Here is a 57,671-nt window from a genome sequence, read left to right as displayed (position 1 = left end):
GATCAGCTAAGTCGTTTATGAAGAAGAATAGCCTGCATAAAACGTATGTTTTTACTTCAATCTATCTAAATGATACGGTTTCTGCTAAACTAGGATTTAACGTTTTGCGGGGGTGAAGAAATTTTGGATAAAGTTAGCTTGCAAGATGCGTTACAACGAAGAATACTCCTTCTTGATGGGGCTATGGGTACTATGATTCAGCAGGAAGACCTTTCTCCCGCTGATTTTGGTGGAGAAGAGTTGGAAGGCTGCAACGAGATGTTGGTCTTAACGAGACCGGATGTCATTCAAGGGATTCATGAAGCATACTTGGAGGCCGGGGCAGACCTGATTGAAACGAATACATTTGGAGCAACATCCGTCGTTTTGGCGGATTACGATATACCAGAACGTGCCCGTGAAATTAATCTGGTGGCAGCCAAACTGGCGCGTAACGCGGTGGATAAATACAGCACTGCGGACAAGCCTCGTTTTGTTGTAGGAGCTATGGGTCCAACCACGAAAACCTTGTCTGTCACGGGCGGCGTTACATTTGTAGAGCTGATTGAAAGCTATCAGGAGCAGGCTTTGGCGCTTATTGAAGGCGGGGTGGATGTTCTTCTGTTGGAGACCTCACAGGATACGCTTAACGTTAAGGCAGGTAGCATTGGAATTCGTCAGGCTTTTGAGCAGACAGGGATTGAGCTTCCGTTAATGATTTCTGGCACGATTGAGCCGATGGGAACAACGCTGGCCGGACAAAATATCGAATCCTTCTGCATATCACTCGAACATTTAAATCCAATCTCGATTGGACTGAATTGTGCTACAGGTCCAGAGTTTATGCGTGATCATATTCGTTCTTTGTCTGAAATGTCCTCTGCAGCTATTAGCTGTTATCCAAATGCGGGCTTGCCCGATGAAAATGGTCAATACCATGAATCGCCGGATTCATTAGCTCGTAAAATGGCTGCTTTCGCTGAAAAAGGCTGGTTGAATATTGCAGGAGGCTGTTGCGGTACTACACCAGAGCATATAAGAGTAATGAGTGAGAGTATGGCGCAGTTTGAGCCTCGCCAGCTCGTAGGTCATCATCCTCCTGCCGTATCAGGCATTGAACCAGTGTATATTGAACAGGATAATCGTCCGTATATGGTTGGTGAGCGAACAAATGTTCTGGGTTCCCGGAAATTCAAGCGTTTGATCGTGGAAGGCAAATATGAAGAGGCGTCTGAAATTGCCCGCGCTCAGGTAAAAAGCGGAGCACATGTCATTGATATTTGTGTGCAAGATCCGGACCGTGATGAAATGATTGATATGGAAGCGTTCTTGAAACTGGTTGTAAACAAGGTGAAAGTACCATTGGTGATTGATACCACGGATATTAAAGTTATCGATAAAGCACTTCAATATTCGCAAGGTAAGGCAATTATTAACTCCATTAATTTGGAGGATGGTGAAGAGAAATTTGAGAAAATGGCTCCTATTATTCATAAATACGGCGCTGCTGTTGTTGTCGGAACGATTGATGAACGTGGACAGGCAATTGCGCGTGAGGATAAGCTTGAGGTAGCTAAACGTTCTTATGATCTGTTGGTGAACCGTTACGGTCTGGCAGCGGAGGATATCATTTTTGATACGCTCGTATTCCCAGTAGGAACAGGGGATGAACAATATATCGGTTCGGCTAAGGAAACGATTGAGGGCATACGTATCATTAAAGAAGCCCTTCCTGGGGTTCATACCATATTGGGCATCAGTAACGTATCCTTTGGTTTACCGGAAGCGGGTCGTGAAGTGCTCAATTCTGTCTATTTGTATGAATGCACCAAAGCGGGACTGGATTATGCGATTGTAAATACAGAGAAGCTTGAACGCTATGCATCTATCCCCGAGCATGAACGGAAATTGGCGGAAGATCTGATCTATAATACAAATGACGATACTTTATCTGCATTTGTAGCAGCTTTTCGTAACAAGAAAGTGGAGAAAAAAGAGAAGATATCAAACCTTTCGCTCGAAGAACGGCTGGCTTCCTATGTAGTGGAGGGAAGTAAGGAGGGACTGATCCCGGATCTGGAGCAAGCTCTCGCCAAATATTCTTCTCTGGAGATTATTAACGGACCGCTAATGAAAGGGATGGAAGAAGTAGGACGTCTGTTTAACAACAACGAGCTGATTGTTGCGGAGGTTCTGCAAAGCGCTGAAGTAATGAAAGCATCCGTGGCTTATTTAGAGCCGTTCATGGAGAAGAATGAATCCTCGGTAAAAGGTAAGATTTTGTTGGCTACGGTCAAAGGTGATGTGCATGATATAGGTAAAAATCTGGTGGAGATTATTCTATCCAACAATGGTTACCATATTGTAAATCTGGGTATAAAAGTACCACCAGAACGCATTATTGAGGTTTATCGTGAAGAAAAGGCTGACATGATCGGCCTGTCCGGTCTGCTTGTTAAATCGGCACAACAAATGGTGCTAACCGCGCAGGATTTGAAGAATGCAAACATTGATATTCCAATAATGGTTGGTGGAGCTGCCTTAACGCGTAAGTTTACTAAAAATCGTATTCGTCCTGAATATGATGGACTGGTAGCCTACGCGAAAGATGCTATGGATGGTCTGGATATTGCCAATAAGCTTATGGACCCTGAGTCCCGTAAAAAAATGGCCGAGGACATGAAGGCTGAGCAAGAGGCAGAAGCGGCAACAGTTGTGGAAGCCAAGCCGCTCCCTAAGCTAACTCGGGCTGTACGCTCTAACATTGCTCAGGATTTGCCCGTCTATATCCCACCGGATACGGATCGCCATGTACTGCGTAACTACCCACTGAACTATATTCTGCCTTATGTGAATATGCAGATGCTGATGGGACATCATCTTGGCTTAAAAGGGAATGTAGAGCAACTGCTAGCTTCGGGGGACCCGAAAGCGATTCAGTTGAAGGAAACCGTGGACAGCATCATGTTTGAAGCTGTTACAGACGGAATTATTCAGGCGAGTGCTATGTATCGGTTCTTCCCGGCTCAGTCCCAAGGAAACCAAATTCTAATCTATGATCCATCGGATGTAAGCAAGGTACTGCACACATTTACGTTTCCACGTCAGCAGGTAGAGCCTTATCTATGTCTGGCTGATTTTTTGAAATCAGTGGAATCAGGGGTTATGGACTATGTAGGTTTTATGGTTGTTACCGCTGGTCATGGCATTCAGAAGCTATCTACCCAGTGGAAAGACAACGGAGATTATCTGCGCTCACACGCACTTCAAGCGGTAGCGCTCGAAGTGGCAGAAGGGCTAGCAGAACGGCTTCACCATATTATCAGGGATAGCTGGGGCTTCCCGGACCCAGCCGATATGACGATGAAACAGCGGCACGGCGCTAGATATCAAGGTATACGGGTATCCTTTGGTTATCCGGCATGTCCGGATCTGGAGGATCAGGGACCGTTGTTCCAATTGTTAAAACCTGAGGACATTGGCGTTGAGCTAACAGAAGGGTTTATGATGGAACCGGAGGCTTCAGTATCAGCCATGGTGTTCAGCCACCCTCAGGCGCAGTATTTTAACGTCGAAAAGGTTTAACACCTTTATCAGATGGGATAGCAAATACCCTCCGAGCTCCGGAGGTTTTTTGCTGGTCAGCAGGAAGAAGGTAAATGTCATGGAATTATATTTTCTCGGTACAAATGCAGGGGTACCTACAATTCAGCGAAATGTAACATCCATTGCTCTTCGTTTACTGGAGGAACGAAGAAGCATGTGGTTGTTTGACTGCGGTGAAGGCACTCAACAGGAAGTATTGCGTTCGCCGCTCAAGCTGAGCAGACTTGAAAAAATATTTATCACTCATTTACATGGGGATCATCTTTTTGGTCTGCCAGGCCTTTTGTCGAGTAGGGCATATCAGGGAGGTACGGCACCTCTGACGGTATATGGACCGCCTGGTCTTCAGCAATATATTGAGCTATCTTTAGGGATCAGCCAATCTCGTATCAATTACCAACTACATATTGTGGAGCATACGGGCGGGGTTCTGTTCGATGACGGTCAATTTCGGGTGGAATCAGCTTTGCTGGATCATCGGATCGACAGTTATGGCTACCGAATTGTAGAGATGGATAAGCCTGGTAAGCTTAACCAAGAACTGTTGGAGCGATACGGGATCAAGCCTGGCCCAGTGTACGGTAAATTAAAGCGTGGAGAAAGTGTGGAAGTAGAGGGTGGAGTTATTCTGCATCCTCAGGATGTATTGGGTTCACCTAAAAAAGGGCGGATCGTCACTATTTTAGGTGACACGAGACCCTGTCCGAATACAGTAGTGCTGGCACGAGATGCAACTGTCGTCGTTCATGAAGCCACATTTCTGCATGATCTGGCGGATACGGCGTACGAGTATCATCATAGTACGGCGCTTCAGGCAGCGGAAGCTGCCAAAGCCGCAGGCGCGGGGCAGTTAATTATGACGCATTTTAGTTCTAGGTATAAAGATCAAGAGCAGCTTCAGCCTTTGCTGGAGGAAGCGCGAAGCCTATTCCCCAATTCATTGCTTGCGGAGCAGCATGTGTTGTTACCGGTACCTGATATCGGTCAATAAACGATTGGAGAGAAAGGTATGTGCTTAGGTGCCGGGGCTTGCTCCGGTGCTTTTCTTTTTCATTAGAAATTATTTTCCGGGAAAGCGCAGGATGCGACAAGAGGTGAGACGTATCAGTATGAGGATGAATGAAATTGTTCTACCACATATGGAGGCATGTTATATTTGAGTTTCTATATATCGAATTTAAAGGAATTAGTTGCTTGAGTATGCCCAGGAAATACAGAAAATTTTCTTTGAAGACGTAGCATCTTCGATGGAATTCGACGAAGAAATGATCTTATGCTATGGGGAAGCGACGGCTTTTAGCGAGGGTTGACGCTATTTTGGATGGTTTACCAGCAATTCATGGACTTCATGAGCATTTTTGACTTAAGATAGATGAGATGAGTGGAAATGACCGATTATTTAATGACCTGAGTCATTCAGGTGGTTAAATAAAAAGGAGAACACCATTCACGGGGTGAATTATTATTTTCAATGTTATGATGTATGAAATTGAAGTGGGGGAGGGGATTGCGATAAAATCGTTACTAATTGATCTGGATGGAACCCTTTATCATGGAAATCGAATGATTAAGGGTGCGGATCTGTTCATTTCCCGATTACGCTCAGAGCAGATCCCTTATGCATATGTCACAAACAATGCTTCACGCACACCCGAATCGGTGGCTGAGCATTTGATTGGTATGGGAATTGAAGCAGCTAGTCATGAAGTATATACTTCAGCGTTAGCAGCTGCACAATATGTTGCACAGCAAAGCCCTGGAGCTCATGTATATTGTATTGGTGAAACGGGATTACGCGAGGCACTCACGGGGGCTGGCCTGCAGCTTGTTCAGAACCATCCTGATTATGTGGTACAGGGGATAGATCGTCAATTTACATATGAAACGCTGGCAGCTGCCATGCGTTGGATTCGTGAGGGAGCTACATTTATTTTGACAAATCCGGATCTACAATTGCCTTCGCATGACGGACTTACACCAGGTGCAGGTACAATTGGAGCTGCCATTGAAGCTGCTTCACAGGTCAAACCGATCGTCATCGGCAAGCCTTCAAGCGTGCTAATGAATTATGCACTGAATCGCTTGAACATTAGAGCGGATGAAGCTCTGGTTGTGGGCGATAATATGCTTACAGATATTGCGGCAGGTGCAGCAGCAGGTTGTAAGACAGCTTTGATTCTGTCAGGCGTGACGACTCGCGCTAATATGGATGAACATATTCGTGCCGTTGGAGTGAAACCTGACCTGATGTTTGAAAATTTGGACGAACTGCAGGAATGGATGAAAGAAGAGCTGAAGTCATAAAAAAAATATATGTTTTAGAAATTTGCGAGAATTAAATGCTATGTAGCTACGAAAGGAAAGATGTTGATATGCCGGAACTTCCTGAAATGGAAAACTACAGAATCTTATTGTCAAAACAAATTTTGGACATTCCGATTACTGGAGTGACGGTTAGCCGCGAAAAGTCCATTAATACTGAAGTGGAAACCTTTAAGAAGCAATTGCTGGGTGCAACCGTTGTATATTTAGAGCGTCGGGGTAAGCATTTGATTTTTCATTTAAACACGGGTAAACGACTTGTGCTTCATCTAATGTTGGGAGGACTGTTGTATCTGGGAACGGAGGAGCAACGTCCAGACCGTACGATTCAGATCGAATTGGATTTTAGCGGAGTGAAGCTTTATTTTATCGGACTGCGCTTAGGTTATCTGCACTTGCTGACGGCTAAAGAAACAGATGAAGCTTTGTCAGACCTGGGACCAGATCCGTTAGACCGTCGTATGACGTTGGAGAATTTTACAGCACGTCTAAAAGGACGACGGGGAATTTTGAAAACAACACTGGTAAATCAGCAGGTTTTTTCGGGGATTGGAAACTGCTACTCGGACGAAATTGCTTATATCGCCGGATTTACACCGGGTTCCAAGGTACAAAATATTGTACAGTCTCCAGAAAAAGTGGAAAAGCTATATCATGCTACTCAATCCGTACTTCGTGAAGCTACTGCGGAGGGCGGTTATATGGAAATGCCTCTAATGGAGGGAGACACGTTAACAGGTGGCTTTGATCATCAGTGTCGAGTGTATGACCGTGAAGGAGAAGAATCTCCAAGCGGTGGGAAAATTGTAAGAGTCGAGCTGGCGGGAAAAAAAGCATTTTATTGCCCGGTGCAGCAGCATGATGCCTAAATTGCTTATCGGCTCTCACGTGAGTACGCGTGGTGGCTTTTCCAAAGCTGCTATACGTGCACGAGAGCAGGGAGGACGTTCATTTCAATATTTTCCGAAAAATCCTCGTAGTCTCAAGCTGAAGGAATGGAGCTCTATAGATACTGCTGCTTGTAAAGCCTACTGCTCAGAGCACCAGCTTCAATCCATTGCTCATTCGCCATATCCCGTGAATCCAGCTCATGGTCGCGAACGCGGTCAGGAACTTTATGAACTGATGGTTGCTTCATTACGCAATGATCTGGATATTGCTGAAGCCTGTGGATCGAAGGGGATAGTTGTCCATTTTGGGCATATGCATTCGTCTGACCCGCTGGAGGGCTATCGTAATATTATTAACTGTCTGAATGATGTGCTGGAAGGCTGGCAGGGAAATGCTAAAATATTAATTGAGAATCAGGCTGGGGATCACGGTCCCATGGGAACCACGCTGGAGGAAATGGTTCAAATTCGCCAGTTGTGTCGAGATCCTGGCAGCATCGGATTTTGCCTGGATACTTGTCATGCGTATGCAGCAGGATTGTGGAACGGTGGAATGGACGAGGCTTTGCTTGAAAAAGGGGACCGTCTCGGCTATTGGCCAGCACTGTACGGAGTACATTTGAATGATTCCAAGTACCCGTACGGCTCTAAAAAAGACAGACATGCACGCGTGGGGCAAGGTTACATTGGTACTGAGGGCATGCGCTGGATAACAGAACAAGAAGCTGTAAGAGGTATTCCCGTCGTATTGGAGAGTGAGGCGGGACCTGATGGGACACATCAGGAGGACATTCAAATGATTCAAAGCTGGGAGTGAATTATTTTAAATAGATAATAGTTATCTTAGAGGATGATGTAAGCTTACTTTTTTGGGAAGAAGGAGGAGAAGTTGGTGTATTTGTTTATGGACGATTATCGACCTTGTCCTCCAGGTTTTAAGCTGGCAAGGAATGCGGATGAGTGTCTGCTTCTACTTCATGAATACCCTATTTCGATACTATCGTTAGATTATGATTTGGGTCCGGGTCAACCGACGGGAAAGGATGTAGCTGCTGCTATTGCAAGTAAACAGTTATATCCGCGTGAAATTTACTTGCATTCCTCCAGTCCGCAGGGGCGGCGAGCCATGTATGAGCTGCTTTATGCGAATAAGCCGGAGGGAGTCACTGTGCATAACGGGCCGATTCCTGAGGTGCGTATGAAAGAGATCCTAAACGAGTCTAAGCGATGAAAGAGATCGGACAAAAAGAGGCGCGCCATGCCATATGGGAAGGATGCAAGCTGGCTTTGTTTGTATACACTCCCATGTGCGGAACATGCGCGGCTGCCCGTAAAATGTTAGAGGTAGCAGAGCATTTGCTCCCCGAAGGAGCAGTGGTGCAGAGCAACATTAACTATATTCCTGAACTGGTTCAGGAGTATCGGATTTCCAGCGTCCCCGCGCTTCTTATATATAATGGTGAAAACAAAAATCCTGAAATCATCTACAAAATGGAATCTGTAGGACACTTGCTGAGCAGGATAAGGAGCGTGATGGAATGATATCCATGAAGAACATTACATTACAGCGGGAAGAAAAACGTATCCTGGACGATGTAAGCCTAGAAATACGAGAAGGTGAACACTGGGCTATTCTGGGTCGCAATGGTTCCGGTAAAACAACATTGTTGGAAATGATGACAGGGTATATGTTTCCAAGTCGTGGTACGGTTGAAGTGCTTGGGCAAACGTATGGTCAATGTGATGTGCGAGAAGTTCGCAAGCAGATCGGATACATTAGCCAGACATTATTGGAAAAGCTGGCCCTAAAAGATCCCGTTTGGGAAGTGGTGGCTACAGGTGCGTATGCTTTTTTGCGTTTTTATCAGGAGATTCCGACGGAGGCAAAAGAAAAAGCCGTATCTCTTCTGGAGGGTATGAATTTAGGCGATCTGATTCATCACCCGTTGGGCACATTATCGCAAGGAGAACGTAAAAAGGTAATGCTGGCCCGCTCGCTGATGGCTGAACCTCGTCTGCTGATTATGGATGAGCCTTGTGCCGGATTGGACTTATTTGAACGGGAAAAGATGTTGGTCGAGATTGATCGGCTTCGCAAGCGAGACTTATCAGTGGTCTATGTAACTCATCACATTGAGGAGATTGTCCCTCTTTTTACGCATGTTGCGTTGATTCGGGATGGCAAAGTCGCAGCTGCTGGATCGAAAAAAGAAGTTTTAACGAAAGAATTGATTATGCACACTTATGAAGTTCCAGTTGAGCTGGAATGGGATGGTGAACGTCCCTGGATTCGGGTGTGCACTGGAGGGTAACGTTATTTTGGAAGAACTATACATGAATACAGATGAACAGAGTGAATGCGCTTTGTCATCATCAAGATTTGTTTGTACGGCCAACCATGGTTTTGCACCCTATGCTCAAGAGGAGCTTAGAAGATTATTTGGGTCTGTAAAGAGTACAATGCTTCTACCTGGTGAAATTTTTTTAGCAACACTACCCGCGGGAGAAATTGAAACAGTGAGGACGATTACAGGCCAGCCACCAATGTTTCTTCGCCACTTGTTTCCTGTTCATTTTCAGGAGGAAGGAACGGATCTGGTTCAAGTGCAAGAGCGTCTGGTTGCATTTATCCGTAACCGCAGGGAACTGATAGATCAACGTGTTTCTTTGCAAGTACGCAAAGGAACTAATAGCAGTTGGACTGAAAGCGCAGGTGCGCTCAAGCTGGCTTTGAGTGAACAATTAAGTGATCTACCTATGGAGTTGGTGGTACAAGGCGCCGATGTTATTGTGTCCGTTTTTGCAGATACGGATACGTGGTATGCAGGTGTATCACATCCTCAGGACAACCTATCGGATTGGAGTGGAGGTGCAGTTCGTTTTCAGAAGGAAGACGGACAGATCTCTCGTGCCAAATTCAAGCTACTGGAAGCAGAAGCAACGTTCGGTATTGATTTTAGCGCTTTCCATCAGGGACTAGATATTGGGGCAGCACCGGGTGGATGGACTTCCTTTTTGCTGGAGCGTGGACTGAAAGTTACAGCGGTTGATCCGGCCAAGATGGAGCCATCGCTGATGAAGTACGCCAATCTGACGTTTTTGCGTAAAAATGCAAGTGAAGTTAAATTTAAAGAGAATTCGTTCGATCTGCTGGTTTGTGATATGAGCTGGAGTCCAAAACAGATGGCAAGGCTCGTTACTGATTTACTATATAGTTTGCGGAGTGGTGGTACGGCTATCGTAACAGTCAAGCTAATGCATAAAAAGCCCTTGGCGCTCATTCATGATGTGATTGCTTCATTTGAGGAGTCCGGCATGCAGATTCAGCGAGCTAAGCAGCTTTTCCATAACCGAGACGAGATTACCCTGTATATGATCAAGTATGGAAAATAATTCTTTACAATAGATACAGGTGTGCTATATAATAAAGCCAAATTGTTCCTTTAACAAAATAATTGTGTTAAATCAAGGGAAAGCATCCCGCGAAAATTGTTTTCATGTCAGCATGAAGACTTCATTTTGCGGTGGCTTTCCCTTTTTTGCATTGTCTGCTTGTAGAAGGGAGGTAAGAGAATGATGAATCAACCATCACGATTAGAGTTCGGGTCAATTGTCGGTGAGCGTTACCGAATAATTCGCACGTTAGGTTTAGGAGGCATGAGCCGCGTGTTCATGGCCGAAGATTTAAAGCTGCCGGGCAAGCATTGGGCAGTGAAGGAGTCGATTGCCGATCCAAAAATAATGAAGATTGTACGGACGGAAGCCGAAATGTTGATTTCGCTAAGCCATCCACGTTTACCGAGAATTGTTGATTTTTTTGAGTATCCTCCATCTGGTGCGGTATATCTGGTTATGGACTACATTGAAGGAATTACGCTGGAAGCATACATGAGGGGATACCAAGGCTATATACCACAGGAGCAAATCATTCCACTCGCTCTGCAGGTACTGGATGTACTTGATTATTTGCATACCCGTCAATTACCAGTCATTTATCGGGACCTCAAGCCGGCGAATATTATGCTGACACCGGAAATGGAATTTAAGCTGATCGATTTTGGGATAGCGAGGAGTTATAAGTCCGAGCTGGATCAGGATACGATAAAGCTGGGCACAGTAGGCTTCGCTGCCCCAGAGCAATATGGAACAGGACAGACGGATGCTCGCTCGGACCTGTACAGTCTGGGGGCGTTACTATTGTATCTATGTACAGGTGGTAAATATAGCGAGTGGACAGCAGGAGTTGAAGGGTATATTCGTGGGGAATTGCCTCGACATTTGATTCCGATAATTCGAAAGCTGCTGCGGCATCATCCTGAGGAACGATTTCAGTCTGCTGAGGAGGTCATTGAAGAACTGAGGCGCAGTGCTGATTTTCAGTCTGCTCAACCTGGAAAATCTATGAGTAATGCTTCAATGGATTATGCTGGAACAAGGGTAGTGGCTGTGCTGGGCGTGTCTTCCGGCTCCGGTGCTACGCACACAGCAATTGCGGTGAGCCACTACTTGGCTCGAAGGACCCACTCTGTAGCCTTGGTTGAGCTACATAGTACAGCTAAGGCATTTGCCCGACTGCAAGAAGTCGTGGAAGGCATACCTGTTGGACAAGCGAGTTCAAGTCGGCGTTTTGAAGTCGATGGAGTCCATTATTGGCGGCAAACATCTCGTGCGGATGTCATTTCTTTGCTGGGCGGCTCCTACAGATTTATCGTACTGGACTTGGGGAATGGGCAGGACAATGAACGACTGGAAGAATTTCTGAGAGCCGATTACCCGCTAGTTGTTGGCTCAGGGGCCGAATGGAGAGTTCAGGATATAACGGGCCTAGCCCGATCTCTTCAGCGTCATCCGCAACACAAATGGAATTACTGCTTGCCATTGGCCTCCTCGGAGGCTGTCCGCAGGTTACGAAAGGAGCTAGAACACGATAAAGTATTTGCGCTGCCGCTCCACTCAGACCCCTTCGAACAGGATGATGAAATGGATCAGGTATTGGATGAGCTTTTTCGTGGAGTCATTACAGACACCCGGAAAAAACGTTTCGGATTCCTTAAACGGCAGCACTAAATAAATAGACATGTATATATCAAAAAGAGGTAGGGGAGAAGCTGTGTGTCCAAGCTAAGAAAAAGCAGCAAACAAAAACTATCCGCAGGTTGTATTGGCGCGGGAATTGTAGGCATGATCTTTGTGAGCTACCTTATACTGAATACCCATCAAATGAGTGAGATCAGGAAACAGGCAGAGGTGGAGGCAGAGCAGAAATGGAAACTGTATGAACAAGAGCAACGGACCGCGAAAACAGGCTGGGCGGTTGTTCGTGACATTTCACCAGGCGAGCAGATTACATCTAATGATTTGAAGGGAATTAAGGTTCCTGGTTCTCAAGCCCCGTCTAATTTATTGGCAAATAAAAATGAAGTTTCCGGCACCACAGCCAAGATAGAACTAAAAAAAGGATCTGTGCTTACATCGGCTATGATTACTGCTAATGAACCGACACCTAAGGATCTACGCAACCGTGAGTTAAAAGTGGTGGTACTGCCCAGCAGCCTGAAGTCAGGGGACGAAGTAGATATCCGCATTCAATTTCCAACAGGTCAGGATTACATTCTATTATCCAAAAAGAAGATTTCCCGGCTGGAAGGCCCAATCGTATGGGTTACTATGAATGAGCAGGAAATACTATCGCTTTCGAGTGCTATTGTAGATGCCTATCTGCATAAAGCATCCATCTATGCTCTGACATATGTAGATCCCCAATTTCAGCCCAAGGCAATCCCGACCTATCCGCCTAATGCGCAGGTGTTAGCGTTAATGAATAGTGATCCGAATTTAGTCCGTGTTGCTGAACAAAAACTGTCCAAGCAGCTACGAGATTCTCTAGAAAATGCGATTGGTTCATCAAACAATGTGATTTCAACACCTGTGGAAAGAGTTCTAAGTGAGGAGGTTGCAGCTCAGCATGCGGGCACAGCTATTGAAGATGCAGCAAGCGGAATTGATGATACAGGGAGTGAGGAACAGGATCACAAAGAACAAACGAAGATTCTAACGCAGGGCGGCAGCTCTGATCCGTATGCCAAATAAATGAGAGAAAAGGAACGGAAGTATGAAAACATGGATATTTGCCGGTCTTTGTGACAAAAGCGATACCTTATTATACATCAGCAGCGTATTGGCAGCTTCCGGTCAACAGGTACTGCTTGTGGACGCTACACTGCGGGGACGGTATCGGTATAGCATAGGAATGCTTGATAAACCGCTACCCATTACGCAGTTTTGTGGATTCGATGTGGCAATTGGATTTACAGCATGGGAAGATCTGCATATCGATATGCTGGCTGATCAAAATGAAGAACAGACTTATGACATTGTTATTTTGGATGTAGAGCTGCCTGATTTTTGTCCAATTTCGGTTTGGAAAACGGCAGAACTGCGAGTTTGGGTCAGTGATTATAGCCACATGTTAATGCACAACGGACAGAATTGGCTTGAGCATTTGTTTGACCAACCTGGATTCCCCAAAGATCTTGTATTTCACAAGCTATTTATACATGCAGTGGATTGTGGTGTGGAGGAAGCGTATTTGTGGGAATACATGAACCGCTTTCCTGCCTTATGGCAGCAAGAGCCGTATGTACTGCCATGGGATGAGGGTCAGCTTGCTCTAAAGCTGGAAAATGAGCATAAAAAACAGCTTCTGCTAAAACCTCTATCCAGAATATATAAGAGAGAATTGTGCCGTTGCATTGGAGAATGGATGAGTTGGGAGATAAAAGAGAGTCGCCGTGCGCTAAAGCGTGCGGAAAGGAGGAGAGCATGAGCACCATTTTATTTTGGAGTCCAATTAAGGGAGCGAGTGGAAGTAGCTCTTTAGCGGCAGCAATAGCAATTACCATAGGTAATTTATATAGAGGAAGACTATTATTGACTCATTTAGGCCGTAGGCATACCGGTATTGAATCAGGATTTCCTATACAGGAGTATGGCATGGACGATCCGAGTCTACAGATTCAGGAAGGGGGCTGGGAGGCTGTTTCACGTTTAGTTCTGAGAAGGACGCTGTCTAGAGAAAATATTCGTAACTATACAATACCTGTGTTAGAACACACTCTAGATGTACTTGAGGGAACCTCCGGCTTTGGAGCTGCACCGCCGCTACTTTCCCCTGATCTTGTAAGGGTGGTAATTGATACAGCGAATCAATATTATGATTTAACGCTGATTGATGCAGGGAGTGGGGGAGGCTGGGGGGCTGTACAGCATGAAGCATGTGCACGAGCCAAACTGGCTGTTCTTTCGCTCACTCAGAATATGCGTGAGTTGGACGCTTATTTTGAATCTGTGTCTCCGTTATCCACATATTCGTCATTACCCTTATTAATTGTCCTTGGAAAATATGATGTGCATTCACAAGCGAATGAAGCGAATATACGCAGGAGATATGGCTACAAGGGTACTTTGTATACAGTTCCTTATAGCACCGAATTTATGGACGCATGGAACCGCAGGGATGTGATTGGCCATGTGCAGCGCGAGGTGCGAAGTGGAAAAGAGCAGCAACGCAAGCTTTTTATGTCTGTAGGATGGGCGCAGAGCGTGCGGCAGATTAGCAAAGCTATTCTGGAGGCGGTAGAGTCCGATCTTCGGCTCAAGGCTTTGGAGAGGGGCGCTTAATGCTGTCCGCTTATATGATCAACGGGTTAATTGTCACCTGCATTGTGTTGTTGTGCATCGTACTGATTATTGTTAAATATCGAGGGAATCTTCACTCGCAACATTCAGCTCTTCGGGTAGAACCAAAGAACGAAGATGCCACCTTCGAAACATTGATAGAGTATATCAAAAATGCGCTTCATGAACTAAGTCACAGCCAGATGGCAGATGCCGGATTACATGAAGAGGAATATAGGCGGCGTATCCATCAAAGGGCGGAACTACGAAGGGCGTTAAAGGACTGTGCCAATGGCAGCAGTGGAGATAAACGTTTTGTTAAAAATCTGATGAGTGAGCTTCTGATAAACGGTTACGGTTTGAACGAGAAAATCGCCGATACTGTTATGCCATTCTCCAGACCTGAGTTGTTTAGCACACAGGATCAATTCGAAATTATTTTTTACCAATATCAGCAGAAGTTTGGCGCGGATGCACTATCACGTTTACTGGATACTTATGACTTAGCTGAAATGAGGTATTCACAGCAAGGTGAAGAGGATGGAAGCTATTTCGTAACGACAGAGGATATCCGCTATATCTATGACTGTGAATACCGTCCCCTTTCCTTTATGGAGAAAGTGGATATTATTGTGCAGCGGATTTATCAAAATTATAAAGGTTTTTCTGTCATTGATGATATTCGTGACCAGAAGATCGATGGTGTAAGCGGGGGTGTCAGTGGTGTACCGGAAGGTGGGATTCCTTCATCACCACATTGGTCTTCAGATAGATATGTATTTGAACAAACCTCTGCACCTACTACAAATGGATATGAGAGTGTGTGGATTTTCTACAAAGGTAAAACTATCCATCTTTCATTCCTTTCCTTCGGATCGGAACGTGAGCTTAAAAGGGTATGTCAAAATATTTACAAATACAATTATCCAGGACAGCTTTCTGAAGCGAATGGTTATAAGGTCAACGAAATGAAGGATGGATCACGGGTAGTAGTAGTGCGCCCGCCTTTCTCTGAATCATGGGCTTTCTTTGTTCGTAAGTTTGATATTCAAAGCGCTTCGCTGGAGCAGTTAATTAGGGGACAAAACGCTGATTTTCCAATCCAGCTATTATCTTATCTAATGAAAGGCAGTCGGATTACTGCAATTACAGGTGCGCAGGGTTCAGGAAAAACAACATTGTTAATGGCGATGGTCAAGCATATTTACGCTTCGTATACGCTTCGCGTTCAGGAAATGGCCTTTGAGCTGCATCTACGCAACATTTACAGTCGCCGTAATATTCTTACCTTTCGAGAAACAGATCATATTTCAGGACAACAAGGTCTTGACTTGCAGAAAAAAACAGATGGAACCGTCAATATTCTAGGCGAAGTAGCGAGTGATGAAGTAGCTGCTTGGATGATTCAAATGTCGCAGGTTGCTAGTCTGTTCACTATTTTTACTCACCATGCTAAAACATTTCGTGATCTTGTATTTTCGCTTCGTAATTCACTGCTCAAAACTGGAGTATTTCAGCATGAAGGCATTGCTGAAGAACAGGTAGTGCATGTCATTAATTTTGATGTGCATCTCAAGCGTGATGCGCAAGGGCGGCGTTATATCGAACGGATCACAGAATGTGTACCGCGTAATCCAGAGCATACGGATGTAGGTCCCAATGCTTCATCGAGCTATAGCTATCGCCATGTTATGGAATATCGAAATGGAAGTTATATACCAATGAAGCCCTTAACAGCTAAAAGCGTAGAAGAAATGTGTGAGCAAATGAATGCTAAGGATGCTACAGATTTCCGCAGTTTTTTGACCCGTTATTGGGAGGAAGACTATGAGTCTTAAAGAAATTTTATTGTGGGTTTTGCTTATATCAGGTGGGGGATTTGCAGTTCTATATACAGTTTTGTATGGGTTGCATAAGCATAAGAGCTATGCAGTTCGCAGAGGTAGAATTCATTCTGTACAGGAAGCACGAAAGGGAAAAGCGGTACTTCAACGGGAACTGCAAACTTTAATGCATAAATTGTATACGCTGTGTATGAGGGTCCCTATCACATCTGGATACATCACAAGTGTACGTAAGCGACTAGCTGGTCAGCATGCATACGATGAGTATAAGCTTCGTCTGCAGACCATGAAGATGATACTGTTCATCTGGGGTATTTTTGTTTGCAGCGGCGTTGTGCTGTTGATGATGAAACCAGGAATAGAGTTTGCTATATTGGCCGTTTTATGTGGAGTGGTAATCAACAGTCTTGTTATAGATGTGGCGACTAACCAAATGGAAAAAAGGCTACTTTCTCAAATGATCGAATTGTTCGCCAATGTACGTCATCACTATCATCAGCACGGTATGGTAGAAGAATCCATATCTGAAGCGGCCGATTTAGCAGGAGCAGAGGCTGGAAGGCATGCACGGCTCATCCATGAGGCGCTGACAGATGCTGATCCGCACGAGGCACTCGAAAGATATTATGAATCAGCTCCAAATCGGTTTTTAAAAGCCTTTGCTGGTATTTCGTATATGGTAATGGAGTTTGGTGATCGGGTTGAGGATGGTGGTTCCATTTATTTAAAGGGGCTAAGCAGTCTTGCACGTGAAATCCGGTTGGAGTTACTGCGGAGAAATAAACTGGACTACCTACTAAAAAGTTTAAACGTGATCGCACTGGCTCCCGTTTTCTTTACTACCCCAATCGAGAGATGGGCGAGATCCAGCTTTCCATCCATGGATGAGTTTTATCAGGGGAAATTGGGTTATATCACAAAATTGACCGTTTACATTGTTATCATCCTATCCTACTTTCTGTTACAGAAACTGCAACAGTCGGACGAGACAGGATATCGTGCGGGTAAAGGGCGGAGGGTGTGGGAGCAGAAGTTATATCGTCTGCCCATCATTCGTAATATGGTGGATTCTTTAATTCCCCGGCAGCATATGACATCTTATTCCCAGATAACCCGACTATTAAAGGAAAGTGGTGCGGAGGTAAAGCTTGAGTGGCTCTACATACGTAGAATTGCTCTTTTTATCTTAGGATTAGTGCTTAGTATCAGCACCATATTTATTTTACATGAAGCTGAAAAAACGCATATCCTTCACGCACCAGTACAATCGGGTCAAATGTTTGGACGTTTAAGTCCGATAGAGGAAAAGCAAGCTTTGAAGCAGAGTGAGATTGACCGCAAAATCATGCAAACGTTGAACATGAAAGCGGACAGCACATACGAGCGAGCGTGCGCTGCTTTAGAACACTATGCTAATGGCACAGCTACTCCAAAGCAGCTATCCAGAAATACTCAACGAATTCTCCAAAAGCTGAAAGATTGGAATGAAGAATATATCAAATGGTGGGAAGTACTGATTAGTATAGTTGCTGGGTATGTAGCCTACCAAATGCCCATGCTTTTATTATATTTGCAACGGAAAATGCGTTATTTGGACATGAAGCATGAGGTGTATCAGTTTCAAACGGTTATTTCCATTTTACGGGTTATGGAACGAATGTCTGTCGAGGAAATATTGGAGTGGCTGAACAGATTTTCAGTTATCTTCAAAAGACCTCTGCAAAAATGTCTGCTTCATTATGAACATGGACCAGAGGCAGCTCTCGATTTGTTGAAAGAAGAAGCACCTTTGCCGGAATTTCAACGTCTGGTGGACAAGCTTCATTTATCTTTGGGGAAAATTACCATTAGAGAGGCGTTTGATGATTTGGAATCCCAGATGACCTACTATTTTGAACAAAGAAAACAGGAGTATGAAAAAATAATAGACAGCAAGGCAATCTGGGGGAGGATGATTGGTTTTGCCCCGATGTATGGTCTTATCTTTTTATATTTGGTGATTCCGCTGATCGGTATGAGCTTTGTTCAAATGGATAGCTATTATGAGCAAATACAAAAAATTCAGTAAGTAAATTCAATGATGATTAACCAATATTACAAGTTGAGGAGAGAAAGAAATGAACAATGCATCAACAGCATTAAAGGTAGCTGCTGGGATATTTTTGACCATCGCACTAATTACAATTGTAGTCATACTGTTTATCTCAGCTCAGGAAGCTACTAAAACAGCACAAAACAATTTCGCTGATATCCAGACCGAATTGTCTCAAGCCTCCTTTACAGTATACGACGGCACAACAATTAGCGGCTCCCAGGTAACCAATGCGCTGCGGAAGTTTCAGGGAAAGGACCAGTTCGGTATTCAGATTAAAACCGGCAAAAATATGGCAGGACAGTGGTATGGAAATGCTCTGAACATTAGTCCAGACAGCGAGCAGTATGGTGCTGTGAATGGCGGCAGTGATAAGACGGGAAAAATTGCGAATACACTTAATGAAAAGGAGAATGAATACGTAAATCCAAGTGGTAAATTCAAGGCTGAAATCGTTAAAGACAAATCAAACGTGGTACGTGGGTTGTTGTTTACCCAGTCTTAAGAAGTACAGCAAAGATGATAGTCATAAGGGAGATGTGAGCATGTCTGATCACGCTTCAAGTATGCTGTGGCTTGGTGTGTCAGTTATTCTATTTATAACCGCATGTGCAGCAGCAGCAAACTTGTCCAGTCAATTGGGTAGTGCACTGGAATTAAGGTCGCAGCGGGAGGAGCAATCAGAGGGGCGGATATCCAGAACTATAGAGGTGGAGACGCCACAACGGATTAAGGGGACTCAAGTTATCCAGACCATTCGGATGAACTTGCAGGAGGGGATTTCGGTTCAAGTTGACGGTTTAGAGTACGATGTATACTCTGAACCGTTTGAGCCTGATGTATCTACCTTGGATGCTTCCTCTATATATGCCATATACCCACAGCGTAATGGGAACGGAGAACTAACATCTGTACGTTTTGAGAAATTGGGGGAGGACTGAAGTGGTTCAAATAATATCCAAGCTGTTGGGGGCGCTGCTCGCTGTATTGCTTTTGTACATCGTACCCGCAGCTCAAGCTGCTGAACGGCAGAATGATATATCCGGGTTAAATACATATCATTCGACTGTACATTTTGTTGATATGGTAAGAACCAAAGGTTACATTACACCGACGATGTATAACGATTTTATGCGTGATCTGGAGCTGACAGGCAATACGTACGAAGTTGATTTGGAGCATATGTACAAAAAATATGTACCGAACTATGCAGATGCGGCAAAGCCAGACAGTTTTCTTGGTAATTATGAAGCTGTATACGATGGCTACTATAACCCGCAAATCTTACCTGTACTGTTTCCTGATAATTCGCAGCCCAAGTCGGAACAGACACGTCGGTATACCTTGATGGCCGGAGATTATTTTACAGTACGATTACATAATACGAATCGAACTCCTGCGGATTTATACAAATCCTGGATTTTGGGTGGAATAGATAACGATAAGCCGGCAGTTTCAGCTTCTTACGGGGGCATGGTTTTGAATGAAGATTACTGATTTTGCAGTTATATTTGTCCTACTCTTTTTGCCCTTTGGTGTGGTTAGTGATTTACGAGTGCAGAATCAGCGTGAAGTACAGCAGCTAGAAATGAAATATACGTCTGCTCTCCGTACCGCAGTTCAGGATGCAGGTGTTGTGCTCTCACAGAATGAACGTCAGGAACGCGAGGCCGGATATGGATCAGATAAGTTTTTTCGTGTAGATAAAGAAGAAGCGCTGGTCACGTTCTTGCACACTTTCTTCCTTAATATGGGCATTGATGAGGATACAGCAGCACAACGTGCGTTATTGGATTACATACCAGTCATTGTGATTCTGGACTATGATGGTTATTATACGTTCGCTTCAGCAACCTATAAAGATGCGTATGGGCAAGCGGTCATAGGCCACAAGTGGAGCGAAAAAAAGCCTTATGCCTATGTTGATGCAGCAGGCAACAGTGTGGGATTCACCCTGGACAATTATCTGCACGCATATGATGCGCGGAATCAGAGATGGGTGGAGGGTTTTCAAAAGGAGCTTGAGGGTCAGACCCCCATTTCGTTACTGAACAATTCATTAACCTTTGAGCAAATGCGCCGTTCTACCATCGTTCGCACCGTTCAGGAAGATCTGGCTCGAATGATTAACGCCCATAACGAAAAAGCAGCACGGAATGGCATTTCCTATACGTTCACTCTTCCACTCATTCCACAAGAGGAATGGTATAACACGATAGATGATGTGGGTATGATTGCGTTTATCCAAGGCATTCCAGTTGGAGACAGGTATTACAATAACTACGGGTTTGGTGGTGGAAGAGTCGTCCGAAAGCGATCTATTATTGGAGGCATAGAACCGGGTACTAAAATGAAATATTTTTATAGTGATTCATATCCAGCCCCTTTTCAAGCGGTTGAGCGTTTTACGGATGAAAAATCTGCGGCAGCTGCTGGGTATTTCGAATACAAATATCATAACAGCTTAAAATAATCACTCTCCGGGGTGGGTTTCGTATTATTAGGTCAACTAAAAGGTTGGCCTGCAGTGACAGCCTAGTCTTTCGATTTTATGGTCACTGCTATTTTAAAGAGTGAGTCAAATAAATGGAATTTGATACTCGACTTATCGGGGGAATTCCAACGAAGCTGACACCACTTGCAAAGTATATGCGGTTATATATAAATTTAAGTGCTAATATCTGTTGAAGTAAAAGACGAAACCGCTTGTGAATATTTTTGTCTTGGCATCATTTAGGCTCTTGCCCAATATTGAAGGTTTTTTAGTCCTTTATATAGGCAACCGCATATGATAAGTAAACACTGAATCAAAAAAAGGAGAATGAGTATGTACCCTAAATCATGCCATCACTTCCCATGGCATATTCCTATGTATAACAGCTGTAATTACAGCTATCGGAGTTATAATCCTCAATACTACAATTGGTACAACAACGACAGTAATCTCAATGAAAAGATAATATTAAGAGATTATGGACAAAGTCCAATTGTAGTGAATATTGACCAGGCTGCAAATCAAAACAAAAATTATCGTACTGCTATATGGACAGGGAAACATTTTCAAGTGACTCTGATGAGTATTAATGTTGGCGATGATATCGGTTTAGAAGCTCATCCAACAACTGATCAATTCATACGTATTGAAGAAGGTCAGGCACTTGTTCAAATGGGGGATAGGAAAGACAAATTAGATTATCAAGTGATGGCCTATGATGACTATGCAATTATGATACCTGCTGGAAAATGGCACAATGTAATTAATACAGGAAATACGCCCCTTAAGATATACGTTATCTATGCACCACCTGAGCATCCATTTGGTACAGTTCATGAAACAAAAGAAATTGCCATGTCTGCTGAAAGATAGCCAATTATAAATTAATTTTATTTCATCCCGGTCCAGAATCCAGACCGGGATGATTACATTTTCTTCATTTTATTATTCCCCCGATACTCATGAGGACTGTCTACATAGAGTTCCTTTTTATTAATTGTTATTAGAACTTATCAATTATTTAGGCATTCATTGCTAGGGAATTGTAAGCTTCTGTATACTAGAAGCTTAGATTACCAAAGCAGCAAGAAACTCCTTACGCACCTACCGAAGAGGAGCTTAAGTGCTACTACGATTAACTGTTTTTCTTTTTTTAGGCCAATCCATCTGAAAACCTTAAAATTCGCTGTTTTCAATATTCCGATAAGGGTGCTGGATGTGCTACAATAAAGCTTTGAAAGAAACGATAGCTATATGAAATAAGAACACTCGGCAATGCCGATGAGACAATAAGGAGCCAAAAACAGCTTATGAGTTTATTGACTGTAGAAAATGTATCCCACAACTTTGGGGACCGTGCATTATTTAAAAATGTTTCCTTTCGATTACTTGCGGGGGAACGTGTAGGATTGGTAGGAGCTAATGGTGTTGGTAAATCGACACTCATGAACATTCTGACTGGAAAATTGCTTAAAGATGAAGGCAAAGTGGAATGGACTCCACGTGTACGTTATGGCTATCTGGATCAGCACACCAAGCTGACGCCGGGCAAAACAGTACGTGATGTATTAAAAGACGCTTTTCTTCCTTTGTTGGAACTAGAAAAGGAAATGATGCAAATTACAGACAAAATGGGAGAGGCTTCTCCCGAAGAGTTGGAAGTCTTGCTGGAACAGATGGGAGAAATTCAAGAGCAATTGGATATGGGGGATTTTTACCTCATTGATGTGAAGGTTGAAGAAATGGCGAATGGATTAGGTCTCTCTGCCATCGGACTGGATCGGGATGTAGCAGCACTTAGTGGTGGGCAACGGACAAAGGTGCTTCTTGCTAAGTTGCTGTTGGAAAAGCCAAATGTATTGCTGCTGGATGAGCCTACCAACTATTTGGATGTGGAGCATATTGAATGGCTTACGCGATATTTGAAGGATTATCCCTATGCTTTTATCCTCATCTCACATGATACTGAATTTATGAACCAAGTCGTTAATGTAATCTACCATCTTGAATTTGCTAAGATGACCCGCTATTCAGCTAACTATGAAAAGTTTCTTGAAATGGCGGATCTGAACAAAGCACAGCATATTGATGCATATGAGAAGCAGCAGGAATATATTAAGAAACAGGAAGATTTTATTCAGCGCAATAAAGCGCGCGCATCTACATCAGGCCGTGCAAAAAGCCGTGAAAAGCAGCTTGATCGGATCGAACGTATTGATAAGCCTGAAGAAGCTGCAAAGCCAACCTTTCAGTTCAAAGAAGCTCGTGCGAGCGGGAAAACGGTTTTTGAGGGTATTGATTTTGAAATTGGCTACACTCATGCTCTTTTGCCTAAAATGTCCATGACGATCGAACGTGGCGAAAAGATCGCAATTGTTGGCTGCAATGGTGTTGGTAAGTCTACGTTGCTCAAAACCATTCTTGGGAAAATACCTCCAATCAGCGGAAAAACCTATCAAGGGGATTTCTTGCAGCCTGCTTATTTTGAACAGGAAGTAAAGGCGGAGAAAATTACACCGATTGACGATGTATGGAATGAATTTCCGCATTTGAATCAGCATGAAGTACGAGCGCATTTGGCGCGCTGTGGTTTGAAGAATGAGCATATCACCCGGCCTTTGTCTGCGCTTAGTGGTGGAGAACAGGCTAAAGTCCGCCTTTGTAAACTGTTAATGCGTGAGAGCAACTGGGTACTGTTTGATGAGCCTACCAACCACTTGGATGTCAAAGCAAAGGATGAACTCAAACGCGCTTTGAAGGAATACAAAGGGACCGTATTGCTTGTATCCCACGAACCGGACTTTTACGAGGATTGGGTAACCAAAACGTGGAATGTAGAAGAGTGGTCTAGTAAAGTTAACTGAAATCCAGTTCTGACAGATTTAACACAAGGTGGGGTTTGCAGAATTAGGAAAATATGCTAAGCTATCTTTAGCTGATACAATAAAATAGTCACACTAGGGGAGCCGCCCATGCGGCTGAGACGAAATAAATGGATTTCGGACCCTTTGTACCTGATCTGGGTTATGCCAGCGTAGGGAAGTGAGTACTGTACAAACAAGGTAGTAGCTCTTTACTTTTGTTTGCGCAGGGAACGATATACGTTTACGGATATAATAGTCCGTTTGATTTTGAACGTTTGTCAAGCCACTTCCTTTGGGAAGTGGCTTTTTGCGTTTCGTTCATCTTCATTTGTTCGAGTTTCCGTAGACGGATTTACATATAATCTCCTTTCATTATTGCTGGTACATGTGGCTGGCTCCGTATGATATTACCCAATATGGAGCTAAAACAATATAGATTCAGCTAATACGATTTTTTTTATAACACAAGTTCATATTCTTTAGTCCAAGTGAGGTGAAAATGAGATCGAATTACACGTAATTACGATGGAAAGTGTCTCCTGTGTGAATGTACCCCAAGTGGCTGCCGCTATTTGTGCTTATATTCATTATGTACACGCACGTTCGAAACAGAAGGGTGCCTCTGCTTTGCTTTCTTTGACTCGTAGCATGATCAAGCAGGAAGTTCCTTTGCGGCAAATTGTAGTAAATGACCGCGTGGACGTAGCTTTACTTACCTCGGCAGGAGCTGTCCAGCTTCCAGCTAATGGGTTATCTGTGGTGGATGCGAAAAGTCTACTTTCAGAGGGTACACGCTGTGGAGTGTCTGTACATTCCTTGGAGGAGGTGCAGACCGCCGAGCAGGCTGGAGCAGACTATGTACTATTTGGTCATGTATATGAGACCCATTGTAAAGCCGGTCTTGTACCGCGGGGTATAGCACAGCTTGAACGCATTTGCAGATTGTCGGACATTCCGGTGATAGCGCTGGGAGGCATACAACCCCATCATGTTCCAGAGCTTTATCATGCTGGAGCAAGCGGAATTGCGGTGATGTCTGGTATATGGGAAGCAAAGTCACCCGTTGCAGCAGCGATGGAATATAGGCGAATGGTAGATCTTGTAGTTCACGACCTGTAGCAAGAAAACGAGACGAAGGGAAAGTAGAATGCTTACTGGAGAGGAGACACGGAACATATGTCAAAGACACATACAGAGAAAAAAGCGATAGGACACGCTGAATGCTTGGTCATAGGCGGAGGTGTGATCGGCAGTTCCATTGCTTATCATGTAGCTAAGGAGGGACGTAGTACGATCATGCTGGAACGATGGATCCCTGGTGAGGGAGCATCAGGAGCAGCGGTGGGAATGCTGGCAGCGGAAAGTGAAGAGTTTGCAGACCTTGAGCTGGCACGATTTGCCCGTACAAGTCGAGATGCATTCCCTGACCTTGTCTGTGATTTGGAACGTTTATCGGGTATTTCAGTGGACTTTCGTACAGGAGGATTTGTGACCCCATTTCGTTCGGAAGCAGAGGGCCAAAAACGCTGGAATGCTGCGAATATGCGAGAGGATGATCGTGCCATTTGGTGGGATGCCAAGGAGTTGGACCGACGGATTCCGGGCTTGGCAGATCAAGTAATTGGGGCTATCTACCGATCAAAGGAGACACAAGTGTCTCCTGTCCAGCTTTGCCGTGCTTATGCAGGGGCAGCTGCGGTGCTGGGAGCAACAATATGGTCTGGAACTCAAGCTGAGGAACTGGTCATACAGGATGGTCGAGTTTGCGGTGTGCGAACGGATAGTGGATTTTTTTCCTGTGATCAGGTCGTGATTGCCGCAGGCTTGGACAGCTTGAAATTGCTAGAACAAATTGGGTTTGATTATCCACTATACCCGGTCAAGGGCGAAGCGGTAGCAGTCTCCTTGAAGGATCATCCTTTGGATTATACCATTTATGCTGACGATATTTACCTCGTGCCTAAACAGAATAACGAGCTTTGGATTGGTGCCACGAGTCTTCCGCATCAATATGACAAAGAGGTGACCGTAGGAGGCTTAAAGGGGTTGTTAGCACGTGCATCTGCCTGGTTGCCGCGTGTACAGGAAGCTTCTTTTGTACGTGCATGGGCGGGCTTGCGTCCGCAGGCAACTGCGGAGCGTCCTTTCATTGGTCCTGTTCCTGGGGTAGAGGGCGTCTATGCTGCAGTCGGGCATTATCGCAACGGTGTCCTGCTTAGTGATGCGACTGGGCGAGCGATGGCAGCTATGCTTAAAGGGGCTGGTGCAGCTGGACTTGGAATAAGTAAATTTTCTTCTGAACTTTTCAAGGAGGAAAGCTTATGAAGCTGACCATTAACGGACAGAGCATGACCATTTCCAATCGAATCACTCGTGTGGATCAATTGCTGCATGAACTTGATTTAAAGGTGAAAACCGTAGTGGTAGAGCTGAATCGGCATATATTGACCCGTGAAGATCATCATGAAACGGTACTTAAGGATGGAGATTGCCTAGAAATCGTACATTTTGTAGGAGGCGGTTGATCATGTTAACCATTGGAAAAGCATCTTTTACCTCAAGGCTGTTGCTAGGAACAGGGAAATTTTCGGATCTGGATATCCAATCCCAAGCCGTAGAGGCTGCTGAGACGGAAATATTAACGTTCGCTGTGCGCAGACTGAATTTGGAGGAACGGGATAAGCAGCATTTTCTCGATACACTGGATTTGAGCCGGTATACACTTCTTCCCAACACAGCGGGGGCAACAACAGCAGAGGAGGCAATCCGTATTGCCAAGTTGGCAAAAGCCTCCGGCTTGTGCGATATGATTAAGGTAGAAGTCATTGGGGATAGCAAGACGCTGTTGCCTGATCCTTTTGAAACATTGAAAGCTAGTGAAAAGTTGCTAGAGGAAGGCTTTGTCGTGCTACCCTACATATCGGATGATGTGATACTAGCGAAGAGGTTGCAAGAGCTTGGAGTACATGCCGTAATGCCTGGAGCGTCGCCGATTGGTACAGGACATGGTTTGCTCAATCCGTTTTCGTTAGAGTTGATTATCGAGCAAGCGGAAGTTCCGGTCATTGTCGATGCTGGTATTCGCTCACCTGGTGACGCAGCAATGGCAATGCAGTTGGGAGCAGATGGTGTTCTGCTGAATACAGCTGTCTCAGGAGCGAAGGATCCTGTGAAAATGGCTGAGGCCATGAAGCTGGCTGTACGTGCAGGTAGATATGGATTTGAGGCGGGGATGATTCCTGTAAAACGTTATGCTTCAGCAAGCAGTCCGATAGAAGGCATGGTTCAGGGATGAGGATTACTAAAAAATCTGCTGCTGAACCACCACAAAGTGACCGTTATTCCAGACAGGAAAGGTTTGCACCCTTTGGGCCTGCAGGCCAACGCCGGCTTGCTTCCTCTCACGTACTAATCATAGGTGTTGGAGCGCTGGGCACAGGTATTGCAGAAACGTTAGTTCGTGGAGGCGTAGGTACGGTAAGCCTGGTAGACCGGGATTATGTGGAATGGAGCAATTTGCAGCGCCAGCAGCTTTTTCAGGAAAGTGATGCTGTGCAAAGGTGTCCCAAAGCAGTAGCTGCCCAGCGAAGATTAAAGGATATTAATTCGGAAACAATTGTACATGCACATGTCTTGGATGTTGGGATAGAAGAGCTGGAAGAGTTGATCCAGGGGGTAGATCTCATGATGGATGCAACCGATAATTTCGATACCCGGCTTCTTATGAACGACATGGCACTCAAGCATCGCATTCCTTGGATTTATGGAGGATGTGTGGGTAGCTACGGTGTAACTTACACTATTTTACCGGGTCAGACACCTTGTCTACACTGTCTGATGGGAACTGTACCGCTTGGAGGGGAGACCTGTGATACGGCCGGGATTATTCCGCAGGCAGTACAAATGGTCACCGCTAACCAGACTACGGAAGCTTTCAAGCTTCTTGGTGGATATCCCGAGAACTTGAGAGGAAAGTTGCTTTCGTTTGATTTGTGGAAAAATGAGTATGTAGCAATAGCAGTGGATCGTCTTAAAAAAGCGAGTTGTCCTTCTTGCGGTAGCCAACCGACGTATCCCTATTTATCAGCCTCTTATCGGCAGAAAACAGATGTTTTGTGCGGTAGGGATACCGTTCAAATAAGACCTGCCAACCGGACACATCTGAATCTCGCAGAGATAGCAAATAGATTTACAGCATTGGGTGAGGGGAACGTAGAGTGGAATTCGTATCTGGTTTCCTTTAGTGTGGGCGAGCATCGCTTAGTTGTTTTTGCAGATGGCAGAGCGCTGATCCATGGGACAAAGGACTTGGCAAAAGCAAGAAGTCTATATCATCGCTATTTGGGCTGAAAACCATAAACCATAAAGCAGAAAACCATTCTTTGAGAATGATTTTCTGCTTTTTTGTTACACTAACACAAATATGTTTTAATGGCTTATAACAAACTTGTTCGTATCCAATATGTAATGCGATGTCCAAACCAGGTGGGTGAAAAGATGAGCCCGTTAATTGTACTTGTGGATGAAAATGAAGCGCCCGCTGTATTCGTTCATCCATTGGAGCAGGCAGGTTATCAGGTGGTTCATGTTCGTAATACATCGGATGTAAGCCCTTATATAGCTCAAAATCCTGTGAGTTTGCTACTCCTGAACATTAAAGATGAACAGGCGGACACTCAAGGCTTGATTCGCATTTTGCAGCAGAACTATCCTCATGTTCCACTGCTTGTAATGATTTCATCAGATGAGGAAGCACTTATGGTTTACTGCTTTGAACAAGGAGCACATGATGTAATGGTAGTGCCCTTTTATCCTAGAGTTCTTCAGGCTAGAGTAGCTAATTTATTACGAATTTTTGGTGTTGAACGTGATGTGAAAAGAGCAATCGAGGCAGGAGATTTACATATAGACACTGCAAGCAGAATGGTGAGCAGAGGGGAGCGAAAGCTGGAATTAACTCCGAAAGAATTCGATCTTTTGCTACATCTGGCGATACATCTTAACCAAGTTTGTAGCAGGCAGCAAATTTTAAAGGATGTTTGGAAACATGATTATATCGCTGATACGAACGTAGTAGATGTGTACATCAGGCATTTAAGGGTTAAAGTAGATAGAGGGCAAAAGTTTAAAATGATTCGAACGGAACGAGGCATTGGCTATTCACTCAGAACGTCAACTGAAGCAAAATAGCATAAAGTTTAAATAAAAAAAGCCGAGACTTTCCGTCCCGGCTTACCAATCTTAAATGAGTTTTACATTACAGCACGCGACGTGCTTTAATGTACGTTCTTTTCCAGTTGCCGGAGTTCAAATCAGAGATGGTCACCCCAGGTCCACCGTAAGTGTGTAGGATTTTACCCCCGCCAATATATACTGCTACGTGAGTAATATTGCGTCCTGTGGCACGGCTACCGCTTGAAAAGAACACTAAGTCACCTTTTTTCAAATTGGCCTTGGATACGGCATGTCCGACTTTAGACTGTTGAACAGAAGTACGCGGCAAATCGACTCCGTATTTCTTGAATATGTGCTTCATGAAAGAAGAACAGTCAAAATTGCGTGTGGTGCTTGTGGAAGCTCCAAACTTATAAGGAGTACCCATATATTTTTTGCCGTAGTTAATTACTTTTTGACCTACAGTAGTAGTAGCAGTAGCAGCTTGTGCTGTATTTGTTCCCTCAATGGCAAAAGTACCAAAGCCGATAGTGGCAGCGACTCCTGCGATAATTACCTTTTTTATGATTTTATGCATATTCATGTTGTAAGTACCTCCAAAAATTGATTTGTGCAATATTTTGCTGAGTTGATAACTAACTGACAGCGTTGAGTATAACAGTTTTGAAGCCGCCTAATAGTTGGAAAACTACTCTCAAATGCTTGTGGAGCAAGGCTTACGTCGCGATTATTAAAAAACGATTAAAAATTACAATTTGTAAAAAATAAATTAATTCTAGTGCCTGTAAAAAACCGAAAAACCCTTGTTATTCAAGGGTTTTGAGTGTGTGAACAACTTTTTAAATAGTTACAACAATGTCATAATTAATCCTTGCTTTGAATAACGAGTAGTAGACCGCTTTTGATAGAAATAGTACCTTTTGCAGCCGTTAGCTTATTGCTGACACCCCGTGATTGTCCCATTTTGAGGGTGGCATTATGAAGGGGATACATAAATCCTTCCAGTTGTATACCTGTTACTTCGGCAGTCATAGGAATCAGGGATGTATATGTATAGCCCATGGGCTGGATCTCGAGCGTTGATCCGGTCAGCTCAATATAATTATGTGCGTCCATGATAGCGCAACTAATGTGATGCTGCATGGCCCGTACTAATATTTGAACATTGGCTAAGGTGTGGTCCATTCGAGTGCCAGTAACACCGAGCAAGAGTACATGATCTACTTGTTCTTCCATAGCAATTTCTAAAGCAAGCTCTGTATCAGTTAGGTCCTTATGTACTGGATCGCACGCAATCATACGTTGGCTTGCTGATTTTACCTGTTCTTGTTCCTCTGAAGTAATCGAATCAAAATCTCCTACAGAGACGTGTGGTGTAATACCGTGTTCTATCAGGAAAAGGGCACCTTTATCTGCGCCTATAATAAAATCATCGGGTTGTATTTGTTGTAAATCTTCTTCATTAAGACGACCGCCTGAAAATACAATGGCTCGCTTTTTCATCATAACCAACATCCTTTCTTTCTGCATACGGTTCCAGATATACGATCATTTTAAGTATACCGCGTTAAATATGGCTTGCACAATTTTGGATGACCTGGCTACAATGGAACAGAAAAAAAGTGTGACGTGAATAGGAAGGGGAACGAAATGATTAACGTTTTGTTTGTGTGTTTGGGCAATATTTGCCGCTCTCCCATGGGGGAGGCAATACTGAGACATAAAGCAAAGGAACGGGGATTAGACGCAGAAATTCGGGTGGATTCGGCTGGAACAGGCGACTGGCATATTGGAAATCCTCCGCATGAGGGAACGCTAAAGCAGCTTAAACTGCACGGAATCAGCGAACAAGGCATACAGGCACGGCAAATAACGGATCGTGATTTTGACGCATTTGATTATATTGTGTGCATGGATGACTCTAATGAACGAAACATGCGTAAACTTGCAGGTGGAGCAGATGCAGATATTCTAAAATTCATGGATTTGCTTCCTCAAGAAAAGTTAAGAGAAGTACCCGACCCGTATTTTACCGGGAATTTTGAAGAGACCTATCGATTATTGGACGCAGGATGCGAGGCCTTGCTGGACAAGATCATAGAAGAAAAGCTATAATGTGAACGACAGATGACGGCAATCATTGCCGTTTTTCGTTATATATTTTTGAAAGCGCAACCAAGCTATAAAAAAGAGGAAGGAGCCTTATGACCTCCTAGGTCAATGCTCATTCCTCATCATTGTATGGGATGTTTTTACTCAGGCACGATCCAGAAAATACATTAGCGCGTCAGGCAACTCGTTTTGCCAAAAGCCCCATAAATGTTTGCCATCCTTTTCACGGTAAGAAACTTCGGCGTTCCGCTCGCGCAGTAAATCTGCGCATTGACGGTTCAGCTCTACAAAGTTGTAAATGCCGGTATCACTCTCAAATGCATCTTCCTGAAGGCCAACTGTCATCCATACATTTAGATGCGACAGTTCTTTCTCACGGGCAATAATTTCTTGCGAAGCTTCATAGTAGGCACCTGAGAGGCTAATAATGCGATTAAACAGTTCAGGATACAATAGCGCCAAATGCAAAGACACACTGCCTCCCAGTGAATCCCCAGCCAGAATGCGGGAAGCTGCATCTTTTCTTATAGGATACTTTTGTTCCACATAGGGAATAATCTCTTCTGCAAAACAGGCAGTGTATGCCTCAAAACGATTGCCGAAGGGAGCGTACTCCTGAGTTCTGATTTTGGTGTTCACTTCCACGCCTACAATAATGAAGGGTTCGACGCCTTCATCCAGTATGAGACGGTTGGCGTGTGTTGCAATGCGTCCAAAGTTGAAGAATTCCTCTCCATCCTGACAGTAGACGACCGGGTAGCTCAATATTTCATTATAGCCGGGCGGCAAATAAATCCGAAGAATTCGGGTTTCGCCAAGTAAGCGGCTATCTACTTCGTCTTTAAGGATAGTTCGTTTTAAGTACCGAGAATCCGTCATTTTTCGTCACCTTTCTTGGGTATTATTTTGCATTAAGGATCACAATAAGTTAAGATTACCCTGATTGCAATAGATGTTTAAAATTTCAATCATGTACTAAGCTGTTATAGTAAAAAACACACCCTGTTACATACACAAAAATGTGCCAAACTCAAAAAAAATAACTAAATCTTTGACGCGAGCGATATAACAGGTGTATAATAATCCTATAACAGCGGAACTTGATATTCAAATTTTTTTGTTGAGGTGAAGAAAATGAGCAAGGTTCCTTATGAAGTTTACACAGAGGAAGTTGAGGCTCTGTCCGTGCTTTCTCCGGATGGTGAAATTATCAATAAAGATAAATTGCCTAAACTTACAGATGATCAATTGAAAGAAATTATGTATCGTATGGTATTTACACGTACTTGGGATGACCGTGCTGTTAACTTGGGCCGTCAAGGACGTCTCGGCTTCTACGCTCCGGTATCCGGACAAGAAGCAACAATGGTTGGTAGTGAATTTGCGCTCCAAAAAGAAGACTTTATTGCACCAGGCTACCGAGATATTCCGCAACTCGTATGGCATGGCCTGCCATTATATCAAGCTTTCTTGTATTCCCGTGGTCATCAACACGGTGGTCAAATTCCGGACGGCGTTAACGTATTGATGCCGCAAATCATCATTGGCGCGCAAATTCTGCACGCTATGGGAATTGCAATGGGCTACAAACTGAAAAAACAAAAACAAGTCGTCATTACATATACAGGTGACGGTGGTTCTTCCGAAGGTGACTTCTACGAAGGTCTGAACTATGCTGGTGTGTACAAATTGCCAGTTATTTTCTTTGTGCAAAACAATGGTTACGCGATCACAACTCCATTCTCGAAACAAACCGCTGCCCTTTCGATCGCTCATAAAGCAGTAGCTGCTGGTATTAAAGGCGTGAAAATTGACGGTATGGACGTGCTTGCAGTTATTAAAGCTGTTCAAGAAGCTGCAGAGCGTGGACGTAATGGTGAAGGTGCAACATTGATTGAAGCCGTTACTTACCGTTTCCGTCCGCATTCCCTTTCTGATGATGCGACGAAATATCGTTCTAAAGAAGAAGAAGGCGAATGGAATGCAAAAGATCCAATTGCCCGCTTTGCGAAATACCTTGAGAAAAAAGGTCTTTGGACTGAAGAAGATACAGCTCGCGTAAAAGAAGAAGCTAAGGCAAAGGTGAACGAAGAGATCAAAAAAGCTGAGAAAACAGAAAAAATGACAATTCCTGGCTTGATCGATAGCATGTTCGAAACTACGCCTAAGCACTTGGAAGAACAAAAAGCTGATTTTAAATAATTGAACTTGAAAGAGACCGGGCGGCAACCCGATCCGGTCTGCTTTTCGATTGACCTGAACTGAAACTGATCTGTCAATGTTTAAGGAGGAAATGAAGCAAATGGCACAAATGAACATGAAAGAAGCGATTCGTGACGCACTGCGCGTAGAGTTGAAACGCGACCCTAACGTCCTGCTTTTCGGTGAAGACGTAGGTCATGTAGGTGGCGTATTCCGCGCTACAGAAGGTCTGCAAAAAGAATTTGGCGAAGAACGTGTATTCGATACTCCGCTGGCGGAATCCGCAATCGGGGGTCTTGCTGTCGGTCTGGGTATCCAAGGTTTCCGCCCTGTAGCTGAAATCCAGTTCGTAGGCTTTATCTTTGAAGCACTCGATCAAATGGCAATTCAAGCATCCCGTATGCGTTACCGTTCCGGTGGACGTTACAATTCTCCAATCGTATTCCGTACACCTTTTGGTGGCGGTGTTAAGGCAGCCGAGCTGCATACTGATTCCTTGGAAGGTCTTTTGACTCAAACACCAGGTATTAAGGTTGTTGTTCCTTCCAACCCTTACGATGCAAAAGGTCTTATGATCGCGTCAATTCGCGATAACGATCCAGTATTTTTCATGGAGCATTTGAACCTGTACCATGCATTCCGTGCTGAAGTTCCTGAGAATGATTACACAGTTGAACTGGGCAAGGCTAATGTAGTTCGTGAAGGTTCCGATGTGACGATCATTACTTACGGTATGATGGTACACACTTCAGTTAAGGCTGCTGAAGAGCTGGAAAAAACAAAGGGTATTAAAGTGGAAATCATTGATTTGCGTACAATCAGCCCGATTGACATTGATACCATTGTTGCCTCTGTTCAAAAAACCAATCGTGCTATCGTTGTTCAAGAAGCGCAAAAGAGTGCCGGTGTTGCTGCTGAAGTTATTGCACAAATTAACGAAAAAGCAATCCTGCATCTGGAAGCACCAGTTCTGCGTGTAGCAGGTCCGGATACCGTTTATCCATTTGCTCAAATTGAAGATACTTGGTTGCCAACGCCAACACGTATCATTGATGCGGTTAATAAAGTATTGGAATTTTAATTAAAGCACACCGTAAATTTGGGAGGTTTTAAACGTGGCAAAATTTGAATATAAATTCCCGGAGCTGGGTGAAGGTCTTCACGAAGGCGAAATCATCAAGATGCACATCAAGCCCGGCGACAAAGTAACTGATGATGATATCATCATGGAAGTACAAAACGACAAGGCTGTAGTTGAAGTTCCATGTCCGGTTAATGGTACGGTTCAAGAAGTATTTGCCAAAGACGGAGACGTCTTCAACGTAGGTCAAGTTGTGGCTGTCATCGACGCAGAAGGTGAACTTCCTGAACAAGAAGATGCACCAGAAGCGCCAGCTGCTAGCCCTGAGCCAAGTGCTGCTGCACAAGGCGGAGCTGCAGGTGCAGCTAGATTTGAATATAAATTCCCAGAGCTGGGCGAAGGTCTTCACGAAGGCGAAATCATCAAGATGCACATCAAGCCCGGCGACAAAGTAACTGATGATGATATCATCATGGAAGTACAAAACGACAAGGCTGTAGTTGAAGTTCCATGTCCGGTTAATGGTACGGTTCAAGAAGTATTTGCCAAAGACGGAGACATCTTTAACGTAGGTCAAGTTGTGGCTGTCATCGCTGCTGAAGGTGAACTTCCTGAGCAAGAAGAAGCACCAGCTGCTGTTAAACAAGAAGAGGATGCTGCCAAAGGTGGAGCGAACACGCAACCAGGTGCAACACCTGCTGCTTCGAACAAAGACGTACTGGCTACACCTAGCGTTCGCAAATTTGCACGTGAGCAAGGTATTAACATCGCTCAAGTGAGTGGCTCCGGCAAAAACGGTAAAATCACTAAAGAAGATGTAGAAGCTTTCAAAAATGGTGGAGGCCAAGCGGCTGCACCAGCAGCGAAAGAAGCTGCAAAAGCGCAAGAGCCAGCTAAAAAAGAAGCGAAAGCAGCAGCACCATCCGCACCAGCTGCAGATCCGCGTGCTGAGGAAGAACGCGTACCATTTAAAGGTATCCGTAAAGCAATTTCCAATGCTATGGTTAAGTCGGCTTACACGGCTCCACACGTTACAATTATGGACGAAGTGGATGTAACTGAGCTGGTTGCTTTCCGTACTCGTATCAAACCAATTGCAGAGAAGAAAGGCACAAAAGTAACTTACCTGCCATTCATCGTAAAAGCTTTGGTTGCCGCTTCCCGTCAATTCCCGGCTCTGAATGCCTCGATCGACGAAGAAGCTAACGAAATTGTCTACAAAAAATACTACAACATCGGTATCGCTACAGATACAGACAACGGCTTGATCGTTCCTGTTATCAAAGATGCTGATCGTAAGAGTATCTGGATGATTGCTGATTCCATTCGTGACCTGGCTGTACGCGGTCGTGATGGTAAATTGGCTGCCAATGAAATGAGAGGAAGCACGATTTCCATCACGAACATTGGTTCCGCAGGCGGTATGTTCTTTACTCCAATCATCAACTTCCCTGAGGTTGCAATTTTGGGTACTGGCCGCATCAGTGAAAAAGCAGTCGTGAAAAACGGTGAAATTGTTGCCGCTCCAGTAATGGCTCTTTCCCTGAGCTTTGACCACCGTATTATTGACGGTGCAACTGCTCAAAACTTCATGAACTATATTAAACAGCTGCTCGCTAACCCTGAGCTGCTTGTAATGGAGGTGTAATCAATGGTAGTAGGAGACGCTTCTCTGGATATTGACACATTGGTTATCGGTGCGGGTCCTGGCGGCTATGTAGCTGCCATCCGTGCCGCACAATTGGGACAAAGCGTATTGATCGTTGACAAATCTGAGCTGGGCGGTGTCTGCTTGAACCGTGGATGTATTCCATCCAAAGCTTTGATCTCTGCAGCTCATCAATACGAAGCAGCTAAACATGGCGAAACTTTCGGTATTACGGCTGAAAATGTAAAAGTAGATTTTGCAAAAACACAAGAATTCAAAAACGGTGTTGTTAAGAAAATGACTGGCGGCGTAAGCGGCTTGCTCAAAGGCAACAAAGTCGAAGTTTTCAACGGTGAGTGCATGTTCATCAACGAAAACGAAGCGCGTGTATTCAACGAACATGAATCACCACGTTACCGTTTTAAAAATGCAATTATCGCAACAGGCTCCCGTCCTATCGAATTGAAGCCATTCCCGTTTGGCGGACGCATTCTGTCTTCTACTGAAGCATTGAACCTGCCTGAAATTCCGAAAAGCCTGATCGTTATCGGTGGTGGATATATTGGTGCAGAGCTTGGACAAATGTATTCCAAATTCGGTTCCAAAGTAACGATTATTGAAGGTATGGATACTGTTCTTCCTGGCTTCGATAAAGATATGACTTCCATCGTTTCGAAAAGCATGAAGAAAACAGGTATCGAAATCTTCACTGGCGCTAAAGCGGAAAGTGCAGAACAAACTGATAAAGATGTAACAGTGAAATTCTCTGTTAATGGTGAAAGCAAAGAAGTAACTGCTGAGTACCTGCTTGTAACTGTTGGACGTCGTCCAAATACAGACGGTGAACTGGGTCTGGATTTGATCGGTGTAGAACTGGATGAACGCGGAATGGTGAAAGTTGACCACCAAGGACGCACAAGCATCCCTCACATCTTCGCAATCGGCGATATTGTTCCTGGTCTTGCTCTGGCTCACAAAGCTTCTTACGAAGGTAAAGTAGCTGCTGAAGTAATTGCTGGCCAACCATCTGTTGTAGACTATAAATGTATTCCGGCTGTTGTGTTCACAGATCCAGAATGCTCTAGCGTAGGCTACACAGAGACACAAGCTAAAGAAAAAGGCTATAATGTCAAAGTTGGCAAGTTCTCTTATGGAGCAAACGGTCGTGCCGTTTCCCTGAACGCTGCTGAAGGCTTTGTAAAAATCGTAGCTGACGCAGATACAGGTCTGGTACTGGGTACGCAAATCGTAGGTCTGGAAGCTTCCAACCTGATTGCTGAGCTGGGTCTGGCGATTGAAATGGGTGCTACACTCGAAGATATCTCCTTGACTATCCATGCTCACCCTACACTGGGCGAACTTGTGATGGAAGCTGCAGAAGTCGTAATGGGTCATCCGATCCACGCATTGGCGCCACGTCGCTAATTCCATTTCATTATCTTGTTTTTGGTTTTCATACATGAAAAAAGAGGCAAGGAGCGCTATATCTGCGCTCTTTGTCTCTTTTTTTCAAACTTTAAGATTATTGGACTATCATGAAAATTCACACAGCACATGGTCAAAAAAGTACCCTACATGATAAACTAAATATAGATTAATGGGGTAGATCGAGAATTTTAAAAATTAAAAATTGACGATGCTGTATTTTATTCATGCTCAAAGGAGAGAAACAACGTGCGCAACTACTTGGAATTGTTGGAGGATATTTTAGAGAACGGAGTGAAAAAAGAGGATCGGACAGGGACAGGAACATTATCTGTGTTCGGAAGGCAACTTCGTTTTGATCTGGCCAAGGGCTTCCCGTTGGTGACCACTAAAAGAGTACATTTGAAATCCGTTATACATGAACTGTTATGGTTTTTGCGAGGGGATACCAATATTGCTTATCTCAAGGAGAACGGAGTTAGCATTTGGGATGAATGGGCAGACGAGCAGGGGAATCTGGGACCTGTGTATGGATCGCAATGGCGCGCATGGGAAACACCGGACGGACAACATATTGATCAAATTGCGAATGTCATTGAGGCTATCAAAAACAATCCGGATTCACGTCGACATATCGTCAGTGCTTGGAATGTGGCTGAAATTGAATCGATGAAGTTGCCACCATGTCATTTTGTATTCCAGTTCTACGTAGCTGGAGGAAAGTTATCCTGTATGCTGACGATGCGTTCAGTGGATACATTCCTTGGACTGCCGTTCAACATCGCTAGTTATGCATTGCTGACGCATATGGTTGCACAGCAGTGCGGTTTGGAGCCTGGAGAGTTTATTTGGTCAGGCGGCGATGTGCATATTTATTCAAACCATATACAACAAGTGCATACGCAGTTGGAGCGTGATCCTTATCCCTTGCCACAGTTAAAAATCCTGCGCAAGCCGGAATCCATTTTTGATTACACTTACGAGGATTTTGTTTTTGAGAATTACGAGCATCACCCAGGGATCAAGGCGCCTGTCGCCATCTGATTAGAGGAGGTGGAAAGATGAGCATTTCGATGATATGGGCTATGGCACAAAATGGTGTGATTGGCCGGGATAACAGTCTTCCTTGGCGCCTTCCCAGAGACATGGCCTTCTTCAAAGAGCAGACGATTAATAAAACGGTACTCATGGGACGCAAAACGTGGGAATCCTTTGGCGGGAAAAGCCTACCAAACCGCCGCAACGTCGTTTTGACTCGAGATGAGCGCTATCAGGCGGAAGGTGCGGAAGTAATCCATACGCTGGAAGAAGGGCTCCAACTTGCCCAGAAAGAAGAGCTAATGGTCATTGGCGGAGCGGAGATTTATTCACTGTTTTGGCCACATGCTGATCGGCTGATTGTGACTCGAATTGAGGAGACCTTTGAAGGTGATACGACGTTTCCTGAGCTGGATTGGAGCGGCTGGACTATAGTCAGTGAGACGCCAGGTATCAAGGACGACAAAAACCTGTATGACTACCGTTTTGTTGTTTACGAGAGAACAGGATAACAATAGATGAACTCGACCTAGCTCATTTGAAAAATTAATAAACCATATAAAAAATCCTTTTGGCTGTAGATGCAGAAAGTTGCATAAGTTTTCATTACTTTTACGCTGTATTGTGATACAATAAATCAAATTCAACGAGAACAGACCCTTTCATAACACAAACAGACAAGTTCGAATTTGATTAGAATTCTGAATGGATGATCGGGGTTCATAAGCGAAGAGATGGGGGAACGTAACATGTCTACACCAACTGGATTTATGGAATACACACGACAACTTCCTACAGACCGGGACCCGGCAGAGCGTATAAAGGATTGGGAAGAATTCCATAAGCATATGTCTGAAGAAGAGCTGCGTACCCAAGGGGCACGTTGTATGGACTGCGGAACTCCTTATTGTCATACGGGGATGGATCTCATGGGAGCAACTTTAGGCTGCCCGGTTCATAATCTTATTCCGGAATGGAACAATCTCGTATATCGTGGTTTGTGGAAGGAAGCGTTAGATCGGCTGCACAAAACGAATAACTTCCCCGAATTTACGGGCCGTGTCTGTCCTGCGCCATGTGAAGGCTCATGTACTGTTGGCCTTATCGGGCAGTCTGTTACCATTAAGACAATTGAGGAAGCGATTATCGAAAAAGGTTTTGAAGAAGGCTGGGTTGTTCCTAACCCGCCGGAAAAACGTACAGGCAAACGAGTGGCTATTGTTGGCTCGGGTCCTGCGGGATTGGCTGCGGCAGCACAGCTTAACAAAGCAGGGCACAGCGTGACTGTGTATGAGCGTGCAGATCGTGTAGGTGGGTTGCTGATGTACGGAATCCCATCCATGAAGCTGGATAAGAGGGTTGTACAGCGTCGTGTAGACTTGCTGGAGGCTGAAGGTATTCAATTCATCACGAATACGGAAATTGGCAAGGATATCCCTACTGAACAGTTGGTTGCCGACTATGATGCGGTTGTGCTATGCGGTGGATCTACAAAGCCGAGAGAATTCAATATTGAAGGCAGTGATTTGAATGGCGTCCATTATGCTATGGATTATTTGAATGGCACCATCAAAAGTTATCTGGATTCCAACCTTGAAGATGGCAACTATTTGTCTTCCAAAGGTAAGGACGTTATTGTTATCGGTGGTGGTGATACAGGCTCGGACTGTGTAGCTACTTCTTTGCGGCATGGTTGCCGGAGTGTCACTCAATTTGGCACACACACCAAAGCTCCACTGGAACGTGATCCGATTGCCAATCCTTGGCCGCAGTTTCCGAATGTGTACTCTCTCGATTATGCACAGGAAGAAGCGAAAGCGTTGTTCGGGGAAGACCCGCGTGAGTTCTCCATCATGACAACCAAATTTGTGGGTGATGAGAATGGCAATCTGAAAGAACTGCACACCATTCAAATCCAACGTATTGTTGATGAAACTGGACGTAAAATCTATCAACCGATTCCAGGTACGGAACGTGTATTCCCAGCACAAATTGCACTGATTGCAATTGGGTTTGATGGGCCTGAGCAAACGATTGTGAAGGAAATCGGTTTGGAAACGGACCGTCGCTCCAACGTTAAGGCACGTTATGGGAAATATGTGACGAATGTGGATAAGGTGTTTGCTGCGGGTGACATGCGCCGCGGACAAAGTCTGGTTGTGTGGGCTATTAATGAAGGTCGAGAAGCAGCACGTGAAGTTGATAAATACCTCATGGGTACTACTGTTTTGGTGTAATTATAAATTTAATGTTACGAATCAAGTAAAGGCTCCATCTTAGGATGGGGCTTTATTTGTGTTTCAAGCATTGTCGCTAGTTGTTGAATCCAATTTTCTAGGAAGGTGTACAAAGGGTTGTAAATTTAATGTTATATAAAATGACTTTAAATTGAATTTTTAATCATGCGACTGTTATCTATAATGATCATAACATAAATAAGGAGGGTGTGTGTAGCCTTTTTAAAGAAAAATACTTTTATTTTACAAAACAATTAGATGAAAACTTAAATATATGTAATATAAATTAACATAAACATGACCCGCGTTTATTGCAGTTGCGTCGCCGGGGAATCGACACCATCGTCTTATGCGGCATCGCTACCGGGCTTGGCGTGGATACGACCGCGCGGGAAGCGTTTATGAATGGGTATCAGCTGATTTTGGCGATCGATGCCATGACCGGGTTTTCTCAAGCCGAGCACGATCACGTGAAAAATTTTATTTTTCCACGCATCGGGCGTGTTCGGACAACACAGGAAATCATTTCTGCCTTTGCTGAAGTTTGAACCCAAAGGAGATGTGCCCTTGGATTTATCAGGTTCCAGGGGTCGTTTTTTTATTTCAGGAGGTTGGTCTCTATGACCCAAAAGAGAAGTCCCAAGTCCGATAGGATGTACCCCTGGTATGTCTTATCTGTAACCAGTCTCGGAGCGTTCCTGGTTCTGGTCAATATCGGAACGCTTAATGTCGCATTGCCGGAATTAAGCCAGCAATTTCATGCGAATGCGGCAGCTTCCAGCTGGATTTTACTTTCCTATATGCTGGTAAACACTATCCTGATTTTAATCTTCGGACAAATTTCGGATATTTTCGGAAGAAGCCGAATGTATTTAATAGGAATGGCCATCTTTACCGTATCCAGTTTACTACTCGGTTATGCTTTTAATGTAGAGGTACTAATCCTTCTTCGGATCGTACAGGCTGCCGGAGGAGCGCTCGTAGTGACGAACACAACACCGCTGATTACCGATGCGTTTCCCCAATCGCAGCTGGGCACCGGTCTCGGTCTGAATTTATTGTCCGCTTCCGTCGCGCAGGTGCTTGGCCCGGTCGTCGGCGGCGTGGTCACGACCGCCTGAGGCTGGAGGTGGGTGTTCTGGTCTAATGTTCCCTTCGGGATCATTGCTCTCATCTGGGGGCTCTGGATTCTAAGGGTGAAGCCCCTAGCGCAGCTCCATAAAAAAGTGGACGGATATGGAGGCATCATGATCTTTGTCGCTTTAGCGGGTCTAATCATTGCTTTATCCAAGGGGGGAGAACTGGGCTGGGGAGACAAGCAGGTGATCGGAGGTTTTGCGATATTCGCCATATTTACTACTATATTTTTATGGCATGAGCATCGTTCAGCATCACCTCTACTAGATTTAAGCCTTTTTGAAAGCTGGACGTTCAGTATGGGGAACATCGCTACATTCTTTAATTCTTTTGCCCGTACGGCGGTTGCTCTGCTCTTCGCTCTCTATTACCAATTTGCCTTCCACCAAAACGCGCTTAATGCCGGTCTAAGGATCCTTCCAATTACGATAGGGATGTTGGTCATTTCTCCGATTGCTGGCATGTTGACTAAGAAGGCGGCCATTCGAGTTCTGGCCTCACTTGGAATTCTTATTTCTATAGCAGGACTACTACTACTCCTATTCGTGGTCGGTGGAAATTTCTCTTACGGGGTCACCGCTTGCGGCATGTTGTTAATCGGGGTCGGGACCGGTTTATTCCTTACCCCCAATACGACGGAGATCATGTCAAGCGTTCCGGAGCAAAGCCGCGGGGTGGCGAATGGACTGCGGTCCATGCTATATAACTTGGGTCAAGTGCTGAGTACGGCTCTTTCTTTAACCATCGTCGGCGCAGCGCTGCCAGCCCACCTGAAGAACGTGCTGTATTCCGGAAAGAACAATGTGATTTCTGCCGTTGATTTTGCTTTCGTCATTCACGGTTACCGCTGGGTCATCATCGCACTAATAGGGACTTCTCTACTCGCTCTTGCTGCCTCGTGGTTCCGTCCGCAACAGAAAAAAGCTTACGAAAGCTCTTCAGCGGCCTCTTGACTTTGACGCATTGATGCCGCGTCAATCCGTCCGATCCTCATCGATCGGTCCTGCGGCTGCCGCCATAACCCCAGCGCGTCCGGTAAGCCCAAACTTCTGGAGCTAGCGATATATATCCGGCGGGTAGTGGAGCGTTGACGATAATATTGCTTACCAACCTGTAACTAAAGAAGTTTTTATTAGAAGGATACCTTTTTACTTCTACAAACCCGATACACGCTCAAAAAATGTAGGTGGCTTCCTTGCTATAATACGTTGCTCTCATTTTAAGATTTCCAGCCTAATAAAAATTTCAAGTAAAGTAGAACTTATGACCTATTGGAATTATTTTCATATTATTGTATTATCATTGAGTGTAAACATGATCGATCAGGACTTTTTAAAAGAACACATAAAGGATAAATACGGATACGAAAGACTCATCACTTATTTCTCAAGACATGAAGTAATTGGGGAAGAAATTTTTCCGTATCTTGGTACTGCCATTCACTAAACGGACTGGTATATTTGCGTTTATGGGAGGATTTCACGGAATGTCGCTGGGGAGTCTGGCTGTTACCAGCAACATTCAGAAAAGATCTTCCTCCGGCATAGCATTATCCGATGTTACCTTTTTCCCATACTCCGAGAGTCCAATTGACTCATTCGATACTATTGAATACATGGAAGCCGTTCTAAACGACGGTCACTCGGGAATCGAAAAACCGGCGGCTATTATATTTGAAACCATTCAGGCGGAAGGCGGCGTAAATATAGCTTCACCCGAATGGATGCTCAGGCTGAGGGAACTTAGCGACAGACACGGTATTCTACTGATTTGCGATGACATTCAGGTTGGCTGCGGACGCACCGGACCGTTCTTTTCATTTGAACGTGCCGGGATGATCCCTGATATTGTACTGCTTTCCAAGTCAATCAGCGGGTATGGCCTTCCCATGTCTATTCTGCTGATGAAACCGGAACTTGATGTCTGGAAGCCTGGTGAGCATAACGGTACGTTCCGGGGAAACCAGCTTGCTTTCATTGGAGCTACAGCTGCGTTGGAATATTGGGAAATGAATAATTTGGAACAGTCTGTGAAATATAAGGAAGCATTTGTAAGAGAATATTTAACCAAGCAGATTTTGTCATTACATAAGGGCCTGACCATTCGGGGTGCAGGTTTGATTTGGGGTATTGATTTTTCCAATGTGGAGGATGAGCGAATCACGCAAAAAGTAGTAGAGGAATGTTACCAAAACGGTTTAATCATCGAAAGCGCAGGAAGAAAAGACAGTGTTATAAAACTTATGCCTCCGTTAACCATCGAGCTTGAACTTTTGCAGCAGGGTTGTTCAATTATCAGACAAGCTATTCAAGAGAATATAAATAAAGTATTGGAGGTCGAAAGTTATGGATAAAATCGCCATTATAGGAATAGGATGCCGTTTGCCAGGAGGAATAAGGGGGCCTGAGGAGTTCTGGGAAGCATTGACTGCGGGAAAAGATATGACTTCCGATTTACCCGAAGGCCGCTGGGATTTAGAAAAGTTTTATGATCCTGACAAATCAAAGCCAGGCAAGCATTACACCTGTCATGGTGGATTTTTAGATAAAATAGATGAGTTTGACCCTTTGTTTTTTGGTATTTCTCCAAGGGAAGCGGCCTTTCTTGATCCACAGCAAAGACTGATGCTGGAGACATCATGGGAAGCAATGGAAGATGGAGGCTTGGATCCGGCCAAGCTAGCAGGAACCAATACCGGTGTCTTTGTAGCGGGCTTCACCCTTGACTATCAAGCAATACAATTTAAAAACGAATCGGTTGAAAGTTTAGATACACATTCGGCAACGGGTATGATGATGACAATGTTGTCCAACAGGATTTCATATATATATGATTTCAGAGGTCCAAGTTTGTCTGTAGATACAGCGTGTTCGGGCTCTTTGGTTGCAACACACCTTGCATGCGGGAGTTTATTGAATAATGAATGTAATCTCGCAATAGCAGGCGGAGTAAGTGTTATAGCTACACCTGAGTATACCATAGCGGAAAGTAAGGGTGGTTTTTTATCTCCCGATGGACGGTGCAAAACTTTCGATTCCAGTGCAAACGGTTATGCAAGAGGAGAAGGAGCCGGCGTTGTGGTTTTAAAACGCCTGTCAGATGCTATCGAAGACGGAGATAGGATTTATGCCGTAATAAGTGGATCGGGTGTAAACCAGGACGGCCACACAGACGGGATTACTGTTCCAAACGGGCAGGCTCAGGAAAACTTAATGAAGGAGGTATACAAAAAGGCAGGAATATCACCTTCAGATATAACATATATTGAAGCTCACGGCACCGGCACTCCGGTTGGAGACCCTATTGAGGCTAATGCAATAGCACGAGTGGTTTCAACAGACAGGCCAAAAGATAAAAAGTGTATTGTCGGATCTGTTAAGACAAACATTGCCCACCTTGAGGCCGCTGCAGGAGTTGCCGCACTGATAAAAGCTTCACTAATCATAAAGCATAAGCAAATACCTCCACATCTGCACTTTAAGAATCCAAACCCTAAAATTCCCTTTGACGATTTATGTATACGAATTCCTCAGACCCTGGAGCCTTTGCCGCAACCCGCATTGGTTGGCATAAATTCATTCGGTTTTGGAGGAACAAATGCCCATATCCTCTTGGAGGAAGCTACAAATCTCCAAAAAGAGGGTACTCCTGAAGTTAATGTAAATACCGGATGGCCATATATGATTCCCATATCTGCGCGCTCAGAAAAGGCGCTAAAAAACTATGCGCAAAAGTATGTTGATTTTATTAATGGAAGTGGAGAAAGTATTTCTTTATATGATATTGGAAGCATGATGAGCAAAAAGCGCACCCATCATGACTATAGACTAGCGGTTTCGGCATCTTCAAAGGAAGAACTTGCAGGAAACCTGGAAGCGTATATTAAAGGACAAGCACGCCAGGGGATGTCTGCGGGAAATGTTGAGGCAGGAAAGTACAATAAAGCTGTTTTTGTATATACAGGTATGGGGCCCATATGGTGGGCTATGGGCAGACAGCTCCTTGAAAAAGACCCTGTGTTTAGAAATATGATAGAAAAATGCGATAAACTTACACGTCAGTATGCTGGATGGTCTCTACTGGAGGAACTTCTCGCCGATGAGGAGAATTCACGTCTGGACCAGCCCCAGTTTGCTCAACCTGCCAATTTTGCTGTTCAGGTGGGTTTGACTGAAGTATGGAAATCCTTGGGTATTATACCCCATGCGGTGGTAGGACACAGTGTTGGAGAAGTGGCTTCTACATATGTTGCAGGAATTTACAGCCTTGAAGATGCCATGTTGGTAAGTATTCACAGAAGCCGTGCCCAGCAAAAAGCAGTAAACAAGGGCACAATGCTGGCGGTAGGTTTACCAGAAAAAGAAGTTGTGGCCCTGCTGGATGAGAACATAAAAGGTGTTTCAATGGCAGCAATCAATAGCCCAAATTCGGTAACTTTGTCAGGTGATCCTGATGCCCTTGAGCAGATCCAAAAACAGTTGCAGGATAAGGGGGCTTTTGCGCGGCTTTTAAAGGTCAATGTAGCGTATCACAGTTACCAAATGGAACCATATGAGCAGGAGCTATTGGAGGCATTAAAAGGAATAAAGTCCCAGCCTGCCGGGATACCGATATATTCCACGGTTACAGGGAAAATGCTGACGGGTACAGAGTGTGATGGACATTACTGGTATAAAAATGTAAGAGAGCCGGTACGTTTTGAAGCAGCAATGTATGAAATGATTTCGTTGAATTATAACTTATTTATTGAGGTGGGCCCTCACCCTGTTTTAGCAGCTTCTATTTCTGATTGTCTGTCAGCTAAAAACGTTGAAGGTAAGAAGTTGTTCTCTATAAAAAGAAATGAAAACGAACAGGTTTCAATACTGGAGAACTTAGGGAATCTATATGCACTGGGATACCCTATAGATTGGAACAAGATTTACCGGTACCAAGGTGAGTTTGTAAGTCTCCCTCTTTATCCATGGCAATGGGATAAATACTGGATGGAAACGCAGGAATCAAGTGAATTTAGGCAGGGAAAAAATAAGCACAAGTTTTTAGGACGCCGTTTGAAAACTTCCAGCCCTATATGGGAGATTGAACTTAATACTACCTATATGACGTATCTTTCTGATCATAAAATACAAGGTATAGAAGTTTTCCCCGGAGCAGGGTATGTAGAGCTGGGAATGGCTTGTGCCAGAAGCTATTTTGGAGAGGGTTTTTATACAGTTGAAGATATAAAGTTTGAAAATGCTTTATTTTTAAATCAAGGAGTATCACCTGTGGTGCAGGTGGTTTTGGATCCAAAAACCGCAAAATTCGAGATTTCAAGCAGGATACCGGGACAAGATAAGACTTGGACATGCAATGCATCCGGCACAATAAGAAAACGGCAAAACATAAAGATCACTGCTAAAGATGAGTTGATTCAAATACTTGGCAATTGTACCAAAGAATACGGAAAAGAAGTATGTTATAAAACCTTCTATCAAATGGGTTTCCATTATGGTCCTTATTTCCAAGGTATAGACAAGATATGGAAAGGTGATAACGAAGCTCTTGGCAGGATCGAGATCCCTAAAATACTGGAGATTGATAGCTCTATCTACGGTCTTCACCCGGCGGTATTGGACGCCTGTTTCCAGGTTACCATTGCGGCAGTTGCACCACTTAATGAAGATGAAAATAACGAAGGCCAATCATTCCTACCTGTAGGAATAGACAGGGTGCAGCTTTATGGAAGGCCGGAGCCTGTCATGCTTTGTCATACGCAGATGGTAGATAGGAAAGATAATAATTTGAACGCCAACATCCGTCTATATAGTGAGGACGGAAATCTAATCGCCGAAATACTGGGTATAAGAACTAAGGAACTTGGAAATAGTGGAGGGTCTGATGCTGGAAGAGTTAAGGATTATCTTTATGAGATAAACTGGGAGCTTCTAAAAAGTGAAGAAGTTGATACCCGCACAGCTGCTGCTAACTCTGGAGCATGGCTTATTTTTGTGGATCATAAAGCAGCAGGAAAAGAACTGGCAAATCTCCTTGAAAAAAGGGGAGAAGAATGCTTTATGGTATATCCTGGTGAGAATTTTGGTTGGCAGTATGAAGAGCGTGAGATATATATAAACCCTCGAAGCATTGAGGATCTTAGAGCGTTGTTTGATGAATTCTCAAAAATTAAAACGAAGCTAACAGGTATTGTATATATGTGGAGCCTCAATATCCTTGAGATCCAGGAAGTTAGCAATACAGCTATAGAAAAAGCTTGTTTTGAAAACCTGTTTGTATTAAAACACCTGGTACAAGCAACCACAAATCTGGGATTAAATTTTAAGCTGTGGGTTATTACAAGAGGAGCCCAAATGATCAACAGGGCTACTCCAAATTCTGCATTCTTACAGTCGTTGGTATGGGGCCTTGGCACCGTCATAGGTTACCATGAGTTGCCTTCAAATTGGGGAGGCCTTGTAGACCTTGACATAGAGGCCAATGCGGGTGAAATGGAAATGCTGTTAAAAGAAGTCTTAGGTAATGGAGAGAACCAAATTGCTTTCCGTAATGGGAATAGACTTGCAGCAAGAATCGATAAACTGCGGATTGATATGCAGCATCAAGTACCCGTACATCTTCGCCCCGATGGAAGTTATGTTATTACAGGTGCTTTTGGTGGCATAGGTATGATTACAGCCCAGTGGATGGTTGCCAAGGGAGCAAGACATCTGGTACTGCTTGGACGCGGAGAATTTCCAAAACGTTCTGAATGGAACAATGTAGAGCCAGGCAGCAGCCTTGCAGAGAGGATTGAGTTTGTTCGTAAGCTGGAGTCCCAGGGGGCAACAGTATATATTGGATCAGTGGATGTAACTGATAAGGAAAAGCTTGCTGGATTTTTTAAAGATTTTGATAAGGAAGAAAGGCCTCCTATTCGAGGTGTTGTACATTCTGCTGGTATTACGGATGATCAATTTCTTGAGGTTAGTAAAGATGAGACTTTTTATAGGGTCCTTTCGCCTAAGGTAAATGGTGCATGGAACCTTCACCGTATGACAGAGGGACGGCCTATTGACTTCTTTATTTTATTTTCTTCAGTTGCTTCTGTATTTGGTTCACCAGGCCAGGGAGCATATGCAACTGGGAATGCCTTTTTGGACTCACTTGCACATTACCGTTTATCGAGAGGACTTCCTGCACTGAGTATCAATTGGGGACCATGGTCAGAGGTTGGAATGGCTGCAAGGTTTATGGAACGTGATCCGGAGTATTATATACAAAAATCCATAGAATCTGTAACGGTAGAAAAGGGAATTAGGGCTATGGAGCACCTTGTTGGAGAAGCTGTTGCACAGTCTGTGGTTCTACCTATACTCTCGTGGCAAACGTTTGGGGAAAAATGGTTCTCACCCATGAGTTCTCCACATGTGCTTAAAACTCTTTTGCAAGATGAGTCAGGACAACAAGAGAATATAAATAAATCAAAGGTGGATGTTGATATCCTGGAGGATATTATTTCATCTCCAGTACAGAGCAGGCAGAATATCGTTGAAATGCATATTAAAACAATAGTAGCGAAGGTTTTGCGTTATAATCCTGAGGATCTAAGTACCAAACAACCACTAACTGTTTTTGGGATGGATTCATTAATGGCCACCGAAATAAAAAACAGGATGGAGGTTGCCTTTAAAACACCTGTTTCCATAGTAGAACTTCTTAAGGGTTCCAGCATATACGATCTTTCCGAGCGAATGATATCAAAGCTATACGAATCGGGAAAGATTTCAGAACAGGATTCCCTAAATATGGGTAAGGCTGAGCTTGAAAGAATACCTAAAGTTTCTGAAAAAGAGTACTATGAAACCTCATCTGCACAAAAGATGATGTATATCATTAATAATCTTGAGGGTAACAACATTGGGTATAACATACCTGTGGGAATTTTATTTGAAGGTGGGATTGAAAGGGTTGCCCTTGGGGAAGCATTAAAAACATTGATACAAAGGCATGAAGCATTTAGGACATCCTTTGAGATGATTGATGGGGAGCTTGTGCAAAGGATACAAGATGAAGTTGATTTTACTATAGAATATTTTGAGTCTGAGGAAGACGGAGTAGAGAAAATAATCGATGAATTTGTAAGACCGTTCGATTTAAGCAAAGCACCCTTAATAAGAGTAGGTCTTATAGAAATCCATGCTAGCAGGCAAATACTTTTGCTTGATGTACATCATATAGTCTCGGATGGAACTTCAATAATCAGGACTTTTGATGAAATAGTTTCTATATTAAGTGGTGGAAGCCTTCCGGCAATGGAGGTGCAATATAAGGATTTTGCCCAGTGGCAGAATGGCTTGTTTAGCACTGAGGTTTACAAAAAGCAGGAAGAATACTGGCTTAATAGGTTCAAGGGTGAAATTCCTATCCTTGATATGCCTACAGATTATCCTAGGCCTGTCCTTCAAAGCTTTGAAGGAAATAGGTTGCTATTTGATTTAGACAGTCATTTGATGGATAAATTAAATGTACTTTCCTCCCAAACAGGAGCCACCGTGTATATGATACTTCTTGCGGCATTAAATACACTAATGTATAAATACTCAGGACAGGAAGACATAATTATTGGTACTCCTATAGCGGCAAGAACTCATTTTGATACTGAAAGAATACTGGGGATGTTTATAAATACCCTGGCATTAAGGAATTTCCCAGAGGGAAATAAGGCCTTTACTGAGTTCTTGGAAGAAGTAAAAGAAAGCTCCTTAGAAGCATATGAAAATCAGGAATACAGGTTTGATCAGTTTGTGACAAAACTTAACGTAAAGAGAGATTCAAGCAGAAATCCTTTATTTACTGTTATGTTTAATATTGTTCCTTCTGATGAGCATATTATGGAACATCGTGGTGAATTAAAGTATTCCAAATATCCGGTTGAAAGTAAAACATCAAAATTTGACCTAACATTCCAGTTGATACCAGATGGTCATAATATAATATTATGGATGGAATATGCTACACGTCTGTTTAAGAAGGAGACGGTAGAAAGGCTTGTTCAGCATTACTTTAATATCCTTGAAGAGATAACCTCAAACCCTGAAAAAAAACTATCAGAAATCAATATGTTATCCCAAGAAGAAAAGGAGCGAATAATATACGGCTTTAACGATACGAAGGTTGAATTTGAACATCACCTGACGGTACACCACCTGTTTGAGCAGCAGACGAAAGTACGTCCAGACAATATAGCAGTAGCGTATGAAGGCCGTAGATTTACATATGGCCAGATCAACCAAAGGGCAAACAGGATAGCAAGGTACATGCTAAAGGCTGGCACTGGTAGAGAAGAAGCCGTAGTTGTCATGCTGGAGAGGGGCCCCTTATTTGTAGAATCGGTACTTGGTATATGGAAAGCAGGGGGGGCTTACATACCTGTAAATCCAAAATACCCTACACAAAGGGTGCTTGATATATTTAAGGAATCTAAAGCTGCCTATGTGTTGACCTTATCAGATTATGTGACCCAGCAGCTTAGTGAGAACTATAAAGGCCGAATTATATACCTTGACCAGTGTGAAAAAGAGATTGAGGCTGAAAGTGGCGAAAACCTAGATCTAGATATAGACATAAATAGTTTGGCCTATGTTATATATACATCTGGTTCAACTGGTGTACCAAAGGGAGCTATGATAGAGCATCTTGGCATGATAAACCACATCCATGCGGAAATAAAGGAACTTTGTATAACTAACAACAGCATAATATCCCAGAACTCGCCTCAATACTTTGATGTATCTGTATGGCAGTTCTTTGCAGCCCTAACCATAGGAGCTCAAATTATCATCTATCCAGATGAAATAGTAAAGGATGTTGCAAGGTTTACGAATCGGATCATAGAAGATGGCATAACGGTCCTTGAGGTGGTACCTTCATACCTTGCTTTAATGCTTGAGTATGTGGAAAATACAGGGAATAAACCGGAAAAACTTCATTACTTGCTGATAACGGGAGAAACCGTAAAATCCGGCATAGTAAGGAAATGGTTTGACCTATGTCCAAATACTAAAGTAGTTAATGCCTACGGACCTGCAGAGGCAGCGGACGATATTACTCTATATACTATGGAAGCTGCTCATGAAGGAGAGAACATTCCTGTAGGCAAGCCTATACAAAATATGAATCTATATATAACAGATAAAAACATGAACCTGTGCCCTATCGGAGTAAAAGGAGAGATCTGCGTCTCTGGAACAGGTGTAGGAAGGGGTTATTTAAATGACCCTGAAAAAACAGCCCATGTATTCCTTGAAGATCCTTTCAGAGAAGAAAAGGGGATAAGGCTGTACAAAACAGGAGACCTGGGAAGATGGCTGCCTGACGGGAATATCGAATTCCTGGGCAGAATAGACCATCAGGTTAAGATCCGCGGATACCGAATAGAGCTTGGAGAAATAGAAGCTCAGCTTCTAAAACATTCTTCAATAAAAGAAGTTGTGGCAGCAACAAGGGAAGACCCCCAAGGGAACAAGTACATCTGTGCATATATAGTTGGAGAAAGTGAATTGACAATACCGGAATTAAGGGAGTATCTCTCCAAAGATCTGCCAGACTACATGATCCCTTCATATTTTGTACAGTTGGAAAAACTGCCTTTATCAGCGAATGGCAAGGTAGATAGAAATGCCCTGCCTGCCCCTGATGGAAATATTAATACAGGGGTAGACTATGCTGCACCATTCGGTGAAATTGAGGAGAAGCTTGTACTGATATGGAGCCAAATCCTTGGAGTCCAGAAGATTGGAGTAAATGATAACTTCTTTGAATTAGGAGGAGACTCATTAAAGGCAACCAATCTTGTATCAAGGGTTCATAAAGAATTTGACATAGAATTTGCATTAAAAGAAGTGTTTATGGGTCCTACAATTTCGGCAATAGCAAAAAGTATTAAAAATAGACTTAACGATACAGTGGAAATCGAAGAAATTTTAAGCATGATTGAAAATCTATAAATAGGAATTAAAAGAGATGAAATAGAGAAGAGGGACGAAGTTATGGATAATTTGATGAAAAGAATAGAATCTCTTTCTCCAGAAAAAAGAAAGCTATTTGAGACGATGCTAAAAGAAAAAGGAAAAGATGTTTCAAAATATACGCCAAATGCCTTTTCTGGAATACCTTCTGCCAGAGAGCAGGAATTTTACCCTATGTCATCTGCCCAGAAAAGGCTGTATATACTAAACGAGCTTGAAGGAGCAGGTACTGCATATAACATGCCAGGCGTCGTACTGCTGGAAGGAAACATTGATGCAGTACGCTTCGAACAGGCATTCAAGGAGCTAGTAAAAAGACATGAGGCTCTGCGCACATCATTTCATATGGTTGAGGGTGAACCAGTACAAAAGGTTCATGATTACGTGGATTTCAGTATTACGTACCTGGAACTGGATGAAGAAAAAGCAGCAGAAATAGTCAAAGAATTCATAACGCCCTTTGATCTTAGCCAAGTTCCATTACTGAGAGTAGGACTTGTAAAAACGAACGAAGACAGGCGTGTTATGATGTTTGACATGCACCACATAGTATCAGATGGTATATCAGTCAATATACTTATGAGTGAGTTTTTGGATTTGTACCAAGGGAAGACCCTTTTGCCACTACGGATACAGTACAAGGATTTTTCTGTATGGCAGAAGGAGATGTTTGCCGGAGACTCAATAAAGAAGCAGGAAGAATACTGGCTCCAGACATTTAAGGGTGATATACCGGTACTGGATATGCCTACTGACTATCCAAGACCGGCGGTACAAAGTTTTGAAGGAGATGCTGTAAGCTTTGAAATAAACCCTGAACTTTCAGTCAAACTAAATAAGCTTGCAACAGATAATGGAGCTACCTTATACATGGTACTGATGGCTGCATATAACGTACTCCTGTCCAGATACACTGGACAGGAAGACATCATAGTTGGAAGTCCTGTAGCCGGAAGGCCCCATGCTGACCTGCAGGGTATCATTGGTATGTTTATAAATACCTTGGCCATAAGGAACTATCCTGAGGGAGAAAAGACCTTCGTCCAATTCTTGCAGGAAGTAAGGGAAAATGCGTTTTTGGCTTTTGAAAATCAGAACTACCAGTTTGAAGAACTTGTAGAAAAACTTAATCTCATGAGGGACATGAGCAGGAATCCTCTTTTTGACACTATGTTTGCACTGCGCACTTCAAACAAGACAGAATTTGCAGCATCGGGTATAAACTTCAAACAATACAACAACTGGCTGGAAGGCAGAAAGGCAAAATTTGACCTTATGCTTGAAGTGGTAGAGGGTCAAGAAGGTATAACATTTAACCTTGAATATTGTACCAGGCTGTTTAAGAAGGAGACAATAAAAAGGTTTGGAACCCATTACATAACCGTTCTTGAAGAGATAACGGTATGCCCTGAAAAAAGGTTGTGGGAAATTGATGTACTGTTACAGGAAGAAAAACAGCAAATCCTATATACCTTTAACGCTACAGAGGCACAGTATCCTAAAAACAAGACTATCCATCAGCTTTTTGAAGAGCAGGCAGAGAAGAACCCTGATCATGTAGCTGTGGTATTTGAGGGTAAAAAGCTTACATATAGTGAACTCAATAAAAAATCAAATGGGTTGGCCCATGTATTAAGGGCTAAAGGAGTCAAACCGGACAGTATCGTAGGTATTCTGGCAGAACGCTCACTTGAGATGATAGTAGCAATCCTAGGGGTATTAAAAGCAGGAGGGGCATATCTTCCCATAGATCCAGATTATCCTGAGGAAAGAATAAGTCATATGCTGGAAGACAGCCGGGCAGTGATCCTGTTGACCCAATCACATTTTATAGACAAATATACATCAATAGGTACAGTAATAAATTTAGAAGATGAGCAGGAATATTCAGATGAACAATATAACTTATCGGTGGTAAATAAACCTTCCGATCTAGCTTACTTAATATATACCTCAGGCTCTACAGGTAAACCCAAAGGGGCAATGATAGAGCATAGAAACATAGTAAGGCTGTTATTTAACAGTAAAATGCAGTTTGATTTTAACGAAAATGATGTATGGACTATGTTTCATTCTATGAGTTTCGATTTTTCCGTATGGGAGATGTACGGGGCGTTGTTATATGGGGGCAGATTGGTGGTAGTTCCTAAAATGACAGCACGCAGCAATGTAGAGTATCTGAGACTTCTAAGGAATGAGAAGGTGACCGTATTAAATCAGACACCTTCAGCCTTCTATAATATAGCCAATGAAGAAGTATCATATGAAGAAAAAGAACTTAAGATAAGATATGTCATATTCGGAGGGGAAGCATTAAAGCCTGCATTGTTGAAGGAATGGAGAAAGAAGTACCCGCAGACTAGACTCATCAATATGTATGGAATAACCGAGACAACAGTGCATGTCACATATAAAGAGATAGAAGAGGAAGAAATTAGATCTAATGTGAGCAGCATAGGAAGGCCTATACCAACCCTTACAACATATGTAATGGATAAGAACATGAAAGTTGTTCCCATTGGAGTAGCCGGAGAGCTTTGTGTAGGAGGAGACGGAGTTTGCAGAGGATATCTTGGAAGACCGGAGCTTACAAAGGAAAAGTTCGTTCAAAATCCGTACAAGCCGGAAGAGAGGTTATATAAATCTGGAGACCTGGTCCGGTTATTATCTGATGGAGAAATGGAATACCTGGGTAGAATAGACCACCAGGTAAAGATAAGAGGCTTTAGGATAGAGCTTGGTGAAATAGAAGCACAACTGCTAAAGCATCCTTCAATTGAGGAATCTTTGGTGATTGCAAAGGAAGACCATCAGGGCAGTAAATACCTGTGTGCATATATAGCGGGAGAAAATGAGCTGACAATATCAGAACTAAGGGAGCATCTCTTAAAAGAACTGCCCGAATACATGGTACCATCATACTTTGTGCAGCTTGAAAAAATGCCATTGACAGCTAATGGCAAGATAGACAGGAAGGCATTGCCTGAACCCGAAGGTAATATAAATACGGGAATAGAGTATGAAGCGCCTATAGGCGAATTTGAAGAGAAGCTTGCACTGATTTGGCAAGACATCCTTGGAATTAAGAAGATAGGAAGAAATGACAACTTCTTTATGTTAGGTGGACACTCTTTAAAGGCTACAAGCCTTGTAGCGAGAATTCACAAAGAGTTCAATATAGACATGCCTCTTAAGGAAATATTTAAGGCTCCAATTATAGCGGAAATAGCAAGGTATATGAAGGAAGCAAAGGAGAGTATATATCAATCCATCCAAACTGCTAAAGAGATGGAATACTACCCTATGTCATCAGCCCAAAGAAGGCTGTATATATTAAATCAGTTTGAAGGAGCAGGGACAGCATACAATATGCCAGGCAGCTTGCTGGTTGAAGGCAGTATTGATCTGGAGCTTTTTCAGAAGACCTTCCAACAGCTTATAAATAGGCATGAGACCCTTCGAACATCTTTCCATTTCATAGAGGGTGAACCCGTCCAGAAGATCAATGATCCTGTGGGTTTTAGTGTAGTGTATCTAGAATCTGACGAAGAAAAAGTGGGGGAAATCGTAAAAGAATTTATAAAGCCGTTTGATCTTGGAATTGCTCCGCTGCTAAGAGTAGGCCTTGTGAAAACGGGAAAAGACAAGCATGTCATGATGTTTGACATGCACCATATCATATCTGACGGTACGTCCATGGATATACTGGTACATGAGTTCATGGATATGTATGGAGGAAATAACCCTTCTTCCCTCCGTATACAGTACAAGGACTATTCTGTTTGGCAGAAGGAACTATTTGCTGGGGACAAAATAAAGAAGCAGGAGGAATACTGGCTCCAGGAATTTAATGGAGAAATTCCTGTGCTGAATATGCCAGTAGATTACCAAAGGCCTGCGGTTCAAAGCTTTGACGGAGGTTTTATCCGTTTTGAAGCAGGCAGTGAGCTTACGGGAAAACTTATTAAGCTTGCAAGGGATAATGGGGCTACTCTTTACATGACATTGCTTGCTTCATACAACATACTGCTGTCTAAGTATACGGGGCAGGAAGATATTATAGTGGGAAGCCCTATAGCTGGAAGACCTCATACAGATTTACAAGACATAATAGGTATGTTTGTAAATACTTTAGCCATGAGGAACTATCCCCAGGGAGAAAAGACCTTTGCTGAGTTTCTAAAGGAAGTAAGGGAAAACTCTATAAGGGCTTATGAAAATCAGGACTACCAGTTTGAAGAACTGGTGGAAAAGCTTAATGTAAAGAGGGATATGAGCAGGAATCCTCTTTTTGATACTATGTTTGTATTGCAAAATACCGGCTCATCAGAATTGAAGATAGATAGGCTTAAGTTTATACCCTATACAAATGAATTTAGAATATCCAAATTTGACTTGACATTAAATGCTCGGGAAACCCAGGAAGGTATTGCATTTGATTTGGAATATGCCACAAGGCTGTTCAAGAAAGAGACTGTAGAAAGGTTTGCAGCCCATTACCTTAATGTTCTGGAAGAGATAACGGTTTATCCTGGAAAAAGGTTGTCAGAAATTGATATGCTTTCACAGGAAGAAAAGCAGAAAATACTATATGACTTTAACGATACAAAGGTCCGGTATCCTAAGGATAAGACTATACATCAACTGTTTGAAGAGCAGGTAGAAAAGACACCCAATAATATTGCTGTAGTGTTTGAAGATAAACAGCTGACTTATAAGGAAGTAAACGAAAAGGCAAACCAACTGGCCAGAAAATTAAGAGAAAAGGGAATAAAACCTGATAGTGTAGTGGGAATTATGGTAGAACGTTCCCCGGAAATGATCATAGGGATCATGGCTGTC

Annotated in this window: 40 protein-coding genes, 3 pseudogenes and 1 riboswitch; of the genes and pseudogenes, 40 read left to right on the top strand and 3 right to left on the bottom strand. The window is 43.5% G+C overall.

Features of this window, described 5'->3' with window-relative positions:
* Window positions 1-123: 123 nt before the first annotated feature.
* From metH to OIU26_RS00085, 27 genes are all read left to right on the top strand, one after another.
* Window positions 124-3,564 carry a methionine synthase gene (gene metH, locus OIU26_RS00215; RefSeq protein WP_264215611.1) on the top strand — a complete coding sequence of 1,147 codons (3,441 nt, stop codon included), beginning with the start codon at window positions 124-126 and terminating at the stop codon, window positions 3,562-3,564.
* Window positions 3,565-3,643: 79 nt separating this feature from the next.
* Window positions 3,644-4,576 (top strand): ribonuclease Z, encoded by a 933-nt coding sequence (rnz, locus tag OIU26_RS00210; RefSeq protein WP_014599878.1) that lies wholly within the window; start codon window positions 3,644-3,646, stop codon window positions 4,574-4,576.
* A gap of 485 nt (window positions 4,577-5,061) precedes the next feature.
* Window positions 5,062-5,889, top strand: a complete 828-nt coding sequence (locus tag OIU26_RS00205) for a TIGR01457 family HAD-type hydrolase (RefSeq protein WP_052452903.1) — start codon at window positions 5,062-5,064, stop codon at window positions 5,887-5,889.
* 68 nt (window positions 5,890-5,957) lie between these two features.
* On the top strand, window positions 5,958-6,776 hold the full coding sequence (locus OIU26_RS00200) for an Fpg/Nei family DNA glycosylase (protein ID WP_013371485.1): 819 nt from the start codon (window positions 5,958-5,960) through the stop codon (window positions 6,774-6,776).
* Window positions 6,766-7,614, top strand: a complete 849-nt coding sequence (locus OIU26_RS00195) for a deoxyribonuclease IV (RefSeq protein ID WP_264215610.1) — start codon at window positions 6,766-6,768, stop codon at window positions 7,612-7,614. Before OIU26_RS00200 ends, OIU26_RS00195 begins: the two co-directional genes overlap by 11 nt.
* A gap of 75 nt (window positions 7,615-7,689) precedes the next feature.
* Window positions 7,690-8,028: a cyclic-phosphate processing receiver domain-containing protein gene (locus OIU26_RS00190; RefSeq protein WP_264215609.1), complete on the top strand. Its 339-nt coding sequence runs from the start codon at window positions 7,690-7,692 to the stop codon at window positions 8,026-8,028.
* Window positions 8,025-8,339, top strand: coding sequence for a thioredoxin family protein (locus OIU26_RS00185; RefSeq protein ID WP_264215608.1), 315 nt, complete (start codon window positions 8,025-8,027; stop codon window positions 8,337-8,339). The genes OIU26_RS00190 and OIU26_RS00185 overlap by 4 nt, the downstream gene beginning before the upstream one ends.
* Window positions 8,336-9,109, top strand: a complete 774-nt coding sequence (locus OIU26_RS00180) for an ABC transporter ATP-binding protein (protein ID WP_025675962.1) — start codon at window positions 8,336-8,338, stop codon at window positions 9,107-9,109. Before OIU26_RS00185 ends, OIU26_RS00180 begins: the two co-directional genes overlap by 4 nt.
* 22 nt (window positions 9,110-9,131) lie before the next feature.
* Window positions 9,132-10,190: an SAM-dependent methyltransferase gene (locus tag OIU26_RS00175; RefSeq protein WP_090739187.1), complete on the top strand. Its 1,059-nt coding sequence runs from the start codon at window positions 9,132-9,134 to the stop codon at window positions 10,188-10,190.
* Window positions 10,191-10,370: 180 nt separating this feature from the next.
* Entirely contained in the window at window positions 10,371-11,864 is a 1,494-nt protein-coding gene (locus OIU26_RS00170) for a serine/threonine-protein kinase (RefSeq protein WP_264215607.1), read from the top strand.
* Between the two features lie 45 nt (window positions 11,865-11,909).
* Window positions 11,910-12,887: an SAF domain-containing protein gene (locus tag OIU26_RS00165; protein ID WP_025675960.1), complete on the top strand. Its 978-nt coding sequence runs from the start codon at window positions 11,910-11,912 to the stop codon at window positions 12,885-12,887.
* 22 nt (window positions 12,888-12,909) lie between these two features.
* The gene (locus tag OIU26_RS00160) at window positions 12,910-13,623 is read left to right on the top strand and encodes a hypothetical protein (RefSeq protein ID WP_264215606.1); all 714 of its coding nucleotides are present in this window, start codon (window positions 12,910-12,912) and stop codon (window positions 13,621-13,623) included.
* Window positions 13,620-14,477, top strand: coding sequence for a hypothetical protein (locus tag OIU26_RS00155; protein ID WP_264215605.1), 858 nt, complete (start codon window positions 13,620-13,622; stop codon window positions 14,475-14,477). Before OIU26_RS00160 ends, OIU26_RS00155 begins: the two co-directional genes overlap by 4 nt.
* Window positions 14,477-16,312 carry an ATPase, T2SS/T4P/T4SS family gene (locus OIU26_RS00150; RefSeq protein WP_264215604.1) on the top strand — a complete coding sequence of 612 codons (1,836 nt, stop codon included), beginning with the start codon at window positions 14,477-14,479 and terminating at the stop codon, window positions 16,310-16,312. The genes OIU26_RS00155 and OIU26_RS00150 overlap by 1 nt, the downstream gene beginning before the upstream one ends.
* Window positions 16,302-18,386 carry a hypothetical protein gene (locus OIU26_RS00145; protein ID WP_264215603.1) on the top strand — a complete coding sequence of 695 codons (2,085 nt, stop codon included), beginning with the start codon at window positions 16,302-16,304 and terminating at the stop codon, window positions 18,384-18,386. The genes OIU26_RS00150 and OIU26_RS00145 overlap by 11 nt, the downstream gene beginning before the upstream one ends.
* Before the next feature lie 49 nt (window positions 18,387-18,435).
* A complete protein-coding gene (locus tag OIU26_RS00140; protein WP_007430644.1) occupies window positions 18,436-18,915 on the top strand; it encodes a hypothetical protein in 480 nt (159 codons plus the stop codon).
* A 40-nt stretch (window positions 18,916-18,955) separates the two neighbouring features.
* Entirely contained in the window at window positions 18,956-19,351 is a 396-nt protein-coding gene (locus OIU26_RS00135) for a hypothetical protein (RefSeq protein ID WP_040103588.1), read from the top strand.
* Between the two features lies 1 nt (window position 19,352).
* Window positions 19,353-19,907, top strand: coding sequence for a hypothetical protein (locus OIU26_RS00130; protein ID WP_264215602.1), 555 nt, complete (start codon window positions 19,353-19,355; stop codon window positions 19,905-19,907).
* Window positions 19,894-20,883 carry a hypothetical protein gene (locus OIU26_RS00125; protein ID WP_264215601.1) on the top strand — a complete coding sequence of 330 codons (990 nt, stop codon included), beginning with the start codon at window positions 19,894-19,896 and terminating at the stop codon, window positions 20,881-20,883. Before OIU26_RS00130 ends, OIU26_RS00125 begins: the two co-directional genes overlap by 14 nt.
* Window positions 20,884-21,237: 354 nt before the next feature.
* Window positions 21,238-21,777, top strand: coding sequence for a cupin domain-containing protein (locus tag OIU26_RS00120; RefSeq protein WP_264215600.1), 540 nt, complete (start codon window positions 21,238-21,240; stop codon window positions 21,775-21,777).
* A gap of 437 nt (window positions 21,778-22,214) precedes the next feature.
* Window positions 22,215-23,768, top strand: a complete 1,554-nt coding sequence (locus OIU26_RS00115) for an ABC-F family ATP-binding cassette domain-containing protein (RefSeq protein ID WP_013371468.1) — start codon at window positions 22,215-22,217, stop codon at window positions 23,766-23,768.
* Between the two features lie 85 nt (window positions 23,769-23,853).
* Window positions 23,854-23,962, top strand: a riboswitch (TPP riboswitch).
* A 331-nt stretch (window positions 23,963-24,293) separates the two neighbouring features.
* Window positions 24,294-24,887 carry a thiamine phosphate synthase gene (locus OIU26_RS00110; RefSeq protein ID WP_264215599.1) on the top strand — a complete coding sequence of 198 codons (594 nt, stop codon included), beginning with the start codon at window positions 24,294-24,296 and terminating at the stop codon, window positions 24,885-24,887.
* Window positions 24,888-24,944: 57 nt separating this feature from the next.
* Window positions 24,945-26,093, top strand: a complete 1,149-nt coding sequence (gene thiO / locus OIU26_RS00105; protein WP_264215598.1) for a glycine oxidase ThiO — start codon at window positions 24,945-24,947, stop codon at window positions 26,091-26,093.
* A complete protein-coding gene (gene thiS, locus OIU26_RS00100) occupies window positions 26,090-26,293 on the top strand; it encodes a sulfur carrier protein ThiS (protein WP_013371465.1) in 204 nt (67 codons plus the stop codon). The genes thiO and thiS overlap by 4 nt, the downstream gene beginning before the upstream one ends.
* A gap of 2 nt (window positions 26,294-26,295) precedes the next feature.
* Entirely contained in the window at window positions 26,296-27,063 is a 768-nt protein-coding gene (locus OIU26_RS00095) for a thiazole synthase (protein ID WP_025675948.1), read from the top strand.
* Entirely contained in the window at window positions 27,060-28,118 is a 1,059-nt protein-coding gene (locus OIU26_RS00090; RefSeq protein WP_264215597.1) for a ThiF family adenylyltransferase, read from the top strand. Before OIU26_RS00095 ends, OIU26_RS00090 begins: the two co-directional genes overlap by 4 nt.
* Window positions 28,119-28,265: 147 nt before the next feature.
* Window positions 28,266-28,958 (top strand): response regulator transcription factor, encoded by a 693-nt coding sequence (locus OIU26_RS00085; RefSeq protein WP_436449022.1) that lies wholly within the window; start codon window positions 28,266-28,268, stop codon window positions 28,956-28,958.
* A 67-nt stretch (window positions 28,959-29,025) separates the two neighbouring features.
* On the opposite strand, the gene OIU26_RS00080 is transcribed toward OIU26_RS00085, so the two are convergent.
* Both OIU26_RS00080 and OIU26_RS00075 read right to left on the bottom strand, forming a co-directional pair.
* A complete protein-coding gene (locus OIU26_RS00080; RefSeq protein ID WP_264215595.1) occupies window positions 29,026-29,526 on the bottom strand; it encodes a C40 family peptidase in 501 nt (166 codons plus the stop codon).
* Between the two features lie 281 nt (window positions 29,527-29,807).
* Window positions 29,808-30,449: a thiamine diphosphokinase gene (locus tag OIU26_RS00075; RefSeq protein WP_058829630.1), complete on the bottom strand. Its 642-nt coding sequence runs from the start codon at window positions 30,447-30,449 to the stop codon at window positions 29,808-29,810.
* 144 nt (window positions 30,450-30,593) lie between these two features.
* On the opposite strand from OIU26_RS00075, the gene OIU26_RS00070 reads away from it, so the two are divergent.
* Entirely contained in the window at window positions 30,594-31,058 is a 465-nt protein-coding gene (locus OIU26_RS00070) for a low molecular weight protein-tyrosine-phosphatase (protein WP_013371459.1), read from the top strand.
* A 141-nt stretch (window positions 31,059-31,199) separates the two neighbouring features.
* Here the strand turns inward: OIU26_RS00070 and OIU26_RS00065 are convergent, their stop codons facing one another.
* The gene (locus OIU26_RS00065) at window positions 31,200-31,934 is read right to left on the bottom strand and encodes an alpha/beta hydrolase (protein WP_016821912.1); all 735 of its coding nucleotides are present in this window, start codon (window positions 31,932-31,934) and stop codon (window positions 31,200-31,202) included.
* A gap of 255 nt (window positions 31,935-32,189) precedes the next feature.
* On the opposite strand from OIU26_RS00065, the gene pdhA reads away from it, so the two are divergent.
* The 12 genes and pseudogenes from pdhA to OIU26_RS00005 form a co-directional block, all read left to right on the top strand.
* Window positions 32,190-33,257 (top strand): pyruvate dehydrogenase (acetyl-transferring) E1 component subunit alpha, encoded by a 1,068-nt coding sequence (gene pdhA / locus OIU26_RS00060; RefSeq protein ID WP_013371457.1) that lies wholly within the window; start codon window positions 32,190-32,192, stop codon window positions 33,255-33,257.
* A 100-nt stretch (window positions 33,258-33,357) separates the two neighbouring features.
* Entirely contained in the window at window positions 33,358-34,338 is a 981-nt protein-coding gene (locus tag OIU26_RS00055; protein WP_013371456.1) for an alpha-ketoacid dehydrogenase subunit beta, read from the top strand.
* 34 nt (window positions 34,339-34,372) lie between these two features.
* Window positions 34,373-35,986 (top strand): 2-oxo acid dehydrogenase subunit E2, encoded by a 1,614-nt coding sequence (locus tag OIU26_RS00050; RefSeq protein WP_436449005.1) that lies wholly within the window; start codon window positions 34,373-34,375, stop codon window positions 35,984-35,986.
* A gap of 3 nt (window positions 35,987-35,989) precedes the next feature.
* Entirely contained in the window at window positions 35,990-37,411 is a 1,422-nt protein-coding gene (gene lpdA, locus OIU26_RS00045) for a dihydrolipoyl dehydrogenase (RefSeq protein ID WP_013371454.1), read from the top strand.
* Between the two features lie 249 nt (window positions 37,412-37,660).
* Window positions 37,661-38,455 carry a thymidylate synthase gene (gene thyA / locus OIU26_RS00040; RefSeq protein ID WP_013371453.1) on the top strand — a complete coding sequence of 265 codons (795 nt, stop codon included), beginning with the start codon at window positions 37,661-37,663 and terminating at the stop codon, window positions 38,453-38,455.
* 17 nt (window positions 38,456-38,472) lie between these two features.
* A complete protein-coding gene (locus OIU26_RS00035) occupies window positions 38,473-38,961 on the top strand; it encodes a dihydrofolate reductase (protein ID WP_013371452.1) in 489 nt (162 codons plus the stop codon).
* A gap of 237 nt (window positions 38,962-39,198) precedes the next feature.
* Window positions 39,199-40,686, top strand: a complete 1,488-nt coding sequence (locus OIU26_RS00030) for a glutamate synthase subunit beta (RefSeq protein WP_264215594.1) — start codon at window positions 39,199-39,201, stop codon at window positions 40,684-40,686.
* A gap of 311 nt (window positions 40,687-40,997) precedes the next feature.
* Window positions 40,998-41,234, top strand: a pseudogene (locus tag OIU26_RS00025) (isochorismatase family protein); the annotation flags it as partial.
* A 72-nt stretch (window positions 41,235-41,306) separates the two neighbouring features.
* Window positions 41,307-42,776 (top strand): annotated as a pseudogene (locus OIU26_RS00020) (MFS transporter).
* Between the two features lie 491 nt (window positions 42,777-43,267).
* Window positions 43,268-44,176, top strand: a pseudogene (locus tag OIU26_RS00015) (aminotransferase class III-fold pyridoxal phosphate-dependent enzyme); the annotation flags it as partial.
* A complete protein-coding gene (locus tag OIU26_RS00010) occupies window positions 44,169-52,808 on the top strand; it encodes a non-ribosomal peptide synthetase/type I polyketide synthase (protein WP_264215593.1) in 8,640 nt (2,879 codons plus the stop codon). The pseudogene OIU26_RS00015 and the gene OIU26_RS00010, both read left to right, overlap by 8 nt.
* Before the next feature lie 42 nt (window positions 52,809-52,850).
* Window positions 52,851-57,671 (top strand): non-ribosomal peptide synthetase (locus OIU26_RS00005; protein WP_264215592.1); only part of this gene is annotated, 4,821 nt, incomplete at its 3' end.

The organism is Paenibacillus sp. BT-177 (assembly GCF_025846815.2).
Lineage (GTDB): Bacteria > Bacillota > Bacilli > Paenibacillales > Paenibacillaceae > Paenibacillus > Paenibacillus polymyxa_C.
Note: the sequence above shows the minus strand (reverse complement) of the source record. Positions and strands in the feature narration are given on the sequence as shown.

Bases quoted from the DNA above. Each gene is read 5' to 3' on its own strand.
- rnz (WP_014599878.1), top strand. From the start codon at position 3,644: ATGGAATTATATTTTCTCGGTACAAATGCAGGGGTACCTACAATTCAG.
- OIU26_RS00205 (WP_052452903.1), top strand. From the start codon at position 5,062: ATGATGTATGAAATTGAAGTGGGGGAGGGGATTGCGATAAAATCGTTA.
- OIU26_RS00200 (WP_013371485.1), top strand. From the start codon at position 5,958: ATGCCGGAACTTCCTGAAATGGAAAACTACAGAATCTTATTGTCAAAA.
- OIU26_RS00195 (WP_264215610.1), top strand. From the start codon at position 6,766: ATGATGCCTAAATTGCTTATCGGCTCTCACGTGAGTACGCGTGGTGGC.
- OIU26_RS00185 (WP_264215608.1), top strand. From the start codon at position 8,025: ATGAAAGAGATCGGACAAAAAGAGGCGCGCCATGCCATATGGGAAGGA.
- OIU26_RS00180 (WP_025675962.1), top strand. From the start codon at position 8,336: ATGATATCCATGAAGAACATTACATTACAGCGGGAAGAAAAACGTATC.
- OIU26_RS00175 (WP_090739187.1), top strand. From the start codon at position 9,132: ATGAATACAGATGAACAGAGTGAATGCGCTTTGTCATCATCAAGATTT.
- OIU26_RS00170 (WP_264215607.1), top strand. From the start codon at position 10,371: ATGATGAATCAACCATCACGATTAGAGTTCGGGTCAATTGTCGGTGAG.
- OIU26_RS00160 (WP_264215606.1), top strand. From the start codon at position 12,910: ATGAAAACATGGATATTTGCCGGTCTTTGTGACAAAAGCGATACCTTA.
- OIU26_RS00155 (WP_264215605.1), top strand. From the start codon at position 13,620: ATGAGCACCATTTTATTTTGGAGTCCAATTAAGGGAGCGAGTGGAAGT.
- OIU26_RS00150 (WP_264215604.1), top strand. From the start codon at position 14,477: ATGCTGTCCGCTTATATGATCAACGGGTTAATTGTCACCTGCATTGTG.
- OIU26_RS00145 (WP_264215603.1), top strand. From the start codon at position 16,302: ATGAGTCTTAAAGAAATTTTATTGTGGGTTTTGCTTATATCAGGTGGG.
- OIU26_RS00140 (WP_007430644.1), top strand. From the start codon at position 18,436: ATGAACAATGCATCAACAGCATTAAAGGTAGCTGCTGGGATATTTTTG.
- OIU26_RS00135 (WP_040103588.1), top strand. From the start codon at position 18,956: ATGTCTGATCACGCTTCAAGTATGCTGTGGCTTGGTGTGTCAGTTATT.
- OIU26_RS00125 (WP_264215601.1), top strand. From the start codon at position 19,894: ATGAAGATTACTGATTTTGCAGTTATATTTGTCCTACTCTTTTTGCCC.
- OIU26_RS00120 (WP_264215600.1), top strand. From the start codon at position 21,238: ATGTACCCTAAATCATGCCATCACTTCCCATGGCATATTCCTATGTAT.
- OIU26_RS00115 (WP_013371468.1), top strand. From the start codon at position 22,215: ATGAGTTTATTGACTGTAGAAAATGTATCCCACAACTTTGGGGACCGT.
- OIU26_RS00110 (WP_264215599.1), top strand. From the start codon at position 24,294: ATGGAAAGTGTCTCCTGTGTGAATGTACCCCAAGTGGCTGCCGCTATT.
- thiO (WP_264215598.1), top strand. From the start codon at position 24,945: ATGTCAAAGACACATACAGAGAAAAAAGCGATAGGACACGCTGAATGC.
- thiS (WP_013371465.1), top strand. From the start codon at position 26,090: ATGAAGCTGACCATTAACGGACAGAGCATGACCATTTCCAATCGAATC.
- OIU26_RS00095 (WP_025675948.1), top strand. From the start codon at position 26,296: ATGTTAACCATTGGAAAAGCATCTTTTACCTCAAGGCTGTTGCTAGGA.
- OIU26_RS00090 (WP_264215597.1), top strand. From the start codon at position 27,060: ATGAGGATTACTAAAAAATCTGCTGCTGAACCACCACAAAGTGACCGT.
- OIU26_RS00085 (WP_436449022.1), top strand. From the start codon at position 28,266: ATGAGCCCGTTAATTGTACTTGTGGATGAAAATGAAGCGCCCGCTGTA.
- OIU26_RS00080 (WP_264215595.1), bottom strand. From the start codon at position 29,526: ATGAATATGCATAAAATCATAAAAAAGGTAATTATCGCAGGAGTCGCT.
- OIU26_RS00075 (WP_058829630.1), bottom strand. From the start codon at position 30,449: ATGATGAAAAAGCGAGCCATTGTATTTTCAGGCGGTCGTCTTAATGAA.
- OIU26_RS00070 (WP_013371459.1), top strand. From the start codon at position 30,594: ATGATTAACGTTTTGTTTGTGTGTTTGGGCAATATTTGCCGCTCTCCC.
- OIU26_RS00065 (WP_016821912.1), bottom strand. From the start codon at position 31,934: ATGACGGATTCTCGGTACTTAAAACGAACTATCCTTAAAGACGAAGTA.
- pdhA (WP_013371457.1), top strand. From the start codon at position 32,190: ATGAGCAAGGTTCCTTATGAAGTTTACACAGAGGAAGTTGAGGCTCTG.
- OIU26_RS00055 (WP_013371456.1), top strand. From the start codon at position 33,358: ATGGCACAAATGAACATGAAAGAAGCGATTCGTGACGCACTGCGCGTA.
- lpdA (WP_013371454.1), top strand. From the start codon at position 35,990: ATGGTAGTAGGAGACGCTTCTCTGGATATTGACACATTGGTTATCGGT.
- OIU26_RS00035 (WP_013371452.1), top strand. From the start codon at position 38,473: ATGAGCATTTCGATGATATGGGCTATGGCACAAAATGGTGTGATTGGC.
- OIU26_RS00030 (WP_264215594.1), top strand. From the start codon at position 39,199: ATGTCTACACCAACTGGATTTATGGAATACACACGACAACTTCCTACA.
- OIU26_RS00010 (WP_264215593.1), top strand. From the start codon at position 44,169: ATGGATAAAATCGCCATTATAGGAATAGGATGCCGTTTGCCAGGAGGA.